This window comes from Geomonas azotofigens (genome assembly GCF_018919395.1).
Classification (GTDB): Bacteria; Desulfobacterota; Desulfuromonadia; order Geobacterales; family Geobacteraceae; genus Geomonas; species Geomonas azotofigens.
This window is the reverse complement of the sequence record NZ_JAHLME010000005.1, coordinates 57672-115342: the sequence shown is the minus strand read 5'-3', so window position 1 is coordinate 115342 and position 57671 is coordinate 57672. Positions and strand designations below refer to the sequence as shown.

Annotated in this window: 48 protein-coding genes, 1 tRNA gene and 2 riboswitches (2 of these 51 cut by a window edge); of the genes, 18 read left to right on the top strand and 31 right to left on the bottom strand. The window is 64.4% G+C overall.

Annotated elements, in window-relative coordinates; genetic code table 11:
* Nucleotides 1–627, bottom strand: the beginning of a protein-coding gene (locus KOL99_RS16735; protein ID WP_216511611.1) for an OmpA family protein. 714 nt of this gene lie to the left of the window's left edge; the window shows 627 of its 1341 coding nt (coding positions 1–627); the start codon lies at nt 625–627; the stop codon falls past the left edge of the window.
* Nucleotides 628–1099: 472 nt separating this feature from the next.
* Between KOL99_RS16735 and KOL99_RS16730 the strand changes: the two genes are divergently transcribed.
* A complete protein-coding gene (locus KOL99_RS16730) occupies nt 1100–1777 on the top strand; it encodes a cytochrome c3 family protein (protein ID WP_216511610.1) in 678 nt (225 codons plus the stop codon).
* 268 nt (nt 1778–2045) lie between these two features.
* On the opposite strand, the gene KOL99_RS16725 is transcribed toward KOL99_RS16730, so the two are convergent.
* Together KOL99_RS16725 and KOL99_RS16720 are read right to left on the bottom strand one after the other, a co-directional pair.
* Nucleotides 2046–2414 (bottom strand): hypothetical protein, encoded by a 369-nt coding sequence (locus KOL99_RS16725; protein ID WP_216511609.1) that lies wholly within the window; start codon nt 2412–2414, stop codon nt 2046–2048.
* 140 nt (nt 2415–2554) lie between these two features.
* A complete protein-coding gene (locus tag KOL99_RS16720; protein WP_216511608.1) occupies nt 2555–3739 on the bottom strand; it encodes a glycosyltransferase family 4 protein in 1185 nt (394 codons plus the stop codon).
* Nucleotides 3740–3938: 199 nt separating this feature from the next.
* On the opposite strand from KOL99_RS16720, the gene KOL99_RS16715 reads away from it, so the two are divergent.
* Nucleotides 3939–4115 (top strand): hypothetical protein, encoded by a 177-nt coding sequence (locus KOL99_RS16715; protein WP_183348221.1) that lies wholly within the window; start codon nt 3939–3941, stop codon nt 4113–4115.
* Between the two features lie 24 nt (nt 4116–4139).
* Here KOL99_RS16715 and KOL99_RS16710 read toward each other — a convergent pair whose 3' ends face one another.
* The 3 genes from KOL99_RS16710 to KOL99_RS16700 form a co-directional block, all read right to left on the bottom strand.
* Nucleotides 4140–5693, bottom strand: coding sequence for a sensor histidine kinase (locus KOL99_RS16710; RefSeq protein ID WP_216511607.1), 1554 nt, complete (start codon nt 5691–5693; stop codon nt 4140–4142).
* Between the two features lie 39 nt (nt 5694–5732).
* Complete coding sequence (locus KOL99_RS16705; RefSeq protein ID WP_216511606.1) at nt 5733–6191, bottom strand: FxLYD domain-containing protein; 459 nt, start codon at nt 6189–6191, stop codon at nt 5733–5735.
* A gap of 225 nt (nt 6192–6416) precedes the next feature.
* A complete protein-coding gene (locus KOL99_RS16700; protein WP_216511605.1) occupies nt 6417–6911 on the bottom strand; it encodes a Spy/CpxP family protein refolding chaperone in 495 nt (164 codons plus the stop codon).
* 265 nt (nt 6912–7176) lie between these two features.
* Between KOL99_RS16700 and KOL99_RS16695 the strand changes: the two genes are divergently transcribed.
* The 4 genes from KOL99_RS16695 (at nt 7177) to KOL99_RS16680 (ending at nt 10799) form a co-directional block, all read left to right on the top strand.
* Entirely contained in the window at nt 7177–7380 is a 204-nt protein-coding gene (locus KOL99_RS16695; RefSeq protein ID WP_216511604.1) for a GSU3473 family protein, read from the top strand.
* A 417-nt stretch (nt 7381–7797) separates the two neighbouring features.
* Entirely contained in the window at nt 7798–9099 is a 1302-nt protein-coding gene (locus KOL99_RS16690; RefSeq protein ID WP_216511603.1) for an L-lactate MFS transporter, read from the top strand.
* 112 nt (nt 9100–9211) lie between these two features.
* The gene (locus KOL99_RS16685) at nt 9212–10390 is read left to right on the top strand and encodes a pilus assembly protein TadG-related protein (RefSeq protein WP_216511602.1); all 1179 of its coding nucleotides are present in this window, start codon (nt 9212–9214) and stop codon (nt 10388–10390) included.
* A 1-nt stretch (nt 10391) separates the two neighbouring features.
* Nucleotides 10392–10799 (top strand): DUF309 domain-containing protein, encoded by a 408-nt coding sequence (locus KOL99_RS16680; protein ID WP_216511601.1) that lies wholly within the window; start codon nt 10392–10394, stop codon nt 10797–10799.
* Nucleotides 10800–10874: 75 nt separating this feature from the next.
* Here the strand turns inward: KOL99_RS16680 and KOL99_RS16675 are convergent, their stop codons facing one another.
* A complete protein-coding gene (locus KOL99_RS16675; RefSeq protein ID WP_216511600.1) occupies nt 10875–11564 on the bottom strand; it encodes a carbonic anhydrase in 690 nt (229 codons plus the stop codon).
* Nucleotides 11565–11806: 242 nt separating this feature from the next.
* Between KOL99_RS16675 and KOL99_RS16670 the strand changes: the two genes are divergently transcribed.
* Nucleotides 11807–11980, top strand: a complete 174-nt coding sequence (locus tag KOL99_RS16670; protein ID WP_216511599.1) for a hypothetical protein — start codon at nt 11807–11809, stop codon at nt 11978–11980.
* 7 nt (nt 11981–11987) lie between these two features.
* On the opposite strand, the gene KOL99_RS16665 is transcribed toward KOL99_RS16670, so the two are convergent.
* On the bottom strand, nt 11988–12302 hold the full coding sequence (locus KOL99_RS16665) for a DUF1634 domain-containing protein (protein ID WP_328760708.1): 315 nt from the start codon (nt 12300–12302) through the stop codon (nt 11988–11990).
* A complete protein-coding gene (locus tag KOL99_RS16660) occupies nt 12296–13132 on the bottom strand; it encodes a sulfite exporter TauE/SafE family protein (protein ID WP_216511598.1) in 837 nt (278 codons plus the stop codon). Before KOL99_RS16660 ends, KOL99_RS16665 begins: the two co-directional genes overlap by 7 nt.
* 502 nt (nt 13133–13634) lie before the next feature.
* On the opposite strand from KOL99_RS16660, the gene KOL99_RS16655 reads away from it, so the two are divergent.
* Together KOL99_RS16655 and KOL99_RS16650 are read left to right on the top strand one after the other, a co-directional pair.
* A complete protein-coding gene (locus KOL99_RS16655) occupies nt 13635–14378 on the top strand; it encodes a hypothetical protein (RefSeq protein ID WP_216511597.1) in 744 nt (247 codons plus the stop codon).
* A 173-nt stretch (nt 14379–14551) separates the two neighbouring features.
* A tRNA-Met gene (locus tag KOL99_RS16650) sits at nt 14552–14628 on the top strand.
* A gap of 78 nt (nt 14629–14706) precedes the next feature.
* On the opposite strand, the gene KOL99_RS16645 is transcribed toward KOL99_RS16650, so the two are convergent.
* The 19 genes from KOL99_RS16645 to KOL99_RS16555 form a co-directional block, all read right to left on the bottom strand.
* Nucleotides 14707–16281, bottom strand: coding sequence for a nuclease-related domain-containing protein (locus KOL99_RS16645; RefSeq protein ID WP_216511596.1), 1575 nt, complete (start codon nt 16279–16281; stop codon nt 14707–14709).
* A 94-nt stretch (nt 16282–16375) separates the two neighbouring features.
* Nucleotides 16376–17602: a hypothetical protein gene (locus tag KOL99_RS16640; RefSeq protein WP_216511595.1), complete on the bottom strand. Its 1227-nt coding sequence runs from the start codon at nt 17600–17602 to the stop codon at nt 16376–16378.
* Between the two features lie 206 nt (nt 17603–17808).
* Entirely contained in the window at nt 17809–19101 is a 1293-nt protein-coding gene (locus KOL99_RS16635) for a cytochrome C (RefSeq protein ID WP_216511594.1), read from the bottom strand.
* 5 nt (nt 19102–19106) lie between these two features.
* Nucleotides 19107–19439, bottom strand: a complete 333-nt coding sequence (locus KOL99_RS16630) for a DUF2147 domain-containing protein (RefSeq protein ID WP_216511593.1) — start codon at nt 19437–19439, stop codon at nt 19107–19109.
* 38 nt (nt 19440–19477) lie between these two features.
* Nucleotides 19478–20008 carry a tetratricopeptide repeat protein gene (locus KOL99_RS16625; RefSeq protein ID WP_236026351.1) on the bottom strand — a complete coding sequence of 177 codons (531 nt, stop codon included), beginning with the start codon at nt 20006–20008 and terminating at the stop codon, nt 19478–19480.
* A gap of 55 nt (nt 20009–20063) precedes the next feature.
* Nucleotides 20064–20963 (bottom strand): NHL repeat-containing protein, encoded by a 900-nt coding sequence (locus KOL99_RS16620; RefSeq protein ID WP_216511592.1) that lies wholly within the window; start codon nt 20961–20963, stop codon nt 20064–20066.
* A gap of 6 nt (nt 20964–20969) precedes the next feature.
* A complete protein-coding gene (locus tag KOL99_RS16615; protein WP_216511591.1) occupies nt 20970–22247 on the bottom strand; it encodes a cytochrome c3 family protein in 1278 nt (425 codons plus the stop codon).
* A gap of 12 nt (nt 22248–22259) precedes the next feature.
* The gene (locus KOL99_RS16610; RefSeq protein ID WP_216511590.1) at nt 22260–24233 is read right to left on the bottom strand and encodes a cytochrome c3 family protein; all 1974 of its coding nucleotides are present in this window, start codon (nt 24231–24233) and stop codon (nt 22260–22262) included.
* Between the two features lie 16 nt (nt 24234–24249).
* On the bottom strand, nt 24250–26046 hold the full coding sequence (locus KOL99_RS16605; RefSeq protein WP_216511589.1) for a peptidylprolyl isomerase: 1797 nt from the start codon (nt 26044–26046) through the stop codon (nt 24250–24252).
* Between the two features lie 85 nt (nt 26047–26131).
* Nucleotides 26132–27229 (bottom strand): hypothetical protein, encoded by a 1098-nt coding sequence (locus tag KOL99_RS16600; RefSeq protein ID WP_216511588.1) that lies wholly within the window; start codon nt 27227–27229, stop codon nt 26132–26134.
* A complete protein-coding gene (locus KOL99_RS16595; protein ID WP_216511587.1) occupies nt 27204–27773 on the bottom strand; it encodes a GNA1162 family protein in 570 nt (189 codons plus the stop codon). The genes KOL99_RS16600 and KOL99_RS16595 overlap by 26 nt, the downstream gene beginning before the upstream one ends.
* Before the next feature lie 26 nt (nt 27774–27799).
* Entirely contained in the window at nt 27800–30022 is a 2223-nt protein-coding gene (locus tag KOL99_RS16590; protein ID WP_216511586.1) for a hypothetical protein, read from the bottom strand.
* 19 nt (nt 30023–30041) lie between these two features.
* Nucleotides 30042–31439, bottom strand: a complete 1398-nt coding sequence (locus KOL99_RS16585; protein WP_216511585.1) for a YncE family protein — start codon at nt 31437–31439, stop codon at nt 30042–30044.
* 130 nt (nt 31440–31569) lie between these two features.
* Nucleotides 31570–32928, bottom strand: a complete 1359-nt coding sequence (locus tag KOL99_RS16580) for a cytochrome C (RefSeq protein ID WP_216511584.1) — start codon at nt 32926–32928, stop codon at nt 31570–31572.
* A gap of 79 nt (nt 32929–33007) precedes the next feature.
* Nucleotides 33008–33979, bottom strand: a complete 972-nt coding sequence (locus tag KOL99_RS16575) for an NHL repeat-containing protein (RefSeq protein WP_216511583.1) — start codon at nt 33977–33979, stop codon at nt 33008–33010.
* Nucleotides 33980–34581: 602 nt separating this feature from the next.
* The gene (locus KOL99_RS16570) at nt 34582–36024 is read right to left on the bottom strand and encodes a heavy metal sensor histidine kinase (protein WP_216511582.1); all 1443 of its coding nucleotides are present in this window, start codon (nt 36022–36024) and stop codon (nt 34582–34584) included.
* Entirely contained in the window at nt 36005–36676 is a 672-nt protein-coding gene (locus KOL99_RS16565; protein WP_216511581.1) for a heavy metal response regulator transcription factor, read from the bottom strand. Before KOL99_RS16565 ends, KOL99_RS16570 begins: the two co-directional genes overlap by 20 nt.
* Nucleotides 36677–37017: 341 nt before the next feature.
* On the bottom strand, nt 37018–39582 hold the full coding sequence (locus KOL99_RS21855; RefSeq protein WP_216511580.1) for an Ig-like domain-containing protein: 2565 nt from the start codon (nt 39580–39582) through the stop codon (nt 37018–37020).
* A gap of 232 nt (nt 39583–39814) precedes the next feature.
* A riboswitch (cyclic di-GMP riboswitch) is annotated at nt 39815–39890 on the bottom strand.
* 123 nt (nt 39891–40013) lie between these two features.
* Nucleotides 40014–40089: riboswitch (cyclic di-GMP riboswitch) on the bottom strand.
* 687 nt (nt 40090–40776) lie between these two features.
* Nucleotides 40777–41250 carry an Lrp/AsnC family transcriptional regulator gene (locus KOL99_RS16555; protein ID WP_216511579.1) on the bottom strand — a complete coding sequence of 158 codons (474 nt, stop codon included), beginning with the start codon at nt 41248–41250 and terminating at the stop codon, nt 40777–40779.
* Nucleotides 41251–41406: 156 nt separating this feature from the next.
* On the opposite strand from KOL99_RS16555, the gene ald reads away from it, so the two are divergent.
* Nucleotides 41407–42522: an alanine dehydrogenase gene (gene ald / locus KOL99_RS16550; protein ID WP_216511578.1), complete on the top strand. Its 1116-nt coding sequence runs from the start codon at nt 41407–41409 to the stop codon at nt 42520–42522.
* 157 nt (nt 42523–42679) lie between these two features.
* Here the strand turns inward: ald and KOL99_RS16545 are convergent, their stop codons facing one another.
* Together KOL99_RS16545 and KOL99_RS16540 are read right to left on the bottom strand one after the other, a co-directional pair.
* Complete coding sequence (locus tag KOL99_RS16545) at nt 42680–43528, bottom strand: ABC transporter substrate-binding protein (protein WP_216511577.1); 849 nt, start codon at nt 43526–43528, stop codon at nt 42680–42682.
* The gene (locus KOL99_RS16540; RefSeq protein WP_236026349.1) at nt 43528–45402 is read right to left on the bottom strand and encodes a TonB-dependent receptor plug domain-containing protein; all 1875 of its coding nucleotides are present in this window, start codon (nt 45400–45402) and stop codon (nt 43528–43530) included. The genes KOL99_RS16545 and KOL99_RS16540 overlap by 1 nt, the downstream gene beginning before the upstream one ends.
* A gap of 366 nt (nt 45403–45768) precedes the next feature.
* Here KOL99_RS16540 and KOL99_RS16535 point away from each other — a divergent pair, with 366 nt between their 5' ends.
* Nucleotides 45769–47724, top strand: a complete 1956-nt coding sequence (locus KOL99_RS16535) for an ATP-binding protein (protein WP_216511575.1) — start codon at nt 45769–45771, stop codon at nt 47722–47724.
* Nucleotides 47725–47812: 88 nt separating this feature from the next.
* On the opposite strand, the gene KOL99_RS16530 is transcribed toward KOL99_RS16535, so the two are convergent.
* On the bottom strand, nt 47813–48817 hold the full coding sequence (locus tag KOL99_RS16530) for a peptidylprolyl isomerase (RefSeq protein ID WP_216511574.1): 1005 nt from the start codon (nt 48815–48817) through the stop codon (nt 47813–47815).
* Nucleotides 48818–49244: 427 nt separating this feature from the next.
* On the opposite strand from KOL99_RS16530, the gene KOL99_RS16525 reads away from it, so the two are divergent.
* From KOL99_RS16525 to KOL99_RS16495, 7 genes are all read left to right on the top strand, one after another.
* A complete protein-coding gene (locus KOL99_RS16525) occupies nt 49245–50630 on the top strand; it encodes a cytochrome c3 family protein (protein ID WP_216511573.1) in 1386 nt (461 codons plus the stop codon).
* A gap of 361 nt (nt 50631–50991) precedes the next feature.
* Nucleotides 50992–51903 (top strand): hypothetical protein, encoded by a 912-nt coding sequence (locus tag KOL99_RS16520; protein WP_216511572.1) that lies wholly within the window; start codon nt 50992–50994, stop codon nt 51901–51903.
* A gap of 148 nt (nt 51904–52051) precedes the next feature.
* On the top strand, nt 52052–53257 hold the full coding sequence (locus KOL99_RS16515; protein ID WP_216511571.1) for an NHL repeat-containing protein: 1206 nt from the start codon (nt 52052–52054) through the stop codon (nt 53255–53257).
* A gap of 19 nt (nt 53258–53276) precedes the next feature.
* The gene (locus tag KOL99_RS16510) at nt 53277–53852 is read left to right on the top strand and encodes a cytochrome c3 family protein (RefSeq protein ID WP_216511570.1); all 576 of its coding nucleotides are present in this window, start codon (nt 53277–53279) and stop codon (nt 53850–53852) included.
* 7 nt (nt 53853–53859) lie between these two features.
* Nucleotides 53860–55863 carry a hypothetical protein gene (locus KOL99_RS16505; RefSeq protein WP_216511569.1) on the top strand — a complete coding sequence of 668 codons (2004 nt, stop codon included), beginning with the start codon at nt 53860–53862 and terminating at the stop codon, nt 55861–55863.
* The gene (locus tag KOL99_RS16500) at nt 55860–56900 is read left to right on the top strand and encodes a 6-bladed beta-propeller (RefSeq protein WP_236026347.1); all 1041 of its coding nucleotides are present in this window, start codon (nt 55860–55862) and stop codon (nt 56898–56900) included. The genes KOL99_RS16505 and KOL99_RS16500 overlap by 4 nt, the downstream gene beginning before the upstream one ends.
* On the top strand, nt 56888–57671 hold the beginning of the coding sequence (locus KOL99_RS16495) for a cytochrome c3 family protein (protein ID WP_216511568.1). It continues 1010 nt past the right edge of the window; the window shows 784 of its 1794 coding nt (coding positions 1–784); the start codon lies at nt 56888–56890; its stop codon lies off the right edge, out of view. Before KOL99_RS16500 ends, KOL99_RS16495 begins: the two co-directional genes overlap by 13 nt.

Here is a 57671-nt window from a genome sequence, read left to right as displayed (position 1 = left end):
GTTGGGCGGAGGGGCCGCGACCGGCGGGGCTTCCGGCGTCGCCGGGGCTGCCGTGGGTTCCTCCTCCACGATCTTGGGTACCGGGACCTCGGGTTTGGGCGGTGGCGGAGGGGGCGCCTTTTTCTTGCGCTCCTTGCCGAAGTAGTAGGTCAGGCCCGTGGTGAACTCGAAGTCGTTACTGGTGTTGACGTTTTGGTAGACCATGAGCTGGCGCAGGTCCGCACGGATGGCCAGATAGTCGTCGAAGTAGTACTTGATGCCCACGCCGAAGTCGAGAAAGGGGCTGCTGTCCCGGACCCCTTCGCGGTCAACGAAGATCCCCCCGGCCCCCAGGGCCAAGAACGGGACCCACTTGCTCCTGGGATCGAAGGCGTAGATGGCGTCGGTGCGGACCAGGTAGGCGGTGGCCTTGGTGTCCTGGTTCTTAACGGTGGTAGTGAGGTAGTTGAAAGTGGCCTCGATGCCGATACTGTCAATGGCCCCCTTGCCGACATGGTCGTAGCTCAGTCTCAAACCGTAGATGGGGGCGGGGTCGAGGGCTTGGGTGGAGGAAAAATATAAGCCGCCAACGACAGGAGAGAGCCCAACCGAGTCGATGGGCTTCAGTGTCTTTGGGGGGGTAGTCACTGCATGTCCTGGGGATGCCAGTAACAGGGACAGGCTGAGGACGGTTATCAGGCGGCAAAAGATTCGGGGCAACTTCCCACTCCCATACAAGACTTGTGATTGTCGCATCTTATACTAAGTAAAAGGTTACTTCAACCACAAATCCTTGTGTCACAATAGCAATTCAAGCTGTTTACGCCATCGATGCTGTCTCCCACCACTTTTTCTGTGCCTCTGTTCCTCACGGTGATTTCCCCTGTTCAAGTCTTGACCACCTGCTGCCCCCCCGGAGTGGGCTGTCTGGTCAGTCTCAAAATAGTTCCTGTTCAGATGTTCAACACTTGCACAGAGGTTTTTTGAAATGAACAATCAAGTTCCCGGGAGGTCTGGCGAAAAATAACAACGATTCCGAGCGCTTAAAAGTTTTTTATGGCTGTGCCGCCGGATGGTATCCCGCTTGTAACTGAAAGGGTAACGAACCGGGAGGTGGGCCATGAGAACCGAACAGAGCAAACAGAACGTGATGCGGAAGATGACCGGGCTGGCATGTGCGGCAGCGATGATCCTGGGGCTCGCCCAGGGTGCTGGCGCTTTTGGAACCATGGGTTCCAGTGCTAGCGGTGAGACCTGCGCCTACACGCTTCAGCTGCAAAGCTCGGTGGAGGCCCGCCGGGATTACCTGGTCAAGATCGATGCGGTCCGCGGCTCAACCTACACCGCAGGAAGTACGGTCGAGGACATGTATGGCAACGTGGTGCCCGCCGCTTACTCGGACGACGACTCCAGCGCGACCGGCAGCCTCACCGTGATCTTCTCCGCGAAGAAGCTGACCGCCAAGTCCGCTGGAACCATCGACTCCCTCTCCGCCAACTGCCTTAGCTGCCATGACGGCGTCGGCGCATCCCAGATCAACGTGGAACTCAGGGATCGTCCCTTTGATCGCAGGCCCATGGTCAATTCCTTCACCAGCGACCATCCGGTAGGGATGACCTACGACTCCTACGTCGCCGCCAACCGCGGCTATAAGAACGTCGGCCCCAACACCAAGATGATCTTCGTGAACGGCAAGGTCGGCTGCATCACCTGCCACGACCCGCTCAACACGGAGAAAGGGCACCTGGTGATGAGCGACTACGGCAGCGCGCTCTGCAAGACCTGCCACGACAAGTAAGCACCAATGGCCGCTGGGGCCGGTGCTGCACCAGATCCCGAGTCGGCTCCGTCCGGTTCGGGATTTGTTTTTCCGGCGCCCATGGCGCGGCAGGTGGAGCGGCGAGGGGCACGGCGGGCGGTGTTCGGCGGTGACTGCCGCGAAAGGGGGCTACGGGTTGGAGGCGGCGAGCTGCGCGACGGCGAGGGCGGCGAGGGCGGCGAGGGCGGCGAGGGCGACGAGGGCGACGAGGGCGACGAGGGCGACGAGGGCGAGGCCGAAGACGGGATCAGACGTACTTCTCGATCAGCTCCTCGATGATCTCGCCGATGGTGATCCTGCGGTAGGCCGAGGCGATCTTCAGCTTGAGGTGCAGGTCCTGCCTGATATTGGCGGTGAGCCGCACGTCCCCCTCCGGAACCAGGCCTGACACCGCCTTGGTCGTCGCTTTGGGGGCAGGTCCCCGTTTGGTGGCCCGTGGCGCGGGCACGGCGGCCCTGGCCTTGGGCGTAGGCGGCGCGGCGGCCGGCTCACGGGACGGTTTCGGGGAGGGCTTCGGTTCGGGACGGGGTGGGGGCGTGGGCTCCGCCTGCGGCGCCGGGGTCTCGACGATCCCCGCCAGTTCGAACAGTCCCATCTGATTTTCCAAGTCCGACATGCCTCACCCCCGCTCAAAAATGCCAGCGCACTATAGCAACGACGCCTTCTTGGAGGCAACCATATTTTGAACACGACCAGCGGCAGCGGGAGGAAGGGGAGGAAGGGGAGGAAGGGGAGGAAGGGGAGGAAGGAACGGGGTCAGGAACGGGGTGGGACGCCTTCACCTGGAGCAGCAAGCTCGCGGTAACTCGACTCGATCCGCTCCAGTACGGCGGCGATGCTGAAATGGGCCGCCACGAAGGCGCTGCCGCTGGCGGCCAGTCGCTCGGCCTGGGCCGGGTCACGCAGCAGGGCCACCACGGCGGCGGCAAACTCCCGCGCGGTGTCGGCGACCATTACATCCCGACCGGGAACGGCCCCGATACCCTCGTTGCCGAAGGTGGTGGTCACCACCGGGGTGCCGGCGGCCAGCGCGTCCAGGACCTTGACGATGATGCCTCCTCCGGTTAGAATCGGCGCCACGAAAACGGAGGCGCTCTTGTAGAGCTGATCGGTATCGTCCACGAAACCGGTGACCCGGGTCGCGGGATCCCGTTCGGCCAGTTCCAACAGGCGCGGTGGCGGCCCGAAGCCGGCGATGACGAATTCCGCCTCGGGGACGTCGCGGCGCACCAGCGGCAGCACCTCGGCGTGGAACCACAGCGCCGCCTCTACGTTGGTGGGGCGATACTTGTAGGAAGCCAGGAACAAAAGCCGCCCCGGCACCCGCGGGTAGCTGGCCGGGGTGAGATCCATGCCGGCGGGAATGGGGACGGTGGTCACCCGGAGCGCGGGCGCGAGATCGAGCAGGTAGCGGCGATCGAAGTCGGACATGGTGAAGATCCTGTCGAAACGCGCCATGATGGCGACCTCCAGCAACCGCACCAGCCGCCAGCGAACCCACCCTGCCGCGCGGGCCATTCCCCTACTGCGCTCGAACGAGCGCCGGGCGGGCTTGGTGATGACGTCGTGGGCGTCGAGCACCATGGGAGTCGCGCCGCGCCGGATCATGACGGCGGTTTCCACCCATTCCACCTGGACCAGGTCGTAATCCCCCTTTTGGATCAGCCGGTTGGCGAAGATACTGAAAGCGAGGTAATTGGCGGCCAGGCGCAACGAGGCGAGCATCCCGCGTTTGGGGAGACGGGGATAGCTGAAGGGATGGATCGCGGCGCAATAGGGGGCGAGTTCCGCGAGCAGGGGCTCCTCTCCCTGCTCCAGCCGGGTGGCCAGGTGGATCTCGTGCTGCCGCGAGAGACGCCGCACCAACTCGTTGACGTAGCGGCCGCCGGCGTGGTAAGCCTTCTGCTGCGGAAGGAAAAGTGAGACGAAGAGGATCTTCATGGGGGCCGGGCTCGCGCTTTCGAGGCGGCGCTCGGGTCGGCCGCCCAGGTGACGTTGGATGCGGCACAGGTTAACCCGATTGCGGCGGCGGGTAAAGACAAATCTCCGGTGCCGTCGGCGTCGGAGTTGTTGACACAATGCGTAAGATCTTTAGAATTACCTAATCGTCCCAGCACTCATTCGAAAAGCGGAGCGAGCGATGAACCCAGATCTGGCCAGATTGACCCCGGGGCAGAAGTTGATGAAGCAGGCGATACACGAGATCGACGATTATTTCGGCGAAGGAGTGGCGTTCAAGAACATCGACTTCCTGGGGGAGTACATGCAGACCCTCGCGATCCTGGAACTGAAGGAAACGCTCAGGAACAAGCTTTAGCCGGCGCTTTCTCCCGTGGCGGGGTCACTCGACCTTGTTGGGCAAGGAGAACCAGAAGCAGGCGCCCGTGCCGACTCCACCCTCGGCCCAGACTCTGCCGCCGTGCCTGAGCACGATGCGCTGCACGATGGCGAGCCCCACGCCGGTCCCCTCGAACTCCTCGTTGGCGTGCAGGCGCTGGAACAGCCCGTACAGTTTGTTCGCGTAGGCCTCGTCGAAACCGACACCGTTATCCCTGACGAATATCTCCTGCTCGTTTTCCCGCTCCACCGCGCCGACGGCTATCTTGGCGACCGACCGGGACCGGGTGAACTTGACCGCGTTGCCGATCAGGTTGATCAGGACCTGGCGCAGCATGGCGGCGTCCCCCAGCACCACCGGCAGCGGCGCGATCTCCCATTCGATCTCCCTCCCTTGCAGTTCTCCCTGGAGATCGGCCACGATCTCCCGCACCAGAAGGCCCAGGTCCACCCATCCCCTCATCATCTCGCTGCGCCCCATCCTGGAGAAGGCCAAAAGGTCGTCGATGAGTAGTCCCATCTTCTTGGCCGCGCCGCTGATGACGTCGAGGTAGTGGCGGCTCTTCTCGTCCAGCCCGGTGCCTGCCTTGGAGTTGAGCAGATCGACGAACCCGATGATGTGCCGAAGCGGCGCGCGCAGGTCGTGCGAAACCGAGTAGCTGAACGATTCCAGCTCGCGGTTGGTGGCGGCCAACTGCTCCAGCTGGTTCCTGAGGGTGAGGTTCAGTTCCATGATCTTGGCCTCCCCCTGCTTCTGGATGGTGATGTCGCGGATGACGGCGAAGACCCAGGTCGCCTCCTGCGCCTCGATCGGGTTCAGCATGATGTCCACCGGGATCTCGGCGCCGTTTTTGTGACGCCCGTACAGCTCCAGGCCGATCCCCATCTTGCGGGCCCTGGGATCGGCGAAATAGTTGCGCAGGTGCTGACGGTGGCGTTTGTGGAAGCGCTTTGGTATGAGGATCTCGATGCGCTGGCCCACCAACTCCTCGCGCATGTAGCCGAAGATGACTTCGGCCTGCTGGTTCACTTTCCGGATCACGCCGCCGCCGTCGACCACCACGATGGCGTCGGGGGCGGTCTCGAAGAGGCGCTCCAGCATGGTGCGGCTCTTGACCATGGCCTCCTCGGAGGCGCGCCGCTCGGTGTTGTCGTGCAGGATCAGCACGTATCCCGCGCGCTCGTTGGCCGCGTCGCGCAGTTCGTTCAGGGCGATGGAGGCCCAGAAACGGCCGCCGTCCTTACGCAGGCGCCACCCCTGCAGTTCCACGCTCCCCATGGTGTCCGCGATCGATAGTTCCCGCTGCGGGGTGCCGGAGCGGATTTCCTCCTTGGGGTGCAGCACGGAGAAGTGCCTTCCCAGGATCTCGTGGGCGAGGTAGCGGGTGATCCGCTCGGCGCCGATGTTCCAGGAGACCACCTCGCCCTTCACGTTGAGCAGGATCAGTGCGTAGTCCTTCACCTGCTCCGCCATCAGGCGGAAGTACTGGTCCCTGGCCCGCTGAGAGGACTCCTGGACCTCGCTCGTTGCCTTGTCTGCATCGTCTTTGTTGGCCATTGCTGCACCCCCGCCGGCGCCGGAGCGACACGGAGCCGGTTACCGCGCCGGCGCCGCGGTTTCGAAGCTCTGCATCCAGTTGGTGCCGTCACCAAGACCATGGGTCCCGCCATCACTGCCGAAATACTTGTAGGTGATGCGGATCCGATCGCCCGGGGGGACCGCTTCCGGGATCTTGATGGTGAAATCGGCACTTTGGTCCAGTCCCAGTTCGGACGGCATGATGAAGGTCATCCCCTGGGCCAGGACCTTGCCCCGGGCGTCAAGGTGCGCCGCCCAGATCTCCAGGTCGCGCATCCGGAAGTAACGGACGTTCTTCACGATACCCTGCACGACGGTGCTGCCGTCGGCCGGTCTCACCTCATATCCCATCAGCACATCGAATTGCTTGTAGTGTTGCGGCAGGGCGGCCAGGCGTTGCTGCTGCGGGTCGGGAAAACTGGCGCACGCGCCGAGGCAGAGAAAAAGTATTAACAATATGGGGCCTACTCGTCTCATGGGAAACCTCCTTTCGAGCCAGCTGCTATTTTACGCCAGTAGATGGTAATGCACAACGCGGCGACGGAGTTTGTGCGGCAGCGCGAGGGAGGTGCAAAGATAGGGAAGGTACAAGGGAGGGGACGGAGCTGCGAGAGCTTTCAGAGTTGCTGGGAGAGTTGGGAGAGTTGGGAGAGTTGGGAGAGTGAGGCGCTGCCGCCGCCGGACGGCAGCGCCTGTCGGAGGTTACCTTTCGCGACCCGGGTGATCCGGGGCGTCGTGGCGCGCATCGCGCAACGCCTTGAATTTGGCGGCCTGCTCCGGCGTCAGCAGGGCGAGGAACTGTCTGGTCTGCGCTCCCCGTTGTACCGCGCAGTCGGCCTGCAGCGCCGCCACCTTTGCCGACTGGGCCCTGATGGCGGTTTCGTCGCCGCCGCCGGACCGCACCAGTGCCCTCAGTTCGCGACGCTCGTGCCTGAGGGACGCGAACAGCGGGGCGTTCTTGGCGCGGCCGGCCTCGAAGATGGCCCGCGCCTCGCTTTTTTGCTGTTCGGAGAGCCCCAGTTTCTCGGCCATTCTCCTGAACCGGTCGCGCTGCCCCTCGTGCCTATGCCGCTCGGAGCACCCTTGGCGGCCTCCCCCTTCCGCCGGCCCGAAGCCGGCGAACGCGCTCTGGCTCCCCAGGACGGCGGTAGCGGTGATGCAGGTGAACAGCGCCAGTTGTCTCAGCTGTCTTTTCATGTCGGTTCTCCTTTGTAGTCAGACTCGGTGGCTGGTCTTACGTCTTCCGAATGGACCAAAGATACCTCCCGATTATGGACAGAATATGAACCAATTGAGGAAATCGTAAGCACGCGCTGTCGGGACCTGTCGCCGGTGCTCTGACCGCTTCCCAATGACTGTGGCGATGGTTTTTTTGCCAGAGCCGTTCTTGCTATCCTGATCGGCATCGCTAAAATATACTAACAATGATCGAACTACGCGAACGTCATGGAGGATGGGTGCTATGAAGATTCCGGTTGTGTTTGCTGATGAAAGGCGCGGGCTGGTAAAGGCAGAGGAACTCCAGGAACTGATAGAGCAGGCGGCGATCGTCTCGTTCTTGCGCAGCGACGGCGAGTGCGTTCAGGTCGGTGTCGACAATGTGAGAGGGATGGGGGGGAGAACCTATCGCGGCCCCGAGCGCAGGGGGAACGTCCTGTTCTGCTGAGTCCCCGCCACAGGGCAAGAGACAAGGCCGGCCTCCTTCTTTGAGCCGGCCTTTGCTTTTGGTGCCCTCAAATTTTTATACCTCGCCTGTTATACAAAACCTCCGTTATTTACAGTTTTGCAAAACACGAAAACTCCTTTTGCATTTATGCGAAAGGGATGCGGCGACGCGGCCGCAATGATCAACGTGCTGATATCACGCCGCATCGGGGAGGTCCGACGGTTTTATCAGCGGACGTGCCTTTTGCTGTAATGCGAAAAGGGCACGCCGCCCTTGGTACAGGGCGGGGCGATGTTGCTCGCGTAAGTATCCGATATTACGTAAGTTGTAAAAATATACAAAATCGTAAAACGTTGGTATGCGAGTTGCTAAGGTCTGTGGCAAGAGTGGTCAATCCCAACATGGAGGTATAAAGGCATGACACAGACAACATCTAACAAGGGCTGGCAGGTAGTTTTCGCCGGAACCGGAATCAACCTGGCGCTCGGGGTGCTGTATGCCTGGAGTATCTTCAAGGGTGCCATCAAGGCGTCCATCGAGAAGGGCGGCCCCGATGCCTTCCAGTGGAGCCTCGGCTCCATCAACGACCCGTATGCTCTTTGCTGTCTCGCCTTCGCCTTCTCCATGATCCTGGCCGGCAAGTGCCAGGACAAGATCGGCCCCGCCAAGACCGCCCTGATCGGCGGCCTCCTGGTCGGTGCAGGCTTCTGCCTCATGGGCTACTCCAACAGCTACGCCGCCTGGGTTACCGGCTTCGGCGTGCTGGCCGGCTCCGGCTTCGGCTTCGGCTACTCCGCCGCCACCCCGCCGGCGCTCAAGTGGTTCTCCTCCAAGAAGACCGGCCTCATCGCCGGCATCGTGGTCGCCGGCTTCGGCCTGGCGCCGGTCTACATCGCGCCGCTCTCCAGCTACCTTTTGGGCGCCTACGGCATCCAGCAGTCCATGTACATTCTCGCCGCCGGCTTCGCGGTCATCGTCTGCGGCCTCTCCTTCACGCTGGTGAACCCGCCCAAGGGGTACGTCCCGGCCGAGCCGGCTCTGAAAGAGGGCGAGAAAGCGGCCCCGGCCAAGAAGGCCGTCTATGACGCCAACGTGGGCGAGATGCTCAAGTCCCCGAAATTCTACATGCTGTGGGCTACCTTCTTCATCGGCGCCGGCGCGGGCCTCATGGTGATCGGCTCGGTCGCGGGTCTCGCCAAGAAGAGCATGGGCCCCATGGCCTTCGTGGCGGTGGCCATCATGGCCATCGGCAACGCCTCCGGCCGCGTGGTCGCCGGTGTCCTCTCCGACAAGATCGGCCGTCGCGCCACCCTGACCATCATGCTCGGCTTCCAGGCCATCCTGATGTTCGCCGCCGTCCCGGTGGTGGGCTCCGGCTCCGCCGCGATGCTGGTACTGCTCGCCTCGCTGATCGGCTTCAACTACGGCTCCAACCTGACCCTGTTCCCCTCCTTCGCCAAGGACTACTGGGGCTTCAAGAACTACGGCCTCAACTACGGCGTGCTGTTCTCCGCATGGGGCGTCGGCGGCCTGGTCATGGGGCGCGTCTCCGAGATGATGAACGCACAGCCGGGCGGCCTGAACAAGTCCTTCATCCTGGCAGGTTCCTGCCTGGCACTGGGCACCGTGATCACCTTCTTCCTGCGTGAGAAGAAAGCGGTCGAGGTCGAGGCCACCGAGCTGGCCGGCGAGAAGGTCACCGTCAAGGTTTCCGCATAAGTGGTCAGCCACTGAGGTTAAAAAAAATGAAGGGCCATGCGATTCTGCATGGCCCTTTTTTTCGCGATGATGTTATTATGTCGCACCCGTAACAACACCGTCCACTCTGGAGATGATCGTGTCTGAAGAAGAGTCCGCCTTCGATACCAGTTATGTCACCATCATGCTGGTCGTCTTCCTGGTAGTGACAGGTCTTGCCATCGACATCGGGTACATGTACGTCAGCGAAGAGGATCTGCAGCATTCCGCGGAGATGGCGGCCCTCACCGGGGCGCAGGGCATCAAGCAGCGCTACCTGTTGCAGGCGCAGACCGACCCCGCGCGGTTACCCGACGTCGCCAGAGATCCGGTCCAGTCCCAGGCGCGCGCGGCAGCGGTGGACCTGGTCACCGGCAAGCACGACGCCGCGGCACTGGTCGGGCTTTTGAACAACAACGGCAACGCCCTCACCGGCGAAAACGACATCACGGTCGGCTTCTGGAACATGAGCAGCCGCAGCTATACCCCCGGCGCCACCCCCGTGAACGCCATCCAGGTCAGGACCAGGCGCACCGCCGAGAGCAGCTCGGTCGGGCTCGGAACGCTGGGGACCTTCATCGCCAAGATCAGCGGCACCGAGGATTTCGGCTCCACGCCGGTCGCGACCGCCGCCCTGGTCCCCGGCACCCGCTCCAACATAGCCATCTGCTCCGAGGCGTGCCAGCCCGCCTGCACCTTCCCCCAGATCTGCACCATCCCGGAACGCCGCATGAGCCATGCCGCCTGGGATCCCAAAACGGACGGCTCCCTCGCCGGCCGCTACCTCTACACCTCGCTGCTGCATCCGGTCACCATCACCAACTCCATGTCCGACCTGGTCTGCCAAGAGATGCCGGTGCAGGAGGTCTGCGGCCTGCCCATCTTCGCCGCGGCCAGCAACAGCGACTCAGTGCTGCGCGACATCAAGGCGATGATGTACGACCCCCAGGCGGACCGCTCCAACAAGGAGTACGACAAGAGCGGGAAACTGGTCGGGTGGTGGGTGATCGTCCCCGCCACCGACTGCTCCGGATTCCTCCCGGGTGTGAACTACCAGCAGCATACCGTGACCCGGTATTCGCTGGTGCGCATCAGCAGGATCTGCACCAGCGGCGCGGCCGGGTGCGGCAAGGCCGGGAGCCAGGCCGACCTCCCCGCCACCGCCTGCACCGCGGGATCCGACGGGCTCTACATCGATCGTATCTCCTGCGTGGGGTGCGACAGTCAGGCCCGGAAGCTCTTGCCGGGACTGCGCCCGGTGCTGGTGGACTAGGATGCCGGCGGGGGGAAGGTCGGACACGGAGCGCTGCCAGGGGGCGCCGCCGCCGGAGCTGCTGCAGGCGATCGGGGAGTTCAACGCCGGGGAGTGGTTTCAGTGCCACGAGACGCTCGAGGAGCTCTGGGTGGGCGAGAAGGGAGAGTTGCGGGACTTCTACCAGGGCCTTTTGCAGGTCGCCGTGGCGCTGTACCATTGGCGCAACGGCAACTATAAGGGGGCGGAGGGGCTTTTGCTGCGCGGCGCCGACCTCCTGCGACGGGTCTCGGGGACCTGCCTCGGCGTGGACGTGGCCCGCCTGGTGGCCGAGGCCGGGGTACTGCGCGAGGCGCTCCTCGCGCTGGGGGAAGAGCGGATGGCCGAAGTGGCCCCGGCCCTGGTCCCGAAGCTGCATCGGCCCGAGTGAAGCTTCGGCCCCACACACTGAAAAAGCCGCCCCCCGGTTTGGGAGGGCGGCTTTCTTGTTTGCGCGCCAAAGGGGTTACTTGAGCAGGGTGACCTTGCCGTCGTCGAGGTCGTACTTCGCGGCGACGATCTTGATCTTGCCTTCCTTCACTTCCTTGGCCAGGATCTTGGACTTCTTGGGAAGTTCGGCGGCGACGGCCTTGGCGTTGATCTCGACCGCGCACTCCACGATCTCCTCCTTCGCTTTGCCCTTGCAGGCGGCCTTGGCCTTCTTGGCGGCAGGGGCGATTTCCTTCACGATGGCGCCGATGTTCCCTTCCGGCTTGCCGCCGGCGACGGTGGCGGTGACGGCGCCGCAGCGCTCGTGCCCGAGCACCATGATGAGCGGGGAGCCCAGGTGCTCGGCGGCGTACTCGACGCTCCCAAGGACCAGAGGATCGGCGACATTGCCGGCGACGCGCACCACGAAGACCTCACCCAGCGCCTGGTCGAAGATGATCTCCGGCGGAACGCGGGAGTCGGAGCAGGAGAGGATGATGGCGTAGGGATGCTGGCTCTTGGCGAGCTTGCCGCGGGCCGACGCGTCGCACAGCGCCGATGCCGACAATTTGCTGTCGACGTAGCGGGTATTGCCGTCCATCAGTTTCTGAAGCGCCTGATCGGCCGTGATGCCGCTCACTTCGCTGGATGCGAAAGCGATGCCGACCGTCGCGGCCAGGGCCGCTGCCACTACGGCGATCCTGCGTGCTACCTTGCTGCTCTTCATAGTCTTTCCTCCTTTGATGAACTCCGCGCGTATGCCCGAAGCTGGTCAGGCCCCTGCGTGCGGGGCGATGGCAAATCATGAAAAAAAAGGGCGGCTCATTTTACATGAAAAGGAATATTATGCCAGTCCAATCTCGCCGGGTCCCATCGGCTCTGGTGCGGCGGGGGATGGGAAGGTTGACAACCAGCGGCGCATCAGGCAGATTGGGCAGGCGTAAAGAAACGGAAAAAGCGGGGTAAGCGATGTTTTTGTTGAAGCTGGTCGGTATCGGGGTTTTGGTCACGGCGGGGATCGCCCTGATCGCCTTTTTGGAAGAGAAACTGGTGAGCGGGCCGCGCAGGCGGCAGATCGCCGAGAGGGCGCGCCAGAAGTTGGCCGGCAGCGGGAAGAGGGAAGGGGAAGCGGAAGTGAACTAGCTCCCGGTCACATCCCCTTGCCGAAGTAGATCCCGACCGCAAGCGCGCAGAGCACCACCAGGGAGAACAGGGCGAAGTGCCAGTCGCGCTCCTTCACGAAGATGATGGCGGCGGCAACGACGCGCATGACCGGCGTGCCGAGCAGCACCAGGAGACCGACCGTGATCAGCCTGGGCGCGAACCCGGTGTGGCCGAACACCATGAGGGCGATGCCGACGGCGAGGAGCGCCGCTGCCACCATGGAGCCCAACCGCAACAGCCGCGCCAGCACCAGCTCGATCGGGTGCACCGCGGCCTTATCCTCCGGATCGATTCCTACCACCACTTCACCCCCTTGTAGATCATCTCGATGGCCGTGTAGGCCAGGATCGGCATGAAGAAGAGCCTGATCCTGCCGGCGGGCATGCGCATCATCAGGCGCGCCCCGAGGATCGCCCCGAGCAGCACCCCGAGCACCACCGGTCCCGCCACCAGCGGCTTCACGTCGCCGCGCGCGAAATAGACCACCGCCCCCGACGCCGCGGTCACCCCGATCATGAAGTTGGAGGTGGCGCTGGACGCCTTGAACGGCATTCCCATCACCTGGTCCATGGCCGGCACCTTGAAGATACCCGCACCGATTCCCAAGAGCCCCGCGGCCGCCCCCGAGAAGTACATGATGATCAGCCCTGGCAGCGTCCGGGTCACCTGGTACTCCACCCGGCGCCCCAGCGCCTTGTCGTAGTAGGAGCCGCCGAGCCTGAGCTTCCTGGAGATGGCGTCGGGGACCACCTCGGGCCTGGCGTGCTCCTTTCTGGTACGGAACATGTTGTAGGCGGAGTAGGCCAGCAGCAGGCCGAAGAGGACGAACAGGACGCGCTGGTTCACCAGGGCGGCCGCCAGGGCGCCGGTCAGGGCCCCAAGCGACGTTCCCATCTCGAGCCAGATGGCCACGCGGGTGTTGGTGAGGCGGTCTCGCAAAAAGGCCACCGCGGCCCCGGTCGAGGTGGCGATGATGCAGACCGTGGAAGCGGCGACCGCCGTGCGCATCGGCATGCCGAAGCCGAGGGTGAGGGCGGGGACGATGATGATGCCCCCCCCAAGTCCCAGGATCGCCCCGACCACGCCTGCCACGATCCCGATCGCGAAAATCGATATGAAGGTAATTACCACGCACGTCCTCCGCCCCGGCGCCCGCCGGATCATTTCGACGACAATCTACCTTTTCTTCGCCCGCTTTACAAACAAATAAAAGGCCGCAAACCGGGGGTGCGCGCCGCTTTAGGGAGGCACCGGCGTCCTTTTCGCGCGCCTGCCTCAGGCGTGGGCGGCGTCCCCCGCGGGTGCACAACTATTAGGCGGCTCTGCCTTGTCTGGGTCAGGGGGATTTCGCATGCTAAGGAGACACTAAACTCTAACTGCCAGCCATCACTGAAGTTTTGTCGCCGATGGCACTATGGCACAGCTTCTGCTAGACGCTTGCACAGGTAACGAAGCACAACGAAGTGCGCGGGACCGCAGGCAACAAAGGCAAAGGCGCCTCTCCACAATGGGTGAGAGGCGCCTTTTTTTATGCAATCCAGGGAAAGGGGGAGGTTCAGTCGTAACGGTTGGCAGTATTCGAGAGATCTTCGCAGCACCAATACAGAAAAAAACATTACAAAGGAGTAAGGACATGAAAAGAACCATCAAAAGCCTCATCATGGCAACGGCGCTGACCATCGCAACCAGCGGGATCGCACTGGCGACCCCCTCCACCCAGATCTGGATCCCCTCCACCGATATCCAGGGCTTCAAGAGCCTGCATCTCGGCATCGACAACTACACCCGAACCTCCAACAACTCCAGCGTGGGCAACGTCTACGACCTCGGCGTCACCGCCGGCGTGCTTCCCTTCGAAAAGATCCAGGCCGAGGTAGGTGTCGACTACATCACCAGCGGCAACAACGGCTATGACAGCAGGCCGATCTACTTCAACGCCAAGATCGGCACCCCGGAAGGGTCGCTCTTCGAGCTCTCCCCGGCTCTCGCCGTCGGCGGTTACGGCTTCGGCACCAACGGCGACAAGAACAGCGCCTTCCGCACCGACCAGAACATCGTGTACGGCCTCGCCGCCAAGACCCTGCCGGTGGTCGGCCGTCTCTCCGCCGGTTACTACTTCGGCAACGACAAGGTGATCGGCCCCAAGGATGACGGCGTGCTCCTCTCCTGGGACCGCACCATGAGTGAGATCTCCGACAAGCTCTGGCTCGCCGCCGACTACCAGGGTGGCAAGAACACCGTCGGCGCCTTCAGCTTCGGCGCATCCTGGGCCTTCACGAAGAACGTGTCGGTGATCCTCGGCTATGACATCTACAACGACCAGCAGCTTGCCGGCAAGAACACCTTCACCACCCAGGTGGACATCAACTTCCCGTAACGGCGGCAACAGCGGGACGCAACGGAGCGGGGGAGGTGCCGGCAGGCATCTCCCCCGCTCTTTTTTGTTCCGTCTGCTTCTTCTCGTTGAGGCTTTTTTGACCTGTTCAAACTTTTTACAAGAAATAGGTTGACGGCATCTGAAAGGCTGTGGTACAAGTTGGGACTCAATGACGCGGGGTGGAGCAGTCTGGTAGCTCGTCGGGCTCATAACCCGAAGGTCACAGGTTCAAATCCTGTCCCCGCAACCAAACAATCACGGCCAGTTAGCTGAAACAGCTACCTGGCCTTTTTGTTTTCCAGCCGCAGATAATGACGCAGGTGTCAGCTCACCTTGCCGCGAGCTTTGCGGTACTCTTCCCCGGTCTCCGCCCCAGTACCAACTCCTCGACCTGCAGCGGCTGCGGCCTCTTGGTGTGGGCGTTTTCGCGCCGGGCCTCGGCCTCGATGTTGTCCAGGGTGGCGATGAGCCGGTCGCTGCTGGCCACCCGGTAGAATTTGCCGAGCCGCTCGCCTATCCCCGAAAGGTCCGCCCCGCCAGGAAAGACGATCACTCCATAAACGGGAAGCCGCCAGCTGCCCCGGGTAGTGACGACGTTCATCAGGGTCATCACGTACTCGCGTACCTGGTGGTACGGGTTCACCCCCCAGCTCCCCTTGATCGCCACTGCTGCCCGGTTCCCTGGCTGGCAGTGCCAGCCGGTGTTCTCCACGTCCCCCTCTGCGAAGATCCTGCCGGAGTAGTTCTTCGCCTCGATTACCGTGATGCAGTCCTTGCTGATCACCACGCTGTCAATGAAACGGCTTACCTCTTTTCCCACCGCGACATCAACCTGGTGCAGTACCCTCCACGCGCCCGATTTCGCCTTTGTCGCGGAGGCGAGCGTTTCCCTGATCTCGCGTTCCAGCGCGTTCTCGAAGGGGGTGGAGATCGCGTTGGTCAGGGTGCGCGACGCCTCCTCCTTTTCCTTTCCCGATGCGCTTCGGTACCGTGTCACCTCGTTCAGCAAGGCGGCCTTCTCCCGTGCCGTCTGTTCCAGCTGCTCCCTGAATTGCACCACCTGCGCCTGCCTTTCCTGTTCGATGGTCTGGATGATTGCTTCGGCAGCATGCTGCTGCTCCCTGTCATGGCGAAGGGTGGCCTCCAACTCCTTGATCCGGCCAATCAGCACCTCGAACTGGGCATAGGAGGCCTTTTCCTGCTCGGCGATCTGGGCCTCTTTGTCTTCCATCTGGCGCAGGTACTTGTCCGCGTTGGCAATGAGGATGCGCTCCCTTTCCAGGGCGGCTCTCCCTTGGATCAGCTTTATCTTGAGGAAGAGTTCCAGGATCACCCACACGAGCAGGGCGGCTACCAGGCTGTTCACCGTGGTGGTCAGGTAGGTCTTCCACAGGCTGTAGTCACCGAAGGGATCCTTCAGCCACTCGTGGTAATCCTCCGCAAAGCTCACCGGCATGGTGCTGATCGTGTAGAGCCTTCCGATAATGGGGCGAGGCAACTGTGAGCCGGGCCCGGCTGCCGGAACGGGAAAGCGCAAAAGGACGAAGGGGTAGTTGACCAGGTTCTCCGGAGCGGGAAGTTTCCTGACCAGGAGGTTGGGGGAGGTCGTCATCAACACCTTCTGGTCCGGGCAATACACGGAGTCGGTGCGGCAGTCCGTGATCATCAGGGCGAAGATGCTGTAATTGCGGTCCAGAAGCTCCTGGAGCGGTCCTCGCTGGTTTTGGACCAGCAGCGTCTCTACCGCTTCCGGAAGGACGCTGGTGAGCTTGGAGGTCTTGAGGTTGGTGTGGATACTGAGCAGGGTCTTGTTGAGGACGTAGTCGTAGTTCTTGTGGTTGATAATGAACGCGAGCCAGAGCGAAACGCAGATCAGCAGAACCAGTCGCAACGCGACGTACATCGTCCGTCTCATGGGAGGGAAGGTGGCCATGGCGCTCATTATAGCACGGCGGGCTGGCAATGCCGCCATTAACTGTGGCCTGACCTGAGTCGGGTCAGTCCCTGGCGTGGCACTTGTTGCACAGGCTGCGCTGGAAGCGGGCGAAATGCGATGGGGCGCGGTCGTACATGGCGACGCGGTACTCCCCCCTGGTCTTGCCGCCGGCGGCGCCAGGGTCGCTCCCCAGGCTGACAGCATCGGTGCCGGGGTAGCCGCCATTGACGGTCAGGGCCGTGCCCTTCGTGTTCCACCTGGTTATGGCGTCGAAGGCCGAGGCGTGCGCCCGGTGGCAGGTAAGGCACATGACCTTGTCGTCCGCCTTGGGACCGGCATGGGACGTGGTGATCGAGGCGAGTTGCCGCACGTCGGTCAGGTCGCCGCTTTGGAAGGGGACCAGCGAGGTGAAGGCGTCGCTCTCGTTGCCTCCCAGGTCGCCGCTTTTCACGTAACGGTTGTAGGTCTTGGCGATCGCCTCACCAAGGGCGACCCCCGAGGGGTGCAGGTGGGCACTCCCTTGCCAGCCGGACAGCCCGCTGTGGCAGTTCAGGCACCACTCGCTGCTCCCCTTGCCATAGGCGACCCGGGTGTCGCCGCTATCTTCGCCGCGGTTGTAGTCGCGCGGGGCGACCGCGATGGGCGGGTCGTAGACGAAGTTGTGGCTCGTGCCCCTGGTACCGTATCCCCTGCCGGCCAGCAACCGGTAGCTCCCGACGGCGTCGGTGTCGCTTGGGGGGGCGCCGTAGGAGCCGGAACCGGTGACGGGGTTACCCGAATCCGCTACGGTGCCGGAGCCGTCGATGATGCGGTAGTTGCCGTGCGGATCATGGCAGCTGATGCAGGAAAGGGTGTCCGACGGATAGGTCCCGCCGGGGGATGAGGTGAGGGTCGTATCGGGGAAGTACCCGTACGCCGGCGCGACGACGTTGTGGCCGTGTCGCTCTCCCGGGCTCACCGCGCGCTCTCCGCTGGCTTCGGACCAGTAGTACTGCTTGGTCAGGTAGGCGAAGTCTCCGCCGGGGGTGAGCGACGCGGGGGGAACCCCGCGGGGAGGGGCCGGACTGGTGGCGACCTGGCAGTCTTCAGGTCGTGCCGCCGCATGGCAGCGCAGGCATATCCCGCTCGTCGCGGCCCCCGGCTGCAAAGCGGAAAAACCGGCGCCCGCAGGCGCACCGTGGCAGCCGTCGCAGGCACCGGTCCCGCCGTTATGGAAAACCGCCCTCCCGTCAGCGATGTCGATCGTCAGCACCAGCAAAAAAGCGATGGCAGCCTTCATTCCTCGCATAGCCTGTCCCCTTTCCCGCGGCAACAAGAGGAAGGTACTCTCTCGGCCCGATGATGGACTCATCGGGGAGAGTGGCGATAACTTGAGGCGTTAGCGAAGAGAAGGTGCGGCTACGCGCTTGAGACAGAAAAGCGCCCCGGTCAAGGGGCGCTTAGTTTTAGGAGCACGGAATGGATGGATTTCAGGCAGAGCAAGCGCCAGGAAAGCTACTGTTTGTACGCGTCGTTCTCGTGGCACTTGTTGCACAGGGACCATTGGTTGGGCGCGTACTGGCTGGCCGGTCTCCCATACATCCCTTGCTGGTATTCCGCCATGGTCTTGCCGGTGGAGACGGGCCCCGACTGTCCCTGCAGCGTGGGGGCATCGATTCCGGGCCAGGAGCCTGCCACGGTGAGGTAGGCCCCCTTGGTGCAGTTCCAGCGGGTTGCGCTGTCCCAGGCGGAGGCGTGGGCCCGGTGGCAGGTAAGGCAGGTCACGTTGTCGTCGACGGAGGGGCCGGCGGTCGAGGTGGTGGCAATGGCGAGTTGCGTCGCGTCGGAGGTTCCTTCCTCGAAGGGGACCATGGATGTGTAGGCGTTGGCGACGGTCCCCCCCAGGTTTCCCGTGGCTATGTAGGCGTTGTAGGTGGCGACGACGTCGGCCGGGAGCTTGGCGCTGTTGCCGGAGGGGTGGTTTGCCACCGTGTCGCCGGGGTAGGTGGAGTGTGTCAGGCCGGCGTGGCAGTTGCCGCACCACTCCGACATGCCCCGGCCATAGGCGACCCGGGTGTCCGAACTGCTCTCCGCCCTGTTGTAGGTTGCGGGAGACACGGCGGCCGGCGGATCGTTGACGAAGGGGGCCAGGGGGTACGAGGCGGGCGCATATCCGGCTCCTGCCAGCATCCGGTAACTCCCGACCGCCTCGCTTGCCGTGGGGAGGGCGCCGTAGGAGCCGGAACCGGCGATCGGCTTGCCCCCCTTGGCCACTGTGCCGCTGCTGTCGAGGATGCGGTACCCGCCGTGCGGATCGTGACAGCTGATGCAGCCAAGGCTCGCAGAGGGATACGTGCCGCCGGGAGCCAGTGCGTTACGGGCGTCCTGGAAATACAGGAAATCATTGGCGATGATGTTGTGCCCGTGGGCATCTCCGCTGCTGGAAACGGCAAGCCCGGTGGCGGGGTCGATCCAGCTGTAGTTCTTCTGCAGCCAGGCGAAATCTCCCCCGGGCGTCAGCTGGACCGGCGGCAGCCCCGGGGGGGGCGGCGGATTGGTGGCGACGCGGTAGCCGTCGGTCGGGGTGGCGCCGGAGTGGCAGATGAGGCAGGTCGAACTCGGGTCCGAGCCCTGCAGCAGGTACCGGTTCGCCGATCCCTTGGTACTCGCCGCCATCCCGCCGGAGGAGTTGTGCACGGTGTGGCAACCGTCGCAGGCGGCGACCCCGCCGCTGTGAAAGGCGAGGGCGTTGCCCGCTCCGGCCGCAACCAGCAGGAGTGCGGTAAAAAATGTCCTGGGCACGTTCATGCCGTTTAACCTTTTTGGTCATCCTGCCGGCGATAGACCGCCTTCTGTCCGTTTCCCGCGATGACGAAAGCCCCGTTGTCGAGCTTGCCGTACAACGATTTCACCGTCCCCTGGATCGATACGTCCAGCCTCACCGTCCCGTTTTTGTCGTCCTGCCAGGTGAACTGCAGCGAGGGGGAGTCCTTCACGACGAACACCCCGGTATGGTCGGCCTTGAACTGGACCGTCTCCGGTACCTGCGGGTTGGCCCAGGTGCCGACGACCCCGTCGGGCTTGTTGCATCCTGAGGCGACCACCAGCATCATCAGTACGGCTGCGGCCACGCAAAAGTGTTTCATCTTGTTCCTCCTTGGGGTGATCGTCCCCGTTCCAGCGGTCAATACTTCTCACCCATGACGGTGAGCAGCTTGCGCGCGTTGACGTGTCCCTTCCTCGCTGCCTGGCGCAGCCACTTGACCGCTTCGCCGTGATCCTTCGGGACACCTTCCCCGTTGGTGTACATGAGCCCCAGGTTGAACTGGGACGGCGCGTGCCCCTTTTCCGCCCCCCTGCGGTACCACTTCGCCGCCTCCCTCAGGTCCTGCGGGACTCCGTCCCCCTTGTCGTAGATCATGCCGAGGTTGTACTGGGCCCGGAGGTGGTTCTTTTCGGCGGCCTCGGTGAGCCAGCGGATCGCTTCTTTCTTGTCGGCGGGGACGCCTTCACCCCTGTAGTACATGATGCCGAGGAGGTAGCACGAGTCCCCGCCGTGGTCGGCCTTGAAAAGCCGCAGCGCGGTGGGGTAGTCGTGCTGCTGGTAGGCCCGAAGGGCCGCGCTGAAGCCGGGCTGGAGGGCGCCCCACGAGGTGGCGGCCCAGGCCAGCATGAGGACGGTGAGCCATACGTTGCCAAGCATGCGTGTCTTCATAATCTGTCCTTTGCGGTGTCCGCTAGTGCGAGGGGGGCAGTCCCCCCCTCATGCCCTACTTGATGAGCTCGAAGAACTGGGCGCGGGAGTTGTTGCGGTCCGCAATGCCGAGCAGGCCGCCGTCGCTCACGCAGATCTGCGCGGGGTAGTAGAGCTGCCCTTCCTTCCACCCCAGGGCGAGCAGCCGGCCGGTATAGGCGCCGTCCGGCCCGAGGGTCACCAGGGAGCTGCCGTTTTGGTCCACCAGGAAGATGGTGCCCCGGCTGTCGGTGGTCAGGTAGGTGGCGAAACTCACGTACTCCTTGAGGTCCTTGGAGAGCGGCCTGAATTCGGCCCCACCCTTGGATGCCGCGTAGACCACGGAGGCGAGGCTGTCCAGCAGCAGGAGATCGCCCCCGCGGGTCAGGGCGAGGTCGGAGCAGAAACCGGCTTCGGCAGGGAAGGGGAGCTGGCGCCGGAAGTTGCCGCTCGGGTCGAGCTCCAGGACCCTCTGGCCGAGGATGTCCAGGAGGTAGACCTGGTCGTCGCCCCCGATCCGGAAGCTGCGTATCTGCGGGTCGGGGGCGGGGACGCCGTGCAGGTCAAGGTACCCGACGAAGCTGCCATCCCCCTTCAGGTGGACGATGCGGCGCAGTTTCCCGTCCAGGGCGTAGATGTCCCCCTTGGAGTCGAGTTGCAGCCGGGTCGGTACGCTGAGCTGCTGCACCTTCACCTCGCTCCCCCCGGAGATACCGGCATCCTTGAAGCTGTATTTCAGCAGGCGGCCGTTGCCCGTGTCGGCGACCACGATCCCCCCCTTGGCATCGCAGGCGATCCCCTCGGGGTTGGCGAGGGCCCCGCCCTTGTCGTCCAGGTAGACCGCGGTCACCTGCTTGAGCCGCTCCGCCGCCGACGCGCCGGTGGCGGCGAGGAGCACGAAGCCGAGCACGGCGTATTTCATGAAGATTCGAGACATGGCTTGTTACCTCTTGTACTGGTCATGGCACTGGGTGCACAGATCGCTCGTGGTCGGGAACGGGATGAAGTGCTTGTATTCGGTTCCGTGCGCGCGGTGGCAGCTCAGGCACTGCATGGTCAGGTTCTTGTTGCGCTTGTCCTTGATCTTGTCCCCGATGGGGTGGGTGGAGTGCTTCTGCCAGTCGTGGCACTTGCCGCAGACGTCAATGATGGACGGCTTGTTGGTCAGGAACTGGCTGTTCGATCCGTGGGGATCGTGGCAGGCCATGCAGTTCCCCTTCAGGATCGGGTCGTGCTTGGTGAGCGACTTTTCCTGCCTCTGGATGGTGTCCTTGTGGCAGTTGCCGCAGACGGTGATCAGGTCCGCCTTGAGCAGCCCCTTCTCCTTGGCCGCGTGGGGATTGTGGCAGGTGAGGCAGCCCTGCTTGCCCAAAAGGGGCCAGTGCACCTTGTCCTTGGCGAAGGTGGAGTTCACCATGTCGCTGTGGCACTCCTTGCAGAGATCGGAGCCGCTGCGCTTGGTCTTCAGCGGGGAGCCGGAGGTGGCCTCGTCGTGGCACTGGCTGCACATCTTGCTCGCTACCGGTCTGTGCACGTTGTTGTAGAGGATGCTCGGCATGTCGGAGCCGTGCGGGTCGTGGCAGGCGGTGCAGCGCGCCTTGGCCACGGGGTAGTTCATGTGCTGCCTGATGAAGATCGGCTTGTCCACCTTGTGGCAGCCGGTGCACAGTGCCGGCACCTCGTCCTTGAGCAGGAAACCCGCCTTGCTTGAGGCATGGGGGAGGTGGCAGGTGAGGCAGCCGGTGGTCACCGGGCTGTGCTTGTGCTTGACCTTGGCCAGGGTGTCGCCCATGGCCTTGTGGCAGTCGAGACAGAGCGCATTGCCGGCTGCCAGCATGTTGAACCTGTTGTCCGAGGCGTGCGGGCTGTGGCACTTCATGCAGTTTCCTTCGGCGACCGGCTTGTGGCTGCTGTGCGCGTCCGGCGGGATGACCGTGGCGTGGCACTGCGCGCAGATCTGCTTGGAGTCGGCGGCGAGGAGCTTGCCATGGGACGAGGTGTGCGGGTTGTGGCACCCGGTGCAGTCGCCGGACTTGACCGGGGTGTGCACGAACGGCTTTTTCACCGTCTCCTGGATGTTGACGTGGCAGTCCATGCAGACCTTCCCTGTCGCGCCGGGCTTGAGCTTGAACAGCAAAAGGGCGTTCTCCTGCGCCGCGGCCGAGGCCACGTAGAGCAGGGCGAGCAGGATCATGATGAGTATCTCGTTGCGTTGCTTCATTACTGACTCCTCTCAGCGCTTCTCGACGATATGGCAGTCGTCGCAGCTTCGTGCCGCAAAGGGGGGATGGAGCGTGTCCTTGAAGAACTTGGAGTCCTTGGACGCGTGCGGGTTATGGCAGCTCACGCAGTTGATCCCGTCCGGGTTGATGTTCAGGTGGTCCTTGGCGAACTGTTCTGTCTTCAGGTCGTGGCACTCGCTGCAGGTGGTCCGGACCGGCTCGGCCAAAAGGGACCCCTCAACGGAGAAGTGCGGCCGGTGGCAGGTGGTGCAGTCCTTCTGTGCCGGCTGGTGCGGCGTTTCCTTCCCCATCTTCTCCTTGATCTGCTTGTGGCAGGTGAGGCACAGGTCCGGGCTCGGCGCGAGCAGCAGGCGGTTCAGCTTGGACTTGTGCGGGTTGTGGCACTTGGTGCACTCCCCTCCGTTCATCAGGGGGGCGTGCTTGCTCCCCTTCCCCTTGAGCCCCTTCTCGAGGTCGAGGTGGCAGGAAAGGCAGAGCGTCTCCTGTTTCTTGGCCAGCATCCCCGGGTTGTTGGACGCGTGCGAGTCGTGGCACCCCAGGCAGTTCTTGCGCTTGAAGGGTGCGTGGTTGGAGCCTCCGGTTTCCAGCTCCATGAGCTTTGCGTGGCACTTCGCGCAGAGGTCGTCCGCGGGCGCCCTGAGCAGCGCCCCCTGGGGGGAGGCATGGGGGGCGTGGCAGGCCACGCAGTTGCCGTTCAAGACCGGGGCGTGGGTGTGGTTCTTCTTGAAGGCGCTCTCCTTGTCGCTGTGGCAGCCGTAGCACACCGTGTCCATGCGCGCCTTGACCATGCCGTGGATGTTGGAGCCGTGCGGGTTGTGACACGAGGTGCAGTCACCCTCGGCGAAGGGGAAGTGCACGTCGCTCATGGACTGGCTCTCCTTCACCTTGGCGTGGCACCCGTAGCAGAGATCCGCCCCCTGGGCGACCAGGAGTTTCTTCCCTGCCGCGTGCGGCTTGTGGCAGGAGAGGCACCCTTTCCCCTTGGTGACGGCGGCGTGCGGCGCGGTCATCCCGGCTCCCTTTTCCTTGTGGCAGCCGATGCAGAGCGCGTTGCCGTCGCGGACGGTGAGCTTGGAGAACTCCGAGGTGTGCGGGTTGTGGCAGGAGAGGCAGTCCCCACCGCTGAACGGGGCGTGCTCGACGCTGCCCCCCATCTTGAGCTTGCCGGCGTCGTGGCACTGGTAGCAGAGCTCGCTTCCTTTCTGGGTTACGCCGAAGGGGTTGTCCGCGGCGAGGGCGTTGTGGCAGCCGTCGCACGACGCGCTCTGCACCGGGTCGTGGACGCTCCCCTTCAGGAGCTTGGGCTGCTCGGAAGAGTGCGGGTTGTGGCACACGGTGCAGCGCGCCTTTTCCACGGGGTAGCCGCCGTGGGCTTTCTTGAAGCCGGCCCCCTTGCTGTCGTGGCACGCCAGGCAGAGTTGCGGCTCCGCCTGGGCCAGCAGGTTCTTCTGGTCCGAGCTGTGGGCGACGTGGCATGCCTTGCAGCCGTCGCGGGCAAGCACCTGGTGCACCACCTTCTTCTCGAAGAGCTCCTTCTTGTGGCACTGGTAGCAGACCTGGTTGCCGTCCCCCTTCAAGAGCCGGGCGGACTGGGATGCGTGGGGGGCGTGGCACAGTGTACAGCTGCCGTTTTTCAAGGCGCTGTGCACGTTCGCCTTGTTCATCCCGATCTTCTCCTTGGGATGGCACTTAAGGCAGAGGGCGTTGCCCGACTCCTTCAAAAGGAGCTTAGGCACGATGCCGTGGCGCAGGTGGCACTCCTCGCACTTTTGTTCCTTGACGACCGGGTGCACGTCCTTCATCCCGAGGTACTTCTCGGTGAACTTCTTGTGGCAGTCGAGGCACCCCTTCTTGGCAAAACTCATCGCGGCGTGGCTCGGGCTGGTGCACAGCACGATGGCCGCATAGAACAGGGCCGCGACGACGCCGACCGGAATCCCGAATGTACTCTTCTTTCCCGACATGGTTTCTCCTTGCTCGCTACTGCGCCGGTTCCGCCAGGTAGAGCTTCACCTGGTACGCCTTGCGGAGCTTTTCTCCCCACACCTCGATGGACTTGTTCACCTTCTCCCCGTAGAGCTTCTTGGCGATCTCCTTGCGCGCGCTGTCCAGCGGGGCGGGCTGGGCCGGGATCACCTCCTGTACCGCCAGCACGTAGCAGTACCCCTCCGGGCTCGTGTAGAGCCTGAAATCGCCGCCCTTCGCGCCGGCCAGGGCGAGCTGCACCGCCGGGGCCAGCTTCTTGGTGATCCAGGGGGTGTCGCCGAACTCGAGCCGGCCTTCGCTTCCCGCCGGCACCTGGCCTGCGGCGTTGGTGGAGAGCCACTGGAATTCCGCCCCCTTTCTCAGCTTCTCGGCCGCGCTCTCGGCGTCCTCGGCCTTGGCGAAGACCAGTTCCTTCAGCTTGATCATCTCCGGGGAGGAGTAGTCGGCCACGTGCTCCTTGTAGTAGTCCTCCACCTCGCCGTTGGTCACCTTGATTTCCGGCACCACGACCTTGTCGATGAACATGCCGAAGACGATGGAATCGCGGTACTTCTTGTTGGCGTTTTTGTACTCCTCGCTCCGGTCGATCCCGTTTTTGAGCGCTTCCATCTTGAAAACCCTTGCCAGGAGCATGTCTTCCAGCGCGGGGACCTTCCCTTCGTTCACCTTCTTGATCTTGATCGCCTCGCCGATGCCGTGGAAGAATTTCCCCCTGATGGCGGCGGCGAGGTCGCCGACCGTGATCGGTTTTTCGCCGCGAATATCCGCCACGACCCGGCGGTCTTTCAGAAGCTTGTCGAAGCCGGGGCGGGGCGCCTCGAAGTCGAGCTTGTCCAGCACCTTCTTGTGCAGGGTGACGTACTTTTTCTCCAGGTCCTTCCAGTACTGGTCCAGGACCTGGTTCCCCTTAAGCTCGAGGGCGCGCTGGGTCGCCTCCTCGAGCGCCTGGTCGTTCCCCTTCGGGAAGCGGACCTCCTGGAGTTCCACCAGGGTGAACGCCGGCCCGACCGGGAGCACCGCGGTCACCTCGCCATCCTTCATGCGGGACAGGGCCTGGGCGATCTGGGGGAGGAGTCCCTTGGGCTGCACCCATTCCCCCTCCTTGCCCCCCTGTACCTTGCCGGCGTCGATCAGCTTGTCGGCGAGCTCATCGAACTTCCCGCCTCCCTTGAGCTGCTCCGCGAGCTTGTCGGCGTCATCCTTCTTGTCGAACTTGACCGACCTGATCTTCCACTCCTTGACCAGATCCTGGTAGATCCGGTCCACAACCTTCTGGTCCGGTTTTACTCCTTCCAGCTGGCGTCTCTTCAGGATTTCGGCGAGGCTGCTGGCCGAGAAGTCGCTGACCCCTTTTTTCGCCTCGGGCAACTCGTCGAGCCCCATGTTGAAGCCCTCGGCGATGATGAGCCGCGCGCTCACCAGTCGATCGAGCACCGACTGGTAGTTTTTCTTGCCCGCCTTGGTATCGGCGCCGGAACCGGTCCCCTCGTGGATGCTCCCGAGTGCGTCGGTGAACTCCTGCATGAGGATGGGGGCATCGTTCACCAGCGCGACCGGGGTCTGGGCGAAGCGCGGCGAAAAGGCAGGGGCCTCGAGCAGGACCGTCACCCCTTCCTTCTGGGGGGCCGGCTTTCCTTGCTCACCACTCACCTTTTCCTGCACTGTTTCCCGGGGCTGGGCGGCCGGCGTGGCCGGCGCCTTAGGCGCGGTGGCGGCCGCTTCGCCGGCCCAGGCCGGGGTCCCGGCGCAAAGTGCCGTGATCAAAAGTAACTTCATCGCGTTCATGTTCATGGTCCCTTCCTTCATGTGTGTAGTGCGGTGCACTGCTGTCCGTCGTGCTCTCTGCCCATCCCGGCGCCGCCGTGGCGCTTGCCTGCTAGCGGCCGAGGCTTTCTTCAACCGCCTGGTGCACCATCCCGGCGGCCAGGGCGCTTGCCGTGGCGATCCTGCCGATATCGAAAAAGTGGACCCGGTCCATCCCGGTGCGGTGGTCGCCCATCGACCAGACCGCCCGGCGGCTGCTCCGCTCCAGGAGCAGCGCGGAAAAGTCGACCTTGGGCGATGCCTGGGCCCCCTGCAGGTCCTCGTAGTCGTTGACCTCGCCGGTCAGGATGAGGTCGGTGCTGAGCATCCCGAAGAGGAGCTCCGCGTCTGCCAGCGAGACCCCGTCCTCCATGATGATCCGGTAGCGCAACAGGTCTTCGCGCACCGTTCCCGGCTCGATGACCTGGAACCTCCCCTGCCGGACCAGCTCCCCGATGAAGTGCAGTGCCAGGATCTCGCCCGCGTAGCCGTGGCTTCCCTTGTCGAAGAAGGGGAGGACGGCCACCCGGTAGCTCCGTACAGGTTCGAGCGGGCGGGCGAGGTAGACGGCGTCCGAGGCGAGCGACACCTTGGGGACCGGCTGCGGCTTGCCTCCGGTCAGCGCCTCGGCCAGCAGTTGCAGCGCCCGGTCGGTGACCTCCTGCGGCTTCCTGACCAGTCCGACGCCGAGCAGGCCGGGTGCGTCGTCCCCCGAGAGCGCCACGCTCTCCATGCGCTCGATCCTCGGGGTCTCCTCCGTGGTCACCAGGCGCGAGGTGAGGGCGATCCGGGGAGGGAAGGGGGTACGGTACAGCTCCACCTGGGTGATGAGCACCCCTTTTGCGCCGGTCTCGCGGCGCAGCGCCTCTGCGGTGGCCGCGTCGATCCCCCCCACGTAGCGCAGCCGGTGCCGCGCCATGAACTGCTCCAGCTGCGCTTGCGGCAGGATCGCCATGCCCCGCAGGGCGAGGCGCCTGGCGAGCTCCTGCCGCAGTTCGGCGACCGGCGCCGTGCCGCCGCTCAGGTTTTGCAGCGGCAGGATGGCGACGACCCCCTCGCCGTCGCCGGCCGCCCCCCCGCTCCATGCGGCACGGTGCAGCGGCCCGCAGCCGGCAAGAAGCAGCACGAGCAGGAGGGCGACGAGGCTACTCGAAGAGCTTCTTGATGGCATCGCTTACCGCCCGCTCGGTGATGTCGTTCATGGGCTCGCCACCGCCGCCGAAGAGCCGGTCGGTGATGCCGATCCCCCCCATGGTGGTCGAGGCGGACCAGACCACCTTGCCGGTCTGGGTCTCCAAAAGCTGAAAGCTGAGCGAGATGCTGTTGGCCGCCGAGCTTCCGGATCTGACCTCCCCGTACTCCTTGACCGTGCCGGTGATGACGGCGTCCGCCTTGATCACCCCCGCCACCTTGGTGAGCTCCTCGGTGCTGGGGGCGACGGGGTTGCTGATGCCGACCCTGCTGATGCCGCGGGACACCTCGCCCGGGGGGATGACGTACAGTGCGCCGGTTGCCAGGAGCTTCGTGGTGAAGACGTCGCGGACCCGTTCCGCCGCGGAACTTTCCCGGGTGAGGTTGGCCAGCGGCATGATGGCGACGGTGTGCAGGGCCCCGAAGTCCATGTTGGGGTCGCGGTACACCTCCGCGGGACCGGCACAGCCGGCCAGGGCAACAACAACGAGGGTCATGATCGGCAGTATCCATCGCTTGGGCATAACGTGCTCCAGTGTGCGTTCCTCTCCTAGAACGAGCTCCTGAGTACCGCGCTCAAGGTCTGCGAGCTCTCGGTGCCGGAGGAGGAAGAGGTGTTGAGTCTCTGATAGGACGCATCCAGGGTGGTGCGCGGGGTGATCTTCCAGGTGAGCCCCGGGGTCAGCATCTTGCTCTTTTGCTGGTTGACCGATGCCAGATTCTCCGAGTAGGCGAAGTTGAACTGCAGCGTGCCGTCGGGGAACGGTGACCAGTTGATCCCGTAATTCTGGAAGGTGGTGCCGGCCTGGCCGCTTTGCTGCAAAAGCGAAAACGAGCTGGTCAGGTAGAGCGTGGTAAAGGGGCGGTAGGTCACGCCGATGTCCTCGCGCTGCGTGCCGATGGAGGTGTCGCTGCCCGCGCCGGTGGCCGTCGAGCTGTTCCAGCTGTAATTCGCGTTGAGGCTCAGGTCGCCGCGGGGCTTCAGGTTCACCCCCAAAAGGGCGTTGTAGGCCCTGATCCGAGCTCCGCTGTCGGTGCTGGAGAGGCTCAGGCCGCCGCTGGCATTGACGTTCACCCCCTGGTACAGCTCCGCGGTGTTGCTGACAAACAGGGAGTCCGCGCCGCTGCTCTTTCCCTGGAAGGACTCGCGGCGCCCGGAGTAGGTGATGGTGTCGCTCAGGGTCGGCAGGGGGGTCATGCGCAACAGGGCGCTGTAGACGAAGGCGCCCCGATGCCCCTTCGGTTCCTCGTTGTCCTCACGGGCTCCCCGCGCGCTCCCCGAGATCCAGTCGTTGAAGCGGTGCTCGGCCATGAGGGCGTTGCTCACCGTCCACTTGGTGAAGCCGTCGGGCAGAGAGCTGGTCAGGAAGAAGGAGCCGTCGTAGTAGAGCGCGGGCGTGTCGGTCAGCCGGACTTTCACGTCCGTGTTCAGCATCTGCGACAAAACGGCGCTGTTTTTCCGCACCGATGCCGCCGGCACCTCGTCGAAAGCCTGGATCTCGGTGACAAAGAGGTTGAAGGAGGAGGTGAAACCGATGATCCCGGGGGGGACCTGCGCCGGGTCGAGCGGCGCGGCGACCACCTTCAGGTAGCGGGTGGCGACCGGGGCGAACTTGATCTCGAAGCGGTTCTGGAACGGGTCCAGGGTGAGCCCGGCGACGGTGCTGACCGGGGCCCAGGTGAGGTTGTCCTGGCTTTGGTAGACGGTCCAGGTGTACTGCCGGGCGATGGCGTCGGGGAGCCTTTGCCCGGTGGACGTGGCAACCCAGACCAGCACCCGGTTCACCGTGGTCTGCGGGTTCTGGAAGTCGAAGCCGAAGTTTCTCTTCGCCTGCAGTCCCGGCTGTGGGCCGAGGTCGATCCCGGCGCTGGTCCCCAGGTTGCCGTCGACGAGCAGCGGGTAGCTCCCCAGGGTGGCGGTCTCGGGGACCACGTACTGCTGCCCCGGGGCGGTAAGGGCGAACAGCCCCGAAAACGGCGAGAGCTGCTGGTCCACCATGCCGCGACCGCTGGACGAGGTGGCGGTGCCCTGCTCGCTCACGTTGTAGGTGGAATAGAGCGAGACACGCTCATCGAAGAACTGCCCGCTGTAGCTTGCCGTGCCGGTGTGGGACAGCTGGGATACGTCGAGCCCCAGGAGCTTGTCCTTTTGGTCGTTGTAGTTGAAGAGGTATTTGAGGTCGAGGTTCTTCACGTTGTAGGTGATCCCCAGCGTGGCCCGGTCGTTGCCGCTATCCTCAACCAGGCGCTGGCCGTCAAAGGTGTTGATTTTGGTCAGGAGCAGGCTCACTGCCGGAAGCCCCTCGGGCCGCCACCCCAGAGAGGCGTGGTAGTCCTCGTTGTAGCGGTCGGGAAGGGAGGTCCCCGCGGTGGCGTCGCTCTCCTTTCTCTTGCTGTAGCCAAGGCTCGCGTTCAGCATCGGGCTCCCCATGAGCAGGTCCACGCTCGGCAGCGAGGTGGTGATCGAGGAGCGTGCCCCGGTCCCGTTGGCGGTGAGCCAGTTGCGGTCGCTTTCCCACAGGTAGCCGGCACGCAGGGACAACAGCGGCAGAAAGCTCTTGTTCAACATCAGGTTGTACTTCTGGGTCAAGCCGTCCCCCTTCTGGGCGCCGCTGGTGCCGGTCGCGTCCCGGGTCTGCGACTGGAGGTGGCTGTAGTCCCACTCCAGGTAGCCGTTGAGCAGGTCCGCCGCTGCACGTTGCGGCTGCAGCAGGCTCCCGAAGAGGCAGACCAGGCAGGCGTTGGCGAGCCGCAGCGCCGCCCTTTTGAACATCGTGCCGTGCACCGGATGGTCACCGTTCGCCCATCAGCGCGAGCCGGTACGGGGGCGCGGGGAGCTCCAGCTCGTTTTCCAGCCGGTAGCTGACCAGGTTGACGAGCTGCACCCGCCTGCGCGCCGGGTTGACGGCGTAGAGCCGGTTCTCGTCCGGGTCGATGGCGAAATACGCCGGGCTCCCCCCCAGCGGCACGGTGGCGATGGTGTTGAAGGTGAACGGGTCGAGTGCCTGCACCCACGCGTCGGACCTGCGCCCGGTGTAGACGATGCCGGAGCGCGGATCGACCTTCAGGGCGCACACCCCCATACCCACGTAGTACCTCCGCTGCTGCGCCAGGGTGAAGGGATCGAGGAGGTCCAGGTACGAGCTGAGCGCGTGCACCGCGTAGAGCTGGTCGCCGCTGCGGCTGAACGCGCCGTGTCCGTCTCCGGGCCCACTCCCTACCGTGGCGCTTACCGTCCTGCGCGCCAGGTCGATGACGGTCATGGTGCTGGCCATGCCGTTGAATACGTACCCTCGCTGCCCGGCGGGGTCGATGAGCACGGAGGAGGGGGCATCCCCCACCGCCAGGCGCCCGGTCTCGAAATACCCCTGGGGGTCCACGAAGCTCACCGTGTTGGAGCCCCTGTTGACCGACAGTAGCGTCCTGCCGTCGGGGGAGAGGGCGAGTTCCTCCGGGGAGTCGCCCGGGGTGAGCCTGATCCTGCGCACCTCTTCCCCGGTGACCATGTCGATCACCTGCAGGGCGTCTTCCCCGGAAAGGGCGACGTAGGCGCGCCTGCGCTGCTGGTCCAGTATGACGCCGCGGGGGGCCTTGCCGGTGGCGATGAATCCGGCGACCTCGGCCGACTGCTTGTCGAAGACGGCGATGGCGTTGGCCTCGGGGATGGTCACGTAACCGGCCACCCCGACCACGGGCCGGTGCGGTTCCCGGACGGTGAACACCGGGGTGAACCGGAAGCCGGCCCCGATGGAATTTTCGTAATCAAAGGAAAGCGAGAGGAGGAGTGCTTTCTGTTTTTGAACCGTGAAGGGCGCGTTGACCGTCACCCGTTCCGGTGCCTGCAGGGCCGCGCTCCCCTCCTCGCGGCGCAGAAGCGGATGCGAGATGCGCAGGGCGAGGCCGTTGTAGCTTCCCGGGGGGAGGGTGGCGGAACCGAGGAAACGCTGCCGGGTGAGTTCCGCAGGCCTCACCTCCTTCAGTGCCAGGGGGACAGGGAACTCCGCGCCGTCCTCGCGCACCGCGCTGACCCCTTCCAGGGTGAAGCTCAGGCGCTCTGCCGCCGGCGGAAAGGGACGGGTGTAGAGATAAAGCTCCCCTTCTTCCACGAGGGGCGGCCGCAGCGAGACGAGCTGCGTCTGGCATCCGGCCAGAAAGGCAGCCAGGGCGATGGCGATGAAACGTATCTTCATAGGGGTGCCACGCTGCCGGGGCGGGAGCCCGGCTTTGGAACTACGGTTTCCGTGAGAACCGGGCTGGCCCGAAGGCCAGCCCGATTGCGGCATGGTGAGGCGCTACGGCCTCTTCAAACAGGGTGCTTCGTTAGTCCTTGGCGTGGCACTTGTTGCACAGGGACCGCTGGTAGGTGGCATAGACGGTAGCCGGCCTCTGGTAGAAGGTTGCCTGGACCTCGTTCATGGTACGGCCAAGGCCGTAGGACTGTGCCGAGCTGTTGGTGGAGTCGGTACCGGGGTAAGCGCCCGCCACGGTGAGGAACTCGGTCTTGTTGGTCCAGCGGGTCATGCTGTCCCAACCGGAGGCATGGGCCCTGTGGCAGGAGAGGCACATGACGTTGGAGCTGCTGTCGGCGCCCCCTTTCTGGGAACCGTCGTTGACGGCGTGCAGGGCCAGGTTGGCGCGGTTGTTGGTCCCCTCTTCGAAGGGCACCATGGAGGTGTAGGCGCTGGCCACGGTGCCGCCGAAGTTGCCGGAGCTTACGTAGGCGTTGTAGTTGGCAAGGATGTTGGCGCCCAGGGTGGAGTCGCTGCTGGCCGGGTGGATCAGGCTGGTGCCGCCGTCATAGTTGGCGGTGGAGTTGTGGATGTTGGTGTGGCAGTTGGCGCACCACTCGGACATGCCGGTACCGTAGGCCACGCGGGTGTCGGTGCTCGCCTCGGAGCGGTTGTAGGATGCCGGTGCGACGGCATACGGAGGCAGTGCTGCAAACGGCTGGATGCCGGCCACGCCCGACACGGAATCCGGGAGGTATCCCGGGCCACCCAACAGGCGGTAGACGCCGACCGCCTCGGTGGTGGTCGGAGCAGCGCCGTAGGAGCCGGAGCCGTTGATCGGCAAGGAGACCGCCACGTCGTTGGCGCCGTTGTAGCCGGTGCCCGCGACGACGGGGCGCTGCACGGTGCCCGCTGCGTCGACGATGCGGTACTTGCCGTGGGGATCGTGGCAGCTCGAGCAGGCCAGGTTCGCCGCCGGGTAGTTGCCGCCCGGGGCGGTGCTCAGGGTGCTGTCGGGGGTGATGCCGAAGTCGGCGGCGACGACGTTGTGGCCGTGGCGCTCGCCAAGGCTGGTGGTCGGGGTGCCGTGGCTATTGTAGTTGAAGGTTTCCTTCACCCAGGCGAAGTCGCCGCCGGGGGTGTAGTTGGAGGGAACGGTGCCGCCCGAGGCGGCGTCGGTGGTCATGATGTGGTAGCTCCCCGCCTTCGCGGAGGTGGTGGCGTGGCAGTTGAGGCAGGTCGAGCTCTGGTCGCTGCCCTGGAGCAGGTAGGTGACCCCTTTGAGCTTGGTGGCGTTGCTGCCAGTGCCCATCGCCTTGTTGCCGGAAGAGTTGTGCATGGTGTGGCACCCGTCGCAGTACGCGACGCCGCCGTCATGGTAGGCGAAGGCGCTGCCGGAGGCCAGGAGGGTAAGGATTGCTGCTGCTGTCAAAGACTTTGCTGCTTTCATGGAATCTCCTTTTCAATCTCATCACTAAATTCGAACATTAATTACCAACTGCACCGTTTTGAGTACTGTTCGCTTCTTCTCACCCCCCCTTCGTGCTGGTCGCTGACGGCTGGGTCTGGAATACCCGGTAGACGCTGACGCCCCTGGCCCGGCTCTGGGCCACGTAAACCCGGTCATGGTTGACGACGAGTTCCATTGGAGCAATGAGGTTGCCCGGGTCCAGTCCCCGGAAGCCGAACTCCGCCTGGAAACTGAAATCCCTGTCGAAGATCATCACCACGCAGCGCAGGGTGTCCGCCACGTAGATGTTCCCCCGCTCATCGGAGGCGATGCCGCTTACTATGTTGAACTTCCCCGGCGTGCTGCCGCGCATGCCGAAGGAACGTACTTGGTGGCCGGGGGTGACCAGGTAGGCGGAGAAGAAGACCGGCACCGTGAAGAGGAGGTCCCCTTCGCTATCCACGCTGAAGCCGACCATCCCCGATTCGCTTCTTTGCTTCTTGCTAAACCCTACGATGGTGCCCAGGTCGTACCCGGAGTCGAAGCTCCCCTCCCGGTCGGTCAGCGCCACCTTCATCGTGTTCCTGTCGACCAGGTAGAGGTGATCCCCATGCCAGGTGATGGTGTCGGGAACGAAGTCGGTTGCGTACTCGGGGGGGAACCCCCTCATGGCAAGTCGTGCCTTCGGTTCCCCTCGGTAGTCGCAGCGGGTTACCGCGTAGCTTGCGTTGGACCGGGAGAGGACGAAGATCTCTCCGCTGTCCGCCACCGCCACCGCCGTTATGTTGCCGAAATCGCCGTTGTCGCCGAAGCGGTACACTTCCATGCCGCTGTCGTTGAAGACCCGCACCGTCCGGCCGCTGGGGTCCGCGACGTAGGTCTCCTCGCCGCGCCGGTCGACCGCGAGGTTGACCCAGTTGTAGGGGATCGCCCCGTTGAAGTCCGAAAGCGTGTACAGATAGGCTGCTCTGAAGACGGCCGCCGGGGCCGGTGCCGCGAGGGCGGTGACCAGGATGAGAGAGAGCAGCATGCCGCGGTAAATCTTGTCCATGTGGAACCGGTGGTTTTCCTGGGCTCGACCATGTGGCGGAGCGCAACTGGTGTCTGCAGCATACGACATACGCTATTTCCGGAGCGTTGCCGCAACGTTGCCATTTGGTAATGTGTCGTTCTTTACCTAAAGAGTCGGGTTGATGAGGAGAATAGCTGAAGAAGCCTTACCGGAATCTGTTGCGGACATTACCATTTGGTAAGGCCGTCGTTCTTTACCTAAAGAGTCGGGTTGGTGGGGAGAATAGCTGAAGAAGCCTTACCGGAATCTGTTGCGGACATTACCATTTGGTAAGGTTGACGGGGGCACGGCCCCGACGGCGGAGGCATCATGGAGCAGAGAAATGGTGCCGCAGAAGAGTGTGCGGCAGGGAGGAGATTGCAGGGAGGAGATTGCAGGAGGGGGATTGCAGGAGGGGGATTGCAGGAGGGGGATTGCAGGAGGGGGATTGCAGGAGGGGGATTGCAGGAGGGGGATTGCAGGAGGTTGCGGCAGGGCGAGGAGGTTACGGCAGGGCGAGGAGGTTACGGCAGGGCGAGGAGGTTACGGCAGGGCGAGGAGGTTACGGCAGGGCGAGCTTGTGACGGCAGGGCGAGGCGGAACTACGCGTTGGGCGGGGGAGGGGGGAAACGGAGCAGTATGGTCGTACCGTGGTCCGGTGAGCTGTCGACGGAAATGGTGCCGTGGTGCAGCTCCACGATCGATTTGACGATGGACAGGCCGAGCCCCGAGCCGTCCGGATGCAGGGTCCGGTGCCGGTCGCCGCGGTAGAACCGGTCGAACACGCGGTGCACCTCCTCCGGCTTCATGCCGTGGCCGGAATCGCGGACCTCGATCTCCTGGGAGCCGTCGTCGGTGGTCAGTGTCCGGACCTCGACCGTGCATCCGGGCGGGGAATACTGCAGCGCGTTGCCGACGAGATTGCTGACGGCCCGTTCGAGCATCTGGGGCGCGCCGTACATGAGGCCGCTGCCGCTGTAGCTGATCGCGATCCCCCTGTCTTCGGCGACCGGTTCGTAAAAGGCGCAGACCTTCTCGATCTCCTTGGCCGGATCGAACAGGACGAACTTGACGCGCTGGGTGGGGTGGTCGGTGCGGGCCAGGAACAGCATGTCGTCAATCAGGCGCGACAGGCGGTGATACTCCTCGACGTTGGACTCGAGGGTCCTTCGGTACTCCTCCGCGGCGCGGTCGCGGGTCAGGGCGACCTCGGTTACCCCGAGCAGGTTGTTGATCGGGGTGCGCAGTTCATGGGCCAGGTTGGAGGAGCTCTGGGAGAGCTTGGTGAACGACTCCTCGAGCCGCCCCAGCATCTCGTTGAACGCCGATGCCAGCCGCCGCAGTTCAACCGGCCACTGCAGCGGGTCGAGGCGCTCGTTGATCCGTTCCACCGTTATCTGCTCGGCGACTCCGGTGATGTCACGCAGGGGGGTCAGCGCCTTGCGGGCGACCAGGACTCCGACGCCGGTTGCCGCCACTATGCCGGTTATGAAGAGGATCACCAGCTGGACTTGCTTCTTGCGGATGGCCGTTATCTCGGCGGTCGCGTCGAGACCTATCTGGATGATGCCGCCCGAGGGGCGCCCGGTAGGTTCCAGGTCGCAGCTGATCAGGTATTCCCGCCCGTTGGCGGCATGCACGTAGCGGGTGGTTACCTGCCGGGGGTGGGTCAGGACGCAGCGAAAGAGACTCGACGGGAGTACCTGCGACATCCCCGGCGTCTCGACCAGCAGCCGGCCGGAGCTGTCCTCGATGCGGATGTAGTACTCCGGGGTGGCGACGTTGGTCCCCTCCCATTCGATGTCCTTGCGGATGATCTCGAGATCGCCCGGGCTGTCGGAAAAAAGAGCACGGTAGGTCTGCAGTCGCCCCTGGATGAAGTCCCGGTCGGCCTGTTCCATCACCTGGTACATGGACCAGGTGATGTAGACGATGCCGCCCACAAGGGCGATCACGGCGGACAGGATGTAGAGCAGGGTGAGCCTGCCGGTGATGGATGATTTTCTGAAGAAATCGTAGGAGCTGCTACTGCTCTTCCAGGACATACCCGACTCCACGGATGGTGTGAATCAACTTTTGCGGGAACGGATCGTCCACCTTGGTGCGCAGGCGCCGGATTGCCACATCCACCACGTTGGTGCCGCTGTCGAAGTTCATGTCCCAGAGCTGGTCGGCGATGACCGTGCGGGTAAGCACCTCTCCCGCCCGGCGGGCCAAAAGGGAGAGCAGGGAAAATTCTTTGGGGGCAAGGTCGAGGCGGGTCCCGGCGCGGAAGGCCCGGTGCCGGTTCAGGTCGACGGTGAGGTCGGCGATCTGGAGGGTTTCCTCGTTGCGCAGCGGGCCGCGACGCAGGATGGTGCGCACCCTGACCAGCAGCTCGGCAAAGGAAAACGGCTTCACCAGGTAGTCGTCGGCTCCCAGTTCCAGTCCTTTGATCCGGTCGGTGACGGTATCCCTGGCGGTCAGAAACAGCACCGGGAGTCCCTTGCCCTGCTGGCGTATCTCCGTCACCACGGACCAGCCTGAGCGCTCGGGGAGCCCGACGTCCAGGATGACGAGATCGTAGGATCCCGTGAGGACCAGGTGCAGGCCGTCCTCACCGTTATCGGCAGTATCGACCACGAAGCCGTTCTCGGTAAGGCCTTTTTTGAGGAATGTCGCTGTCTTCAACTCGTCTTCAACAATCAGTAGGCGCATGGGATATCTCACTGCCACAATCAAATTGTGGCTCGATCACAGGTGCCCTCCATCTGGTTGAGAACATAATATTTGCATATAAACATTGCGAAACTTAGATGCAGTTTCATCTCGATTCTATACTCTAAAAGATATCTTTATCAACTTGTTTACACATGCAATGACAGAAGGGGATCGTCAGCCTGAGACGTTGCCAAGGGGTGTCGAGACACTTCGCGTTTGTACCAGTTCAGGTCGCAGGAAACCGAAGAAAAACCCCCGCCTCGAAGAGAGGCGGGGGCAAGTGGGCCACCTCCTTGCGGAGGTGGCCTTTTCCAATGCTACTGCGAATTCGCCGCGGGTTAATCGTCGTAGCGTTCCTTGCGCTTGAGCCTGAGCTCGCTCAGGGTCGCCTTCCTATAGATCACGTTGCGGGTGACGGTGCTGCTGTTGCCGGCGGCGTCGGTCGCGGTCACGGTGATCGCGTACTGGCCGTTTTTCAGGAACCTGAGCTGCTGCTTGAATACGCCGGTGCTGTCGACCTTGGGCTTGTAGGTGCGGCCGCTCATTTTCACGAGGACGGTGGCCTTGCCGACCGTGTCGGCTACGGTGCCGGTCAGGACGATGCTGCTCTTGCTGGTGGTGATGTCCTGCGCCGGATAGGTGACCGCCATGGTGAGGGCACCGCTCGGGGTGTAGGTCACCGTGCGCTTGGCGCTGGTGGCGTTGCCGGCCAGGTCGGTAGCGGTGATGGTGATGGTGTTGACGCCGGCCACGAGGTTCACGGTGGCGCTGAAGGTGTTGCCGCTGATGGCGGCCGAGGTCTGGCTGCCGCTGTTGTCGGTCACGGTGACGACGGAGCTCTCATCGATGGTCCCGGTCACGGTGACGTAGGACTGCGCCGAGTCGCTGTTGTCGCCGGGGGCGGTGATGGCGAGCACCGGGGCGGTCGGGTCGAAGGTGATGGTGCGGACGTCGCTTTGGGCGTTGCCGGCCTGGTCCACGGCCACCACGGTGATCACGTTGGCACCGGTCACGAGGGTGACGGCGGCGCTGAAGGAACCGTCGGTGTTGACGGTGACGGCCTGGCCGTTGATGGTGAGCGACTGCAGCCCACCGGCGTCGGTCGCGCTGCCGCTGATGTTGAGGGTCACCTTGTTGGTGTAGGAACCGTCGGCCAGGGTCGAGACGACCAGGGTCGGGTTGGTGGTGTCGGCGGTCGGTGCCGGAATGGTCACGGTGACCGTCGCGCTCTTGCCTACCGACACGTTTCCTGCCGCGTCCTTGGCGAACGCGTAGAAGGTGTTGCTACCCTCGACGGCGGTGACCACGGCCGGGGGAGCCATGCTCCAGCCCATGGCGGCGGCGGACGGGGCCGCGGAGCTGGTGCCGATCAGGTAGCCGGTGACGGCGACGTTGTCGGTGGCGGTGAAGGCGGAGACCGGCACGGTCAGGCTGGTCGCGGTGGCCGGCAGGGTGAAGGTTCCCACCACCGGCGCGGTTGTGTCGGGGAGGGTGACGGTGACGCTGGCGCTCTTCGCGGCGGAGACGTTGCCGGCGGCATCCTTGGCCCAAGCGTAGAAGGTGTTCACCCCGGCGACGGCGGTGACGCTGGCCGGGGCGGTGGCGCTCCACCCGGCGGCGGATGCGGACGGGGCCGCGGAGCTGGTGCCGATCAGGTAGCCGGTGACGGCGACGTTGTCGGTGGCGGTGAAGGCGGAGACCGGCACGGTCAGGCTGGTCGCGGTGGCCGGCAGGGTGAAGGTTCCCACCACCGGCGCGGTGGTGTCGGGGAGGGTGACGGTGACGCTGGCGCTGGCGCTCGCCGACGCGGAGACGTTGCCGGCGGCATCCTTGGCCCAGGCGTAGAAGGTGTTCACCCCGGCGACGGCGGTGACGCTGGTCGGGGCGGTGGCGCTCCACCCGGCGGCGGCTGAGGACGGCGTCGCGGAACTGGTGGTGACCAGGTAGCCGGTGACGGCGACGTTGTCGGTGGCGGTGAAGGCGGAAACCGGCACGGTCAGGCTGGTCGCGGTGGCCGGCAGGGTGAAGGTTCCCACCACCGGCGCGGTGGTGTCGGGGAGGGTGACGGTGACGCTGGCGCTCTTTCCGGCGGAGACGTTACCGGCGGCATCCTTGGCAAAGGCGTAGAAGGTGTTCACCCCGGCGACCGCGGTGACGCTGGTCGGGGCGGTGGCGCTCCAGCCGGCGGCGGAGGCGGACGGTACCGCGGAACTGGTGCTGATCAGGTAGCCGGTGACGGCGACGTTGTCGGTGGCGGTGAAGGCGGTGACCGGCACGGTCAGACTGGTCGCGGTGCCCGGCAGGGTGAAGGTCCCCACCACGGGAGCGGTGGTGTCGGCGGCGGGAGCCGCGGCGACGGTGAAGCTGTTGGTGCTGACGATCTCGTAGCCGTGGTTGGGGTTGTTGGCGTCGGGGAGCCAGCTGCCGAAGGCGGCCGAGGCGATGTCGTACTTGTTGCCGTACCACCCCACCTGCCAGGTGTAGGTGCCTGCGGTGGCCGGTGCCGGCGCGGTCAGGACGGCCGGGAGCGTGGTGGAGCTCCCCATGCCGCTGGCGGTGCCGCTGGAGATGGCGAGCTGGGTGCCGCTTTGGTCGAGCAGGACGGCGCGCACCCAGCCGGTGCGGTAGCCGCCGGCTATGGTGACGGACACGGTCTCACCGGGGGCGTAGGAGGTCTTGTTGGTGGTGCCGTTCACGTTGATGGTGTTCTTGGTGCTGGTGGCGTGGGTGCCGTGGGCGTGACAGCCGTTACAGGTCGCGGTGGTCGTGTGGCAGTTCACGCACCCCATGGTCGTGTAGTAGGAGGACTGCGCCTGCGCCTCGTTGCGCCAGAGCTGAAAGGACAGCAGGGACAGGGCGAAGACAAACAACACCAGTAACCTTCCTTGATTCTTTTGAGTCATGCGAGCTCCTTTGGTTCTAAGAAAACCTTTTGTGATTGTTTGAGAGATTGCGGTTTTTCCTCATACAGCTTCGGGACATCCGGAGTGGCGTTTCCTCCTTTTCGGTTGCCTGCCGCTACCAGGTGGCGTGGGCTCAGGCTGTAACTCCGGAAGCGTGGTAAGAAGTGCGGTATGATCCGGCACGGTGAGGTTCGGGCACGAAAAAAGCCGGGCGCGAACATCGTGAAGATATTTCGGCGACCCGGCTGTCTCGGTGAGACCCTTAGGCTTTCCGTCCCACCCTCGCGGGTGGTTTAGTATTGTCGTGTATCGGATTATTGGCGATCCCGTATCAGGACGGGATGCGGCTTTGTGGTGCTATGGCGTTACCTCAAGCGTCTACCCCCGAAAACGCGCGCAAAAAAGCCGGGCGCGAGTATCGTGAGTGATATTTCGGCGACCCGGCTGTCTCGGGGAGACCCTTAGGCTTTCCGTCCCACCCTCGCGGATGGTTTAGTATTATCGTGTACCACAGGTTTTGTAATTCTTGATAAATTTGCTATATCGCAAGTCGATAAAAATGGTCAACAAGAAAAAAATCGATTAAATCAGCTACATGGTTGTTTCGACATCTGTCACAGCGGAGAACCAGTACCTGACGGCGGCATGCTGATGTCAGGGCGAAATCGCACAATGAGCACGCGCTGAGAGGCAATGCCACGGTCTTAAGTTCCCGGATTCAGAGAGACGATGACCCAATGCCAGTGATGTCGTTTATTGAAACTTCTGCTCAATTTCACTCGATCTCTTACCTGGGTAGTAACAGTACCTTTATGAGTTGACTACGATTAGGTTACGCTACCCTGTTAGAAAAATAATGGCCCCGGGAGGTTTCCGGGGCTGCTTTTTTGAAGTCGGGGGGGCTCTGCTAGTTGAAGGCCGCCACCTGGTTCAATAGGGCGGTGCCGTCCGCTTCCCTCCCGTTGGAGCGGTAGAGGGTGGACAGATTGTAGAGCGTGATCCGGACCACGCCGTCCCGTCGGCCGGGGACCTGCGTGAAGGTTTGCAGGCAACGCTCGAACAGTTCCTGCGCCTGCCAAATTCGCCTGTAAGTTCAAGCTCACCGACCGGGACGCCATCATCTCCTGCCAGGCGCGGGTGGCCTGGACCAACGAGCCGGGGGCCCTGAAGAAACCGGAGCTCCCGGTCTGGTAGCTACAAGGGGAGCGAGGTCCTGCTCACCACGGTGCGCAGCGCGAAGGAGGACTGCACCCGCAAAACGCCCGGGAGGCCGGTCAGCTTGTTGTGCAGGCGCAGGTAATCGTCGGTGTCCTTGACGATGACCCGCAACAGGTAATCGACGTCGCCGGACATGAGGTAGCACTCCATCACCTCGGGCACGGTGGCGATGCCCTCCTCGAAACTGGAGAGCTTCTCCCGCTGCTGCCCGTCCAGCGTGACCCGCACGAAGACGTTGCCCGGCTTGCCGATCGCCCCCTGGTCCACCAGCATGACGTAGCGGTCGATGATGCCGCTTTGCTCCAGCATGCGCACCCGCCGCAGGCAGGCCGACTCCGACAGGCCGACCAGTTCGGCCAGCTGCACGTTGGAGAGGCGGCCGTCCTTTTGCAACTCGTTGAGAATGGCCCGATCAATCTTGTCTACGCTCTCCGGCGCAATATTCTTCATACGGATCCTTTCGAATCGAAATATTCTGCGAAAATCTAGCTCCTTTTATGGGGATTCGCAAGAAAAAAGCTGCCGCTTTTTGGTATGCTGGATGCTGCGATGAAGAGCCGCGCGGGGCCTGGCGCCGCTGGCCAAAACATGAGAGGGGAAGCGAAGATGATCGTCGGAATTCTGAAGGAAATCAAGGTGGAAGAGAATCGCGTCAGCATGACCCCGGCGGGGGTGGAGGTCATGGTGAGTCACGGGCACACCCTGCTGGTGGAGGCCGGTGCCGGCGCCGGGAGCGGCTTCGAGGACGACGCCTACCGCAGGGCCGGCGCCGAGATCGTGGCCACGCCCGCCGAGATCTACCGCCGCTGCGAGATGGTCATGCACGTCAAGGAGCCGCAGCCCAGCGAGTACGACCTGATCCGCGAGGGGCAGATCGTCTTCACCTACTTCCACTTCGCGGCGGCCGAGGGGCTGACCCGCGCCTTCATCAAGAGCAAGGGGGTCGCGGTCGCCTACGAGACCATCACCGGTGCGGGCAACTCGCTGCCGCTTTTGACCCCGATGAGCGAGGTGGCCGGGCGCATGGCGGCGCAGCAGGCGGCCAAGTACGCCGAGCGGGCCCAGGGGGGACGCGGCATTTTGCTGGGCGGGGTCCCCGGGGTCGCGCCGGCCACGGTCGTGGTCATCGGCGGCGGTGTGGTCGGTACCCACGCGGCTCAGATGGCCTGCGGCATGGGGGCGAAGGTGTATCTCCTGGACATGAGCCTGGAGCGCCTGCGCCATCTCTCCGAGGTGATGCCCAAGAACTGCTTCCCGGTGATGTCCTCGCCGGCCACCATCCGCGAGCTGGTCAAGGAGGCGGACGTGGTCATCGGGGCGGTCCTCGTGCACGGCGCCAAGGCGCCCAAGCTGGTGACCCGCGACATGCTGAAGACGATGAAGCCCGGTGCGGTGCTCGTGGACGTGGCCATCGACCAGGGAGGGTGCTTCGAGACCTCGCGTCCGACCACGCACCGCGAACCGACCTACCTCGAGGAGGGGGTGCTGCATTACTGCGTGGCCAACATGCCCGGCGCGGTGCCGCTCACCTCGACGGCGGCCCTCACCAACGCGACGCTCCCCTACGCGGTGGCGCTGGCGGACCGCGGCTGGCGGGAGGTGGCGCGCCAGAACCCCGGCGTGAAGGAAGGGGTCAACATCGCCCTGGGGCAGGTCACCTATCGCGGCGTCGCCGAGGCTTTCGGCCTCGACTACACCCCGGTGGACGAGGTGCTCGGCTAAGGGCTCCGGAAACCAGAACCACGAAGAGGCCAGCCGTCGATCGGCTGGCCTCTTTTTTTTAACCTGCGTGCGATGGGGCGTGCGGTCATTTCGCCCTCGGCACTTCCCTCACCCTGGCCCTCTCCCCAGGGGAGAGGGGAGGTGGACGGTGCCCGCCTTACGGCACCTTGAGGCGCAGCTTGCGCAGCACGCGGTCGTTCACCTGGAGCCTGATCTTGCGCGGGTCCAGCACCGGGACCTTCTGGTAGGGGCCGCTTCTCAACAGCGAGAGCGCGAGTTCCGCGGTCTGCACCCCCATGTCGTAGGGGTCGATGTCCAGCGAGGCCGCGGCGCCGTTTTTGAGGTACTGGCCGGTGAAGGTGACGGCGGGGATGCCCTGGGTCATGGAAAAAAGCAGCAGCGCCTCCACGTTCACCGTGGTCACCACCGTGCTGTCCGGCAAAAGCCACAAAAGATCCACCTCATTCTTGAGCTTTTCCAGTTTCCCCTGCAGTTCGCGCGAGTTGCGCACCGGTTCCAGGGTGAGGCTCACGTCGTGATCCTCCGCTTCCGCGGCGGCCCGTTTCAGGTACAGCCCCGAGAGCTTCGGGTCGTAGAGGACCCCGACCCGCTTGGCCCCGAGTTGCGCGAAGAGGTCCAGGTAGCGCCCGGGGGCGGCCACCATGGTCACCCCGCCGACGTGGTCGGGCTGGGATTTTTGGGACAGCGACAGGGACAGCATGGAGACCACCGGCACCTCCCTGATCTTGCGGCAGGCGATGAGCGCCTGGTCCCCGATGGCGACCACCAGCCTCGGGCGCTCCTCCCGGACCAGGCGCTGCACGTCCACCTCGGCGTAGTCGGAGAGCACCAGGGGCTGTTCGTTGTTCCTGGCGGCGGCGTGGAAGCCGCGCAGGGCCTCGGAGTAGACCGGGCTGCGGCTGGATTGCAGGATAAGGAGGTCCGAGGCGAGCGCCGGGGCGGCCAGCAGCCAGGTCAGCAGTATGCAAAGGAGCAGGGGGCGCATCAGAAGCGGAACCTCCCCCCGATTTCGAACCAGCGCGGCGCGGCCTGGTGGAAGTCGTACTGGTACAGCTTGGCGTCGAAGATGTTGCGCAGCGACAGGAACAGCTCCGGCGAGTTCTCCTGGGCCGGCGCCAGCTTCTGGTTCAGGTGCAGGTCAAAGAAGGTCGCCACCGGATGCGCGGTGGGATCATCGAGCCTCCAGTTGACGTAGTTGCCGGTGAGGACGCCGGTGAAGCCGGCCGCGGCGTTGTTGTAGCTGAGCGATCCCTTGGCGGCGTGGCGGGGGCCGCTTTGGTTGCTGTCGAGTTCTGCCCCGGTGTCGCGGTTTCTCGCGTCGGTGAAGGTGTAGGCGCCGGTCAGCGCGAAGCCGTGCCAGGACGAGGTGCGCAGTTCCAGGTCGATGCCGTGGCGGCGCTGCTTCACCTCGCGCAGCACGCCGGCCTGGTAGTCGTACTCCTGGACGTTCCAGACGTTGTTGTGAAACAGCATCCCCTTGAGCCAGAGGTAGGGAACCGCGCTGCTCTCCGCTCCCCACTGCACGGTGGCCACCTGCTGCAACTCGTGCTGCACCTCGCCGTTGGTCGAGCCGAAGAAGCTGATCATCGGCAGGCTGTAGCCGCGCGCGGCATAGCCGCGCAAGAGGGTGTTCTCCCCCAGGCGCACGGTGGCGCCCATGGTCGCGCTGAAGGGATCGTCGAGCAGGTTCAGGTGGTCGACGCGCACGCCGGGGAGCAGCGAGAGCCGGCCTATGGTGAAGGTGCCGTTGGCGTAGGCGGAGTAACGGGTAAGGGTGAGGTCGGCGTCGCTTCCCGGCGCGTGGCGCACCAGTTCGCGCTGGGTCACCCCGATCCTCTCGAACTCGACGCCTGCCTTCACCCCCTGGTGGGCGTCGCCCAGGTTCAAGGCGGCCGTGTACCCCTGGTGCACCTCGCGCGCCCGGGCGTTGAAGATGAGGAGGCTTTGGGAGATCAGGCTGCGGCGGTCTTCCGTGTCGCGCAGGCCGCCGCGGCCGGTGATATCGAGGCTCGCGCGCGCGGCAAGCGGCACCTGCAGGGCGAGGTAGCCGTCCAGGTAGCGTGTTGTGCCGGTCTGGGATATGTCGTAGCGTGTCGCTGTCAGGACCCCGGTGTCGGCGTAGCGGGCATCGAGCCCCAGGGTGGCCTTGGCGCCGCCTATGAAATTGTAGGTGATCTTGCCGAACCCGTGGCTGAAGTCGACGTTGTTGCCGGGGACGAGCCCGTCGGAGCGGATGGTGCCCCCGGTCAGGTAATAGCCGAACCCGTCGCTGGTGCCGCTCACCTCGCCCCTAAGGTCGCTGGTCGCCTTCTTGCCGATGGAGGCCGAGGCGAGGCCGGCGGCGCGGTCCGCCGCCGGGGACTTGGTGACGATGTTGATGACGCCCCCAAGCGCCGAGCCCCAGGCCGCGGACGCCGCCCCTTTGATCACCTCGATGCGCTCGACCATCTGGATCGGGATCATGCCGATGTGAGCCAGGTTTTCCGATGAGACGAAGTTCTGGGGCACCCCGTCGATCTGCACCAGGATGTGACGGTTCAGTGAGCCGAGGATGTCGTAGAGCAGGATTGCGCCGGGAGTCTGCAGCAGGTCAAGTTGCACGCCGGGGACCGTCTGCAGCACGTCGGCCACCGTGTGGGCGTTTAGGCGCGCGATTTCCTCGGCGGTGACCACGGTGACGTTTTCGGCGATGAGGGATGCGGGGCGGGGCAGGCGCGAGACACCGTCGGGCTCTTCCCCGGAGAGGCCGAGTGAACGGGTCACCTCGTCCCCTTCGTCTCCCCTGGCATGGAGCGGCGCCAGCGGGATCAGGAACAGCAGTGAGGCGAGCGATAATTTGCGGAGAAACTTACCAGTCAATATTTCTGCCCATCGAAAAAAGAACGTTGACAGCTGCATCTTTTTCTGGAAAAACTGGCACAAAAATGCTCGGTATACCTATCAGCTTAAGGGAAAGCTGTCAAAACAAATTCCATTAATACTATTTGTCTTTTTTTGTGGTTTGTTGTCCACATGTTTGTTGATAATCGTTAAGTGCACGCTATAGTTTTCACTGTTTGAGTTCAGAGTTTATCCTACAGTGTAGCTTCACTGTGATTGGGACCCCGCGCCGCGCGCCCTCGCGCGAGGCGCTTGCCGGATCCCGCGCGATCACGACCTCGCTGTCGCCCCCATGCCGCCGGGGCGGGGACGGCGGGGCGGGTCCAGCCCTAGAAGGCCTCCGAAATGAACAGGTTGTCGTTGCCCCAGCGCTTGTGCACCTTCCGCTCCAGCTTTCAGTTCAAGCTCTTCCTGCGCTTCACCCTCTTCTCCGCGGTCATCGCCGTCGTCTGCGGCACCCTGTTCGTCCTGCACCAGATCCACCAGAACAGGAGCCACGCCGAGCAGATGCTCCACCTGCAGGCGCGCGCCCTGGCCGACGCGGTGCGCCTCCCGCTGTACGCCGAGAGCGTCGAGCTCCTGGAGGGGCACGCCGCGGAGACCATGCGCCTTCCCGAGATCCGCGCCGTCGAGATCGTCAGCGCCCGCGGCAAGGTGCTGGTCAGGCTCCCCGCCTCCCTCCCCGGCCCCGCCGACGAGCTGATCCGCCAGAGGGCCGAGGTGCACGGCCATCCCCTGACCGTTGCACCGGAGCAGGCCCTCTCCGGGGAGCAGGCGGCGCCGGGGGACCTGGTCGGCGAGGTGCGCCTTTACCGCGGCACCGATGACCTGTGGCGGGAGGGACGCCGCCTGGCGGCCCTGAGCGTGGTGCTGGCGACCGGTTGCTGGCTCTTCGTGAGCCTCTCCTGCTACCTGATCCTGAGAAGGGTGACTGCCTCCTTCAACACGCTGATGCGGGGGATGGAGAAGGTCCACGGCGGGGACTACGTCTCGCGCATCGAGATCGTTTCCGACGACGAGCCCGGGCGCGCCTCCGCCTCGCTGAACGAGCTGGCCGAGTCGCTGCGGCAGCGCGAAGAGGAAAACCGCCGTCTGCACGCCGAACTCATGGCCGCCATGGAGTACGAGATCGCCTCCAAGGAGCAGCTGGTCTCCATCAACCTGGACCTGGAGATGGAGATCGAGCAGAGGACCCAGGCGCGCCAGGAGCTGAAGAACCTGGTGCAGCAGCTCCCCCTGGGGATCGTCTGGTCCGACGAGCAGGGCGAGATCGAGTACCTCAACTCCTTCATGCTGGACACCTTCGGCTACGGCGCCGACGAAGTCCCCGACGTCAACGCGCTCTTCGCCCTGCTCTGCCCGGATGAGAACCACCGCGCCGCCGTGCTGGAGAAGCGCGCCGCCGCCATCGCGGCATGGGAGCAGGGGAACCTGGTCACCTTCTACGAGGTCACCGCCGTGTGCCGGGACGGCTCCCCGCGCCACCTGAACTGCAGCAACCAGCGCTCCGGCACCCGGATCGTCGACATCATGATCGACATGACCGAGCGCGAGCTGTTGCAGCAGCAGCTGGTCCGGAACCAGAAACTGGAATCGATCGGGGTGCTGGCCGGCGGCATCGCCCACAACTTCAACAACGCCCTCACCGGCGTGCTCGGCTACATCTCCTTCGCCAAGAAGTTCCTGGACCCGGGACACGGCGCACACGAGCTGTTGCTGCAGGCGGAGAAGGCGACCATGCGCGCCGCCGGCTTCGCCAACCAGCTCCTCTCCTTCGCCAAGGGGGGGACGCCGCTGCGCAAGGGGGTCCCGGTCGCGGCGCTGGTCGAGGAATCGGTGCGCTTCTCCACCAAGGGGACCAACGTCAGCGCGAGCCTCGAGCTCCCCGCGGACCTGCCGCCGGTCTTCGTGGACGACGGGCAGATGCGCCAGGCCTTCAACTGCATCTGCATCAACGCGGTGCAGGCGATGCCGGAGGGGGGGAGGTTCGTCGTGCGGGGGAGGCGGGTCTGCGGCGAGGGGGACCGGCTGCCGGCCCCGCTGTGCGGCTGCTACGTGGAGCTTTCCTTCCAGGACCAGGGGTGCGGCATCCGCGACGAGCACAAGTCCAGCATCTTCACCCCCTACTTCACCACCAAGGCGCAACTGGGGACGGGGCTGGGGCTGGCCACCGTGCACTCCATCATCGCCAGGCACGGCGGACTGATCACCTTCGACAGCCAGTGGGGCAGGGGGACCACCTTCACCGTCTACCTCCCGGTGTTCTCCCTGGAGCCGCCGGCGCCCGAGCCCCGGGCATAAAAAAGCAGCCAGGCCGGGAGAGAGTCGGCGCTGGCTGCATAAGTAAATAACAGGTTCGGTGGCAGGGGCTTTCCCCCTACGCTGTCGGTTACCCCCGGGTGATCTTCGCCTTGCTCTTCAGTTCCTCGACGAACGCGGTCACCTGCTGCCTGACCTTTTCCGCCTTCAGGTACTCGAATATCTTCGCCTTGGCCTCGTCGTAGCTCACCTTGCTCGCCTCGTGCCTCTCGGCCAGCTTGATGATGTGGAAGCCGAACTGGCTCTCCACCACCTGGCTGATCTCCCCCGGTTTCAAGTCGAATACGGCCTTCTCGAAGGGGGGAACCATCTGGCCCCGGCCGAAGGTCCCCAGGTCGCCGCCCACGGTGGCACTCGGGCACCCCGACTCGGCCTTGGCCACGGCGGCGAAATCCTCACCACCCTTGACCCGCTTCAAAAGCGCCTCCGCCTTCTCCTTCGCCTTCGCCTTCTCCTCCGCGCTCCCCTTGGGGTCGACCTTCACCAGGATGTGGCTCGCCCGCGCGTTCTCGGGGCGGGTGAAGTACTTGGCCAGGTTGTCCTGGTAGAACTTCTGGGCCTCGGCGTCGCTCACCTGCACCTTGGCGGCGAAGCGCTCCTCGATGAAGGTGTTGATCACGATGCTCTTGCGCGCGTTCCTGGTCATTTCCGCCACGGTCATCCCGCTACCCTTGAGCGCCTCCTCGAAGGCGTCCGGGTTCGGGTAGGCCGCCTTGCTCTCGGCGATCTTCTTCTCCACCTGCTGGTCGAGGTCCTTGATCTCGGTCTTGGCGGCCTCCTGGTAGAGGAGCTCGGCCATGGTCAGCTGGTCCAGGGCGGCCTGGGTGGCCTGCTGCATGGCCTGGGGGGGGAGTTGCTGCTGCTGTCCGCTTTGGGACAGGAGCACGCGGGTGGCGCGCTCGACCTCGGTACGGGTTATGGCGACCCCGTTCACGGTCTGCACCGCGTCCTTCACCTCGGCCGCCTGGGCCTGCGGCGCCGGGGTGGGCACCGCGGCCTTGTTGGCGCCGGCGCAGCCGGCGAGGCAGAGAAGCGCTGCGGTGGTCGATGCGATGCTCGTGGTGATCCTCTTCATTGCACGGTCTCCTTTTGGGCAACGGTAACTGTCGGTAGGGAAGTTGCCGGGGAGGGAGGCTGTTCCCCCCGCCGGGACGCCGGTAACCTTAGCAAATCCGAAGCCAAGTTTGTCATCAATTTAAATATTAAGTTTTAGCGATACTTTGCGCGGCCGCGCCCGGCGGCGGCGCTCCCTCGGTTGCGGGAAAACCCCCACCCTCCCGACCATGCCGGCGAGGGGTGGGGCATTTGCCCCACCCCGGTCGCACCCTTTTCCCGCCGCCCCGCGTCAGCTTTGGGCAAATGCCGATTGGCCCCATTTTCGCATTGACTTCCGGCAGCTTATGGGTTAACAACACGTCACTTCGCATATAGGTATAATTGTATATGTGTCAGATCCCCCAGTCCCGGCCCCGCCAGCGGACCGGTCCCCGAGGAAGCCGTTCATGAAACCATATCTCGTACTGCTGCCCCTGGTCCTCCTCCTCGCCGCCACGACCGCGGCGGCCGCGGAGAACTGCCTTGCCGGGGGGTGCCATGCCAAGATCGCCTCGTTCAAGCACCCGCACCAGCCGGCCCGGGGGGGCTGTCTCTCCTGTCACCTGCAAAAAATAAAGGAGCACCCGCGCCAGCAGGGGAAGAGCTTCGAGCTGTCCGGCAAGGGGAGCGCCCTGTGCGCCACCTGCCACGACGCCATCGGCAAGAAGAAGATCGTGCACCCGCCGGTGAAGGAGGGGGACTGCACCTCCTGCCACAACCCGCACGGCGGCAACGGCAAGTACCTCACCGAGGCGGACGAGGACCAGAAGGAGCTCTGCTTCGGCTGCCACGACGCGGCTCCCTTCAAGAAGGCGCACGTGCACGGCCCGGTCGCGGAGGGGGCCTGCACCGCCTGCCACGACCCGCACGAGTCCAACCAGAAGCGGCTCATGAAGGGTGAGGTGAAGGAGCTTTGCCTGAAATGCCACGAGGACTTCGCCAAGGGGATGAGGGAGGCGGCGCGCGTGCACGGGCCGGTCAAGGACGCCCCCTGCACCTCCTGCCACGACCCGCACTCCTCGGTAAACCCCTCCCTGTTGAAGGAGAAGATGCCGGACCTCTGCATCGGCTGTCACAAGGAGATCGGCAAGAGGATCAAGGGGGCCAAGCTGATGCACAAGCCGCTCACCGACGCCAAGGGGTGCAGCAACTGCCACTCCACCCATTTCTCCGCCGCCAAGGGGCTCATGGCCGGGGATCAGAGGAGCATCTGCCTTGGCTGCCATGGCGGCAAGCCGCTGGGGAACCCGCCGCTTAGGGAGGTCGCCAAGGAGTTCGGCAAGGGGAAGAAGCTGCACGGTCCCCTGAAGGAGGGAAAGTGCGACGGCTGCCATGACCCGCACGCCTCGGACTACCGCCGCCTTTTGCTCGGCAACTATCCGACCTCCTTCTACGCGCCGTACCGGGAGGGTGGCTACGACCTCTGCCTGCGCTGCCACGACAAGAACATGCTGCGTTACCCGGACACCACGGTCTATACCAAGTTCCGAAACGGCGACCGCAACCTCCACTACGTGCACGTGGCCAACCGCATCAAGGGGCGCTCCTGCCTGGCCTGCCACGAGACCCATGGCTCCGACGGCGACAAGCTGATCAACCCCGAGGGGGCGCACTTCGGGCAGTGGCAGGTGAAAACCCGCCTGAAGCTCACCGCCAACGGCGGCAGCTGCGCGCCGGGGTGCCACTGGGCCTACAGGTACGACCGGGTCAACCCGGTCAACTACGCGAAGCCTGAGGCGGCGCCGGCCAAGTCCGACGCCAAGCCCGGCGCGAAGCCCGGCCCCGCCAAGTAAAAGGGCCCCGCACCCTAACCCGCACGCCGCATCCGCATCCCCCGCCGCCCTCCAGGCCGCGGGGGATTTTTTTGGTCCGCGGCGGGCTCAAAAACCCACCGCAAGACCCACTGTGGGTGATCTCACCCACCGCCTTCGCTCCCCGCCCGACCCGACTCCACACCTCCATCTATGTGATTTCAATCACTTGAGCGAAAAGCGCGATCTGGCACGGAGGTTGCTCATAGGTTTGGCACTTGCTAATTCCGTTGCCCCTCTGGGGGGAGGGGCCGCGGTCTTTAATCAAAGTGAAAAACAAAGTTGCAGTGAGAGAGCCGAGCAGCGAGATTTTCACTAACTTACCAAATCGGAGGATCAGGAAATGAAAAAGCAATTCGTAGCAGCTGCAGCAGTTGCAGGTCTCGCGCTCGGCGCGGTCGTGGCCCAGGGGGCGGACTCCAAGGGCGCAGGCATCAAGAACTCCGTTCACGACCTGAGCGGTTACGGCACCGGCGCCACCGCCACCAGCTACGTGAAGACCGTCGACCCGGGCAAGCGTCTGTGCGCGTACTGCCACACCCCGCACCACTCCGCGTTCAACAACCAGGACCTCGCGGCTGAAATCAGCTACCTCGGCCTGGACGCCACCAGCGGCCTTGGGACCACCGCAGCTTCCTACAAGATCTATGCGCCGCTTTGGAGCCGCACCGACGTCCGTAACGGCGGCTACGGCACCTACGTGAGCCAGACTTTCGACCCGGAGCGCCAGAACAAGGTGTACGATCCGCTCATCGGACCGTCCCGTCTCTGCCTCTCCTGCCATGACGGCAGCATCGCCATCGACTCCTACTACGGCCAGACCGTCACCAACCCGGTCACCACCGGCGACGCCTTCAACACCGCCCTGGGCGGCGGCGGCGTCAACTCCATCGGTATCGCGGGCGGCTACAGCGCCATGGCCGGCACCGGCGGCCTCACCAACGACCACCCGATCGGGATGCGCTACAGCGACTACCAGGGCAAGCAGGATCCCAACGGCACCGACTACGAGCTGAACGTCACCACCAAGACCTTCACCGCCACCGACGGCAGCGCCGGCAAGACCATCTCCTCCGTTCTCTACACCGACCCGTCCGACACCAACGTGAACGGCTTCGTAACCTGCGCCTCCTGCCACGACGTCCACAACGGCAACGCCGTGGGCAACAAGGCTCCGGAAGGCAACATGCGCGGCTTCCTGCTCTACGGCAGCCAGGTGCAGTCCTCCTTCTGCCTGACCTGCCACAACAAGTAAGCCAAACGGTATCCGCAGTCCCGAAGGCCGCCACTCCGTGGCGGCCTTTTTTATGGATACGTTTGATTAACACGCCGACATTTCGCTTCACATTTTACCGTCATTGCTATATATATCGGATCGCTTATATTCTGCGCCAGGAGGGGTTATGTCACACAGGATCGGAACAGCCATCTTCATCGTTTCTCTCTGGTCGGCTCTGTTGGGAGGGTGCGCGTCCGGCCCCACCAAGATCACCCAGTTCTGGCCTCCGGCCCCCGACATGCCGCGCATACAGTACCTGACCAAGATCTCCGATTCCACCGACGTGGTGCCCAAGAAGTCGGTTTCCCTGCTCGACCTCAAGGAGAGCCAGGTGGAAACGATCCCCCTGGTGAAGCCCTATGGCATCGCGGTGCACAAGGGGGCCCTGTACATCTGCGACACCGTGCAGTCCCAGGTGGTGATCTACGACCTCCCCAGGCAGAAGGCCTCGCTGCTCAAGGGGAACAAGGGCGAGGGGAAACTGATGAAGCCGATCGCCGTCGCCGTGGACGCCGAGGGGAACGTGTACGTGGCGGACTCGGCACGCAAGAAGGTGGTGAAATTCGCCGCCGACGGCTCCTTCGCCGGGACCGTGGGCGAGGAGGATATGAAGCCCGTGGGGGTCGCGGTCGACGACATCAACCTCTACATCCTCGATTCCGGCAACGGCCTGGTCCGGGTCTTCGACCGCCGCACCTCGAACCCGGTGCGCAGCTACGGCAACGAGGGGGACGAGCGGGGGCGCCTGTTCACCCCGCTGGCCATCGGCCTGGACGGCAAGGGAGGGGTCTACGTCACCAACCTTGACGGGCGCGTGGTCCACTTCGACCGCGACGGCCACCCCCTGAGGATGTTCGGCAAGATGGGAGCGGGTCCCGCCGACTACAACCGCCCCCGTTCCATCGTGTTCGACAAGGCCGGCACCATGTACATCGTCGACGCGGCGAGCCAGAACGTGCGTCTGCTCGACGAGAACTTCCAGCTGCTCATGTCCTTCGGCGAGCCCGGCACCCCCGCCTCGCTCAACGTCCCGGCGGGAATGGCGGTCAGCGACGACGACCTCGACTACTACCAGAAGTTCGCCGCTCCCGATTTCGTGGTGGAGCGGGTGCTGTTCGTGGTGAGCCAGTTCGGCACGCACAAGATCAGCGCCTATGGCCTGGGCAAGAAGCAGGGGGTCGACTACGACGCCCTGGTGAAGGAGCGGCAGCAGCAGATCCGCAAGATGGAGGAGAACCTCGCCAAGGAAGAGGAGAAAAAGAAGGAGAAGGAGAAGGCGCCAGAGGCGCAGCCAGCCGCTGCGGCAGGGGCTCCCGCCCCCGCGAAGTAACCTCGGGGACGCCGCCGGCATGAGCAGCCTCTTTTCTCGATCGATCCTGGCCCTGGTGGCGGTGGCGCTTCTTTGCGGCTGCGAGCCCGCGGCCACGCACCGGTTCCTGACCACCTTCTTCGACGAGGTCCCGGCGCTTCCCCCCGTGGAGCAGTACTGCGAGGAGGTGCTGGAGCAAAAGGCGGCGCGGGCCGAATCCGGCAAAGGGGCGACGGCCCAGGCGCCGGTGTACCAGCCGAGCATCCATCCCCCCTACGCCGAGAAGCGTTGCAACGGCTGCCACGAGGCGGAGAAAACCACCATAAGCGGTCTGCTCAAGCCCGAGACCGAGCTCTGTTTCATGTGCCACCCCAACATCCTGAAGCACCGCTACGCCCACGGCCCGGCGGCCGAGGGGGAGTGTCTTGGGTGTCATCTCCCCCATGAGGGGTCGTACCCCTCCCTCCTGGCGCGGGACCCGCTCAAGCTGTGCCAGAAGTGCCACAGCGAGGAGCGCAGCGCCGCCGGCATGCATGACAAGATCCAGGCCAAAGGAGTCCGGTGTATCGACTGCCACGATCCCCATTCGGGCGACTCCAGGTACTTCCTGAAGTGAAAAAGGTATGAGTTCGATGGGGATGGTGCAGCGACTGCGGTGCGGTGGAAAAAAGGGGGGGGGCAGGGTCCCGGCCGTGGCGCCGTCCTTCGTCCTGGCGCTTTGCCTCGTCGTTTGCTGGCGCGACGACGCCCGCGCGCTCTCCGTCTTCGCCGTCCGCGACTTCTACCATTCGGTCGGGGGCGGGTACAACATCAGCAACTCCAAGGCGGTCAGCCGCGACTTCTCCAGCAGCCAAACCACCCAGGAATCGATCGAGGACTACAACGCCGGCTTCGCCTACTATCTCGTCTCTCCGCTGCTTTTGAAGGGGCAGTCGTCCTTCGATCTCGAGTGGCAGCAAAACGGGACCAACGACGAACTGGGCGACCGGAAAACGTCCCAGTTCCAGGTGCACTACAACATCTTCGGCCAGCTGCTGCCCCTGTCGGCCATGCCGGCCGCGTTCAGCGCCGCCTCGAGCCGGCAGACCATCTCGCCCCCCTTTAGCCCCTCCTACCAGTCGGAAACGGACATCCGCACCGCCCATCTCTCGGTCCAGAACAAGTACGTCCCGGCGTCGATGAGCTTCACCCAGCAGACGCAGCAGACCAGCGGCCTCGCCGTCAACACGAGGCAATCAAGCGACAGCCTGAGCTTCAACGCGGTCCCCGACCTGCAGGAGTTCGGCAAGATCACCCTGGCCGCGAGCCTCGCCAAGAGCGATTCGAGCGTGCTGCGAGGTGCCGCCGGGGGGGAGAGCAGGACCGGCATGGTGCAGGCGGGGTACCAGGGGGAATGGCACACCGACGCCGGCCTGGCGCGCCACCTCACCCTGAACAGCTCCTTGCAGCAGACCGCCGGGATCTACACCCTCGACAGTTCCAGCCTCAACGGTTTCCTGGGGTGGCAGTTCGGCAAGAAGCTCGACGGCAGTGTCAGCGCCTTCAGCAGCAAGAACCGCTCGGAGTCGGCTTCCAGCGACAACCGCGGCGTGTCGGCGCAACTGCAGCAGACGCTGATGGGGAGTCTCACCACGGGGGTGAGCGTCTCCGCCACCAGCGAGGAGTTCGACCGGGGCAGCAACAACTCCTACAACGCCGGCCTGTCCTTCAGCTACCGCAAGAAACTCCCCGAGGCGAGCGCCTTCAGCGCGTCGTACTCCTACGGCAAGGGGCTTTTGGAGCGCAACGGCGACGTCGCCACGGTCAGCGTCCTGAACGAACAGTGGACCATCCCGGCCGACCTCTTGCGGCACATCACCCTCGCGCACCCAAGCTTCGACCCCGCCACGCTCGAGGTGAAGGGGGCCCAGTCGCTGCTCACCTACCCGGCGTCGTACTACAAGGTGGTCGCCGACGGCATCGAGCTCCTCAACACCTTTCCCGGCGACACCGACGTGCTCATCTCCTACAGCTACCGCCAGGACCCCGGCATCTCCACCGTTTCAACCAGCCACGGCTTCAACAGCGCGCTCGACCTGTACGGCAGCAAGTACCGCATCTACCTCAACGCGCACATGTCCGACACGAGCCTGCGCAAGGGGGACGCCACCGGCCTCACCCTCACCGAAACCCGTCACGTCGACACCGGGGCGACGGCGAGACTCAAGCGCCACACCCTCTCGGCGGAAACCGGGTACGACAAGGGGTACGCCGGCGACGTCTACTACCTGAGCACCTCCTGGCGCTACGGCGGTCCCTTCGCCTACGGCGACCTCACCCTGTCGGCGGCCGACCGCTGGAGCACCCTCTCCTCCGACTCGGGAGCGTCGTTCTGGTCCAACAGCGCCACCTTGCAGAGCTCGTACCGGCGCGCCTTCGGCAGGCTCCTCGGCAGTTTCACCGCCAACTACGCCAACGTCCTGCTCCAGGGGGGGGCGATGTCGCACAGCACCAACCTCGGGGCCAACGTGGAGGGGAAGTTCGGCAAGTTGTCGGCGGTGCTCAACTCCAACCTCTCCTGGACCTACTCCGGCGCGGGGTGGTCGGTCGGCGAGGGTATCGGCATCTCCCTCAGGAGGTCGTTTTGATCGCATCGGCAAAGAGCATGAAATGGTTCCTCTCCCGCATGGTGTTCGTGCTGCTTCTTAGCGGTATCTGCCTGCCGCTGGCCTGCTGCGTGGCCCCCAAGGGTGGGCAGGTGCGCAGCCGGGTCTGGCCGCCGGGACCAAACCCCGCCCGCATCGTCTGGACCGGCGCGGCCAGGGCGCCCCAGGACCTGGAGATCACCCCCGGCTTCTGGGAGGGGATCTGGCGCAGGGTCGCCGGTGACCAGCAGGAGGGACTCTCCCGCCCCTACGGCGTCCACGCCGACTGCCGGCAACGCATCCTGGTGGTCGACCCGCTCAAGAAGGGGGTGCACCTCTTCGACCGCGACCAGAAGCGCTACTACTTCATCGGGGGGGGCGGCCCCTTCAGGCACCCGATCGGCGTCACCGAGGACGAGGACAACGTCGCCTACGTCACCGACGCCGCGGCGGGCGCCGTGTACCGGTTCAACCTGGGCGAGCGCGTGCCGACCCCCTTCGTGGAGGGGCTGAAACGGCCGACCGGCATCGTCTACAACCCGCGCAACAAGCTCATCTACGTGACCGACACGCTGGCGGGGGAGGTGGTGGGGTACGACCGCAAGGGGAAGGAGGCGCTCCGTTTCGGGCGGATCGGCAGCGGCAAGGGGGAATTCAACCTCCCCACCGACCTGGCCGTCGACACCGAGGGGAGGATCTACGTCACCGATCCCCTGAACGCCCGCATCCAGATCTTCACCAGCGCCGGGGGGTACCTGAAGCAGTTCGGGGAAGCCGGCGACACCCCCGGCTATTTCGGCAAGGCCAAGGGGATCGCGGTCAACAGCGAGGGGCACATCTACGTCTGCGACGCCATGTACGACCGGATCCAGGTCTTCGACTTCCAGGGGAGGCTCCTGCTCACCTTCGGCACGACCGGCAGCGGGCAGGGGGAGTTCTGGATGCCGTCGGGCATCGCCATCGACAAGGACGACAACATCTACATCGCCGACACCTTCAACAACCGCATCCAGCTTTTGGGGTACGTATGGCTGGATTGACGGGCGGCAGAGGAAACAAGGACATGGTCGCCACCAACTCGACGAGATCCCTGACACGCTGGGGTCTTTTGCTACTCGTGACGCTCCTGCCCGGAGTCGCCCTGGCGGCCGGGGAGGGGATCCTCCATACCAGGCACAACCTCTCGGTGAGCGGGCCCGGGCCGATCAAGGCCGAGTCCGAGGTGCAGGTCTGCATCTTCTGCCACACCCCGCACCATGCCAGCGACGTGAAGCCGCTCTGGAGCCGCCCCGAGGTGCGCACCCACTACGACGTCTACTCCTCGTCGACCCGGTTCGCCAAGCCCGGGCAGCCGACCGGCTCCTCGAGGCTTTGCCTCTCCTGCCACGACGGCACCATCGCGGTCGGCTCCCTGATCAACAACGTCACCATCCCGATGGCCGGCGGCTTCACCACCATCCCCATCGATCGCCCCAGCAACCTGGGAGGAACCACGGGGAGCGACCTCACCAACGATCATCCCGTCTCGTTCCGGTACGATACCGACCTCGCCACCCGCGACACCCGCCTGCGGCTGCCGTCGCAACTGGACCCCAAGCTGAAGCTGGACCCGGGGCAGAACATCCAGTGCACCACCTGCCACAACCCCCACGCCGACCCCTACGGCAAGTTCCTGGTGATGAACAACGCCGGGTCGGCGCTCTGCACCGCCTGCCACCTGGTCGACGGCTGGAGCGGTTCCGTGCACGCCACCAACGTGTCGACCGCGGTCAAGGGGTGCGGCAACTGCCACGTCCCGCACAACGCCAAGG

Coding starts and splice junctions, on each gene's coding strand:
- KOL99_RS16730 (WP_216511610.1), top strand. CDS start 1,100: ATGAGAACCGAACAGAGCAAACAGAACGTGATGCGGAAGATGACCGGG.
- KOL99_RS16725 (WP_216511609.1), bottom strand. CDS start 2,414: ATGTCGGACTTGGAAAATCAGATGGGACTGTTCGAACTGGCGGGGATC.
- KOL99_RS16720 (WP_216511608.1), bottom strand. CDS start 3,739: ATGAAGATCCTCTTCGTCTCACTTTTCCTTCCGCAGCAGAAGGCTTAC.
- KOL99_RS16715 (WP_183348221.1), top strand. CDS start 3,939: ATGAACCCAGATCTGGCCAGATTGACCCCGGGGCAGAAGTTGATGAAG.
- KOL99_RS16710 (WP_216511607.1), bottom strand. CDS start 5,693: ATGGCCAACAAAGACGATGCAGACAAGGCAACGAGCGAGGTCCAGGAG.
- KOL99_RS16705 (WP_216511606.1), bottom strand. CDS start 6,191: ATGAGACGAGTAGGCCCCATATTGTTAATACTTTTTCTCTGCCTCGGC.
- KOL99_RS16700 (WP_216511605.1), bottom strand. CDS start 6,911: ATGAAAAGACAGCTGAGACAACTGGCGCTGTTCACCTGCATCACCGCT.
- KOL99_RS16695 (WP_216511604.1), top strand. CDS start 7,177: ATGAAGATTCCGGTTGTGTTTGCTGATGAAAGGCGCGGGCTGGTAAAG.
- KOL99_RS16690 (WP_216511603.1), top strand. CDS start 7,798: ATGACACAGACAACATCTAACAAGGGCTGGCAGGTAGTTTTCGCCGGA.
- KOL99_RS16685 (WP_216511602.1), top strand. CDS start 9,212: ATGATCGTGTCTGAAGAAGAGTCCGCCTTCGATACCAGTTATGTCACC.
- KOL99_RS16680 (WP_216511601.1), top strand. CDS start 10,392: ATGCCGGCGGGGGGAAGGTCGGACACGGAGCGCTGCCAGGGGGCGCCG.
- KOL99_RS16675 (WP_216511600.1), bottom strand. CDS start 11,564: ATGAAGAGCAGCAAGGTAGCACGCAGGATCGCCGTAGTGGCAGCGGCC.
- KOL99_RS16670 (WP_216511599.1), top strand. CDS start 11,807: ATGTTTTTGTTGAAGCTGGTCGGTATCGGGGTTTTGGTCACGGCGGGG.
- KOL99_RS16655 (WP_216511597.1), top strand. CDS start 13,635: ATGAAAAGAACCATCAAAAGCCTCATCATGGCAACGGCGCTGACCATC.
- KOL99_RS16645 (WP_216511596.1), bottom strand. CDS start 16,281: ATGTACGTCGCGTTGCGACTGGTTCTGCTGATCTGCGTTTCGCTCTGG.
- KOL99_RS16640 (WP_216511595.1), bottom strand. CDS start 17,602: ATGCGAGGAATGAAGGCTGCCATCGCTTTTTTGCTGGTGCTGACGATC.
- KOL99_RS16635 (WP_216511594.1), bottom strand. CDS start 19,101: ATGAACGTGCCCAGGACATTTTTTACCGCACTCCTGCTGGTTGCGGCC.
- KOL99_RS16630 (WP_216511593.1), bottom strand. CDS start 19,439: ATGAAACACTTTTGCGTGGCCGCAGCCGTACTGATGATGCTGGTGGTC.
- KOL99_RS16625 (WP_236026351.1), bottom strand. CDS start 20,008: ATGAAGACACGCATGCTTGGCAACGTATGGCTCACCGTCCTCATGCTG.
- KOL99_RS16620 (WP_216511592.1), bottom strand. CDS start 20,963: ATGTCTCGAATCTTCATGAAATACGCCGTGCTCGGCTTCGTGCTCCTC.
- KOL99_RS16615 (WP_216511591.1), bottom strand. CDS start 22,247: ATGAAGCAACGCAACGAGATACTCATCATGATCCTGCTCGCCCTGCTC.
- KOL99_RS16610 (WP_216511590.1), bottom strand. CDS start 24,233: ATGTCGGGAAAGAAGAGTACATTCGGGATTCCGGTCGGCGTCGTCGCG.
- KOL99_RS16605 (WP_216511589.1), bottom strand. CDS start 26,046: ATGAACATGAACGCGATGAAGTTACTTTTGATCACGGCACTTTGCGCC.
- KOL99_RS16600 (WP_216511588.1), bottom strand. CDS start 27,229: ATGCCATCAAGAAGCTCTTCGAGTAGCCTCGTCGCCCTCCTGCTCGTG.
- KOL99_RS16595 (WP_216511587.1), bottom strand. CDS start 27,773: ATGCCCAAGCGATGGATACTGCCGATCATGACCCTCGTTGTTGTTGCC.
- KOL99_RS16590 (WP_216511586.1), bottom strand. CDS start 30,022: ATGTTCAAAAGGGCGGCGCTGCGGCTCGCCAACGCCTGCCTGGTCTGC.
- KOL99_RS16585 (WP_216511585.1), bottom strand. CDS start 31,439: ATGAAGATACGTTTCATCGCCATCGCCCTGGCTGCCTTTCTGGCCGGA.
- KOL99_RS16580 (WP_216511584.1), bottom strand. CDS start 32,928: ATGAAAGCAGCAAAGTCTTTGACAGCAGCAGCAATCCTTACCCTCCTG.
- KOL99_RS16575 (WP_216511583.1), bottom strand. CDS start 33,979: ATGGACAAGATTTACCGCGGCATGCTGCTCTCTCTCATCCTGGTCACC.
- KOL99_RS16570 (WP_216511582.1), bottom strand. CDS start 36,024: ATGTCCTGGAAGAGCAGTAGCAGCTCCTACGATTTCTTCAGAAAATCA.
- KOL99_RS16565 (WP_216511581.1), bottom strand. CDS start 36,676: ATGCGCCTACTGATTGTTGAAGACGAGTTGAAGACAGCGACATTCCTC.
- KOL99_RS21855 (WP_216511580.1), bottom strand. CDS start 39,582: ATGACTCAAAAGAATCAAGGAAGGTTACTGGTGTTGTTTGTCTTCGCC.
- KOL99_RS16555 (WP_216511579.1), bottom strand. CDS start 41,250: ATGAAGAATATTGCGCCGGAGAGCGTAGACAAGATTGATCGGGCCATT.
- ald (WP_216511578.1), top strand. CDS start 41,407: ATGATCGTCGGAATTCTGAAGGAAATCAAGGTGGAAGAGAATCGCGTC.
- KOL99_RS16545 (WP_216511577.1), bottom strand. CDS start 43,528: ATGCGCCCCCTGCTCCTTTGCATACTGCTGACCTGGCTGCTGGCCGCC.
- KOL99_RS16535 (WP_216511575.1), top strand. CDS start 45,769: ATGAACAGGTTGTCGTTGCCCCAGCGCTTGTGCACCTTCCGCTCCAGC.
- KOL99_RS16530 (WP_216511574.1), bottom strand. CDS start 48,817: ATGAAGAGGATCACCACGAGCATCGCATCGACCACCGCAGCGCTTCTC.
- KOL99_RS16525 (WP_216511573.1), top strand. CDS start 49,245: ATGAAACCATATCTCGTACTGCTGCCCCTGGTCCTCCTCCTCGCCGCC.
- KOL99_RS16520 (WP_216511572.1), top strand. CDS start 50,992: ATGAAAAAGCAATTCGTAGCAGCTGCAGCAGTTGCAGGTCTCGCGCTC.
- KOL99_RS16515 (WP_216511571.1), top strand. CDS start 52,052: ATGTCACACAGGATCGGAACAGCCATCTTCATCGTTTCTCTCTGGTCG.
- KOL99_RS16510 (WP_216511570.1), top strand. CDS start 53,277: ATGAGCAGCCTCTTTTCTCGATCGATCCTGGCCCTGGTGGCGGTGGCG.
- KOL99_RS16505 (WP_216511569.1), top strand. CDS start 53,860: ATGAGTTCGATGGGGATGGTGCAGCGACTGCGGTGCGGTGGAAAAAAG.